The sequence below is a fragment of the Natrinema altunense genome (assembly GCF_000731985.1).
Lineage (GTDB): Archaea > Halobacteriota > Halobacteria > Halobacteriales > Natrialbaceae > Natrinema > Natrinema altunense.
Window position 1 is genome coordinate 1 of sequence record NZ_JNCS01000016.1, and the last position, 54896, is coordinate 54896.

General features: G+C 66.1%; 58 protein-coding genes. 41 read left to right on the top strand and 17 right to left on the bottom strand.

What is annotated here, in order from left to right:
* Positions 1 to 532, top strand: a 532-nt coding sequence (locus ALTAJ2_RS17885) for a DUF7344 domain-containing protein (RefSeq protein ID WP_239647757.1), incomplete at its 5' end; no start/stop codon positions are given.
* A gap of 342 nt (positions 533 to 874) precedes the next feature.
* Here the strand turns inward: ALTAJ2_RS17885 and coxB are convergent.
* Positions 875 to 1666, bottom strand: a complete 792-nt coding sequence (gene coxB, locus ALTAJ2_RS17890) for a cytochrome c oxidase subunit II (protein WP_007109778.1) — start codon at positions 1664 to 1666, stop codon at positions 875 to 877.
* Between the two features lie 219 nt (positions 1667 to 1885).
* On the opposite strand from coxB, the gene ALTAJ2_RS17895 reads away from it, so the two are divergent.
* Complete coding sequence (locus ALTAJ2_RS17895; RefSeq protein ID WP_007109777.1) at positions 1886 to 4168, top strand: DUF6789 family protein; 2283 nt, start codon at positions 1886 to 1888, stop codon at positions 4166 to 4168.
* A gap of 2 nt (positions 4169 to 4170) precedes the next feature.
* Entirely contained in the window at positions 4171 to 4755 is a 585-nt protein-coding gene (locus ALTAJ2_RS17900) for a hypothetical protein (protein ID WP_007109776.1), read from the top strand.
* 60 nt (positions 4756 to 4815) lie between these two features.
* Here the strand turns inward: ALTAJ2_RS17900 and ALTAJ2_RS17905 are convergent, their stop codons facing one another.
* Complete coding sequence (locus ALTAJ2_RS17905) at positions 4816 to 5718, bottom strand: manganese catalase family protein (protein ID WP_007109775.1); 903 nt, start codon at positions 5716 to 5718, stop codon at positions 4816 to 4818.
* Between the two features lie 210 nt (positions 5719 to 5928).
* Here ALTAJ2_RS17905 and ALTAJ2_RS17910 point away from each other — a divergent pair, with 210 nt between their 5' ends.
* Together ALTAJ2_RS17910 and ALTAJ2_RS17915 are read left to right on the top strand one after the other, a co-directional pair.
* Entirely contained in the window at positions 5929 to 6330 is a 402-nt protein-coding gene (locus tag ALTAJ2_RS17910) for a hypothetical protein (protein ID WP_049900513.1), read from the top strand.
* 104 nt (positions 6331 to 6434) lie between these two features.
* Positions 6435 to 6626: a hypothetical protein gene (locus ALTAJ2_RS17915; RefSeq protein WP_049900510.1), complete on the top strand. Its 192-nt coding sequence runs from the start codon at positions 6435 to 6437 to the stop codon at positions 6624 to 6626.
* Between the two features lie 39 nt (positions 6627 to 6665).
* On the opposite strand, the gene ALTAJ2_RS17920 is transcribed toward ALTAJ2_RS17915, so the two are convergent.
* The 3 genes from ALTAJ2_RS17920 to ALTAJ2_RS17930 form a co-directional block, all read right to left on the bottom strand.
* Entirely contained in the window at positions 6666 to 7574 is a 909-nt protein-coding gene (locus ALTAJ2_RS17920; RefSeq protein WP_007109772.1) for a cytochrome c oxidase subunit 3, read from the bottom strand.
* Between the two features lie 147 nt (positions 7575 to 7721).
* Positions 7722 to 9113: an NAD(P)/FAD-dependent oxidoreductase gene (locus ALTAJ2_RS17925; protein WP_007109771.1), complete on the bottom strand. Its 1392-nt coding sequence runs from the start codon at positions 9111 to 9113 to the stop codon at positions 7722 to 7724.
* Between the two features lie 203 nt (positions 9114 to 9316).
* Complete coding sequence (locus ALTAJ2_RS17930) at positions 9317 to 9661, bottom strand: cupin domain-containing protein (protein WP_007109770.1); 345 nt, start codon at positions 9659 to 9661, stop codon at positions 9317 to 9319.
* A gap of 118 nt (positions 9662 to 9779) precedes the next feature.
* On the opposite strand from ALTAJ2_RS17930, the gene ALTAJ2_RS17935 reads away from it, so the two are divergent.
* From ALTAJ2_RS17935 to ALTAJ2_RS17950, 4 genes are all read left to right on the top strand, one after another.
* Positions 9780 to 10187: an SHOCT domain-containing protein gene (locus ALTAJ2_RS17935; protein WP_007109769.1), complete on the top strand. Its 408-nt coding sequence runs from the start codon at positions 9780 to 9782 to the stop codon at positions 10185 to 10187.
* Positions 10188 to 10271: 84 nt separating this feature from the next.
* Positions 10272 to 11123, top strand: a complete 852-nt coding sequence (locus ALTAJ2_RS17940; RefSeq protein WP_007109768.1) for a triphosphoribosyl-dephospho-CoA synthase — start codon at positions 10272 to 10274, stop codon at positions 11121 to 11123.
* On the top strand, positions 11120 to 11749 hold the full coding sequence (locus tag ALTAJ2_RS17945; RefSeq protein ID WP_007109767.1) for a DUF447 domain-containing protein: 630 nt from the start codon (positions 11120 to 11122) through the stop codon (positions 11747 to 11749). The genes ALTAJ2_RS17940 and ALTAJ2_RS17945 overlap by 4 nt, the downstream gene beginning before the upstream one ends.
* 81 nt (positions 11750 to 11830) lie before the next feature.
* Positions 11831 to 12022, top strand: coding sequence for a 30S ribosomal protein S17e (locus ALTAJ2_RS17950; protein ID WP_006184283.1), 192 nt, complete (start codon positions 11831 to 11833; stop codon positions 12020 to 12022).
* 145 nt (positions 12023 to 12167) lie between these two features.
* On the opposite strand, the gene ALTAJ2_RS17955 is transcribed toward ALTAJ2_RS17950, so the two are convergent.
* The gene (locus tag ALTAJ2_RS17955; RefSeq protein WP_007109766.1) at positions 12168 to 12434 is read right to left on the bottom strand and encodes a hypothetical protein; all 267 of its coding nucleotides are present in this window, start codon (positions 12432 to 12434) and stop codon (positions 12168 to 12170) included.
* 212 nt (positions 12435 to 12646) lie between these two features.
* Between ALTAJ2_RS17955 and asd the strand changes: the two genes are divergently transcribed.
* From asd to ALTAJ2_RS17970, 3 genes are all read left to right on the top strand, one after another.
* Positions 12647 to 13681: an aspartate-semialdehyde dehydrogenase gene (gene asd / locus ALTAJ2_RS17960; protein WP_007109765.1), complete on the top strand. Its 1035-nt coding sequence runs from the start codon at positions 12647 to 12649 to the stop codon at positions 13679 to 13681.
* A gap of 193 nt (positions 13682 to 13874) precedes the next feature.
* Positions 13875 to 14519 carry a helix-turn-helix domain-containing protein gene (locus tag ALTAJ2_RS17965; protein ID WP_007109764.1) on the top strand — a complete coding sequence of 215 codons (645 nt, stop codon included), beginning with the start codon at positions 13875 to 13877 and terminating at the stop codon, positions 14517 to 14519.
* Positions 14520 to 14572: 53 nt separating this feature from the next.
* Positions 14573 to 14881 (top strand): HalOD1 output domain-containing protein, encoded by a 309-nt coding sequence (locus ALTAJ2_RS17970; RefSeq protein WP_007109763.1) that lies wholly within the window; start codon positions 14573 to 14575, stop codon positions 14879 to 14881.
* A gap of 92 nt (positions 14882 to 14973) precedes the next feature.
* Here ALTAJ2_RS17970 and ALTAJ2_RS17975 read toward each other — a convergent pair whose 3' ends face one another.
* The 5 genes from ALTAJ2_RS17975 to ALTAJ2_RS17995 form a co-directional block, all read right to left on the bottom strand.
* A complete protein-coding gene (locus ALTAJ2_RS17975) occupies positions 14974 to 15405 on the bottom strand; it encodes a universal stress protein (RefSeq protein WP_007109762.1) in 432 nt (143 codons plus the stop codon).
* A gap of 157 nt (positions 15406 to 15562) precedes the next feature.
* Positions 15563 to 16534: a D-2-hydroxyacid dehydrogenase gene (locus ALTAJ2_RS17980; RefSeq protein WP_007109761.1), complete on the bottom strand. Its 972-nt coding sequence runs from the start codon at positions 16532 to 16534 to the stop codon at positions 15563 to 15565.
* 70 nt (positions 16535 to 16604) lie between these two features.
* Positions 16605 to 17366, bottom strand: coding sequence for a tRNA-dihydrouridine synthase (locus ALTAJ2_RS17985; protein WP_007109760.1), 762 nt, complete (start codon positions 17364 to 17366; stop codon positions 16605 to 16607).
* Between the two features lies 1 nt (position 17367).
* Positions 17368 to 18360: a 2-phospho-L-lactate transferase gene (gene cofD / locus ALTAJ2_RS17990; protein WP_007109759.1), complete on the bottom strand. Its 993-nt coding sequence runs from the start codon at positions 18358 to 18360 to the stop codon at positions 17368 to 17370.
* A gap of 141 nt (positions 18361 to 18501) precedes the next feature.
* The gene (locus ALTAJ2_RS17995) at positions 18502 to 21006 is read right to left on the bottom strand and encodes a DUF5059 domain-containing protein (RefSeq protein ID WP_049900505.1); all 2505 of its coding nucleotides are present in this window, start codon (positions 21004 to 21006) and stop codon (positions 18502 to 18504) included.
* Between the two features lie 298 nt (positions 21007 to 21304).
* Here ALTAJ2_RS17995 and ALTAJ2_RS18000 point away from each other — a divergent pair, with 298 nt between their 5' ends.
* Positions 21305 to 22702 carry an FAD-binding oxidoreductase gene (locus ALTAJ2_RS18000; RefSeq protein WP_049900502.1) on the top strand — a complete coding sequence of 466 codons (1398 nt, stop codon included), beginning with the start codon at positions 21305 to 21307 and terminating at the stop codon, positions 22700 to 22702.
* A gap of 15 nt (positions 22703 to 22717) precedes the next feature.
* Here the strand turns inward: ALTAJ2_RS18000 and ALTAJ2_RS18005 are convergent, their stop codons facing one another.
* On the bottom strand, positions 22718 to 24271 hold the full coding sequence (locus tag ALTAJ2_RS18005) for a hypothetical protein (RefSeq protein WP_007109756.1): 1554 nt from the start codon (positions 24269 to 24271) through the stop codon (positions 22718 to 22720).
* A gap of 103 nt (positions 24272 to 24374) precedes the next feature.
* Here ALTAJ2_RS18005 and ligA point away from each other — a divergent pair, with 103 nt between their 5' ends.
* The 13 genes from ligA (at position 24375) to ALTAJ2_RS20465 (ending at position 34183) form a co-directional block, all read left to right on the top strand.
* Positions 24375 to 26147, top strand: a complete 1773-nt coding sequence (gene ligA / locus ALTAJ2_RS18010; protein ID WP_007109755.1) for an ATP-dependent DNA ligase LigA — start codon at positions 24375 to 24377, stop codon at positions 26145 to 26147.
* Positions 26148 to 26309: 162 nt separating this feature from the next.
* Positions 26310 to 26507 carry a hypothetical protein gene (locus tag ALTAJ2_RS19325; protein WP_049900499.1) on the top strand — a complete coding sequence of 66 codons (198 nt, stop codon included), beginning with the start codon at positions 26310 to 26312 and terminating at the stop codon, positions 26505 to 26507.
* Positions 26508 to 26633: 126 nt separating this feature from the next.
* Positions 26634 to 27788 carry a histidinol-phosphate transaminase gene (gene hisC, locus ALTAJ2_RS18020; RefSeq protein ID WP_007109753.1) on the top strand — a complete coding sequence of 385 codons (1155 nt, stop codon included), beginning with the start codon at positions 26634 to 26636 and terminating at the stop codon, positions 27786 to 27788.
* A complete protein-coding gene (locus ALTAJ2_RS18025; protein WP_007109752.1) occupies positions 27785 to 28339 on the top strand; it encodes an adenylate kinase family protein in 555 nt (184 codons plus the stop codon). Before hisC ends, ALTAJ2_RS18025 begins: the two co-directional genes overlap by 4 nt.
* Complete coding sequence (locus tag ALTAJ2_RS18030) at positions 28336 to 28950, top strand: CDP-alcohol phosphatidyltransferase family protein (RefSeq protein WP_007109751.1); 615 nt, start codon at positions 28336 to 28338, stop codon at positions 28948 to 28950. The genes ALTAJ2_RS18025 and ALTAJ2_RS18030 overlap by 4 nt, the downstream gene beginning before the upstream one ends.
* A gap of 85 nt (positions 28951 to 29035) precedes the next feature.
* Positions 29036 to 29581: a multiprotein bridging factor aMBF1 gene (locus tag ALTAJ2_RS18905; protein WP_081603368.1), complete on the top strand. Its 546-nt coding sequence runs from the start codon at positions 29036 to 29038 to the stop codon at positions 29579 to 29581.
* Between the two features lie 75 nt (positions 29582 to 29656).
* Complete coding sequence (gene tpiA, locus ALTAJ2_RS18045) at positions 29657 to 30301, top strand: triose-phosphate isomerase (RefSeq protein WP_007109748.1); 645 nt, start codon at positions 29657 to 29659, stop codon at positions 30299 to 30301.
* A gap of 78 nt (positions 30302 to 30379) precedes the next feature.
* The gene (locus ALTAJ2_RS18050) at positions 30380 to 30832 is read left to right on the top strand and encodes a hypothetical protein (RefSeq protein ID WP_007109747.1); all 453 of its coding nucleotides are present in this window, start codon (positions 30380 to 30382) and stop codon (positions 30830 to 30832) included.
* Between the two features lie 59 nt (positions 30833 to 30891).
* Positions 30892 to 31506: a toll/interleukin-1 receptor domain-containing protein gene (locus ALTAJ2_RS18055; RefSeq protein WP_007109746.1), complete on the top strand. Its 615-nt coding sequence runs from the start codon at positions 30892 to 30894 to the stop codon at positions 31504 to 31506.
* 390 nt (positions 31507 to 31896) lie between these two features.
* On the top strand, positions 31897 to 32322 hold the full coding sequence (locus tag ALTAJ2_RS18060; protein ID WP_007109745.1) for a DUF3054 domain-containing protein: 426 nt from the start codon (positions 31897 to 31899) through the stop codon (positions 32320 to 32322).
* A gap of 296 nt (positions 32323 to 32618) precedes the next feature.
* On the top strand, positions 32619 to 32834 hold the full coding sequence (locus ALTAJ2_RS18065) for a hypothetical protein (protein ID WP_007109744.1): 216 nt from the start codon (positions 32619 to 32621) through the stop codon (positions 32832 to 32834).
* Between the two features lie 67 nt (positions 32835 to 32901).
* Entirely contained in the window at positions 32902 to 33900 is a 999-nt protein-coding gene (locus tag ALTAJ2_RS18070) for an ornithine cyclodeaminase family protein (RefSeq protein ID WP_007109743.1), read from the top strand.
* A gap of 103 nt (positions 33901 to 34003) precedes the next feature.
* On the top strand, positions 34004 to 34183 hold the full coding sequence (locus ALTAJ2_RS20465; RefSeq protein WP_081603373.1) for a hypothetical protein: 180 nt from the start codon (positions 34004 to 34006) through the stop codon (positions 34181 to 34183).
* A 156-nt stretch (positions 34184 to 34339) separates the two neighbouring features.
* Here the strand turns inward: ALTAJ2_RS20465 and ALTAJ2_RS18075 are convergent, their stop codons facing one another.
* Both ALTAJ2_RS18075 and ALTAJ2_RS18080 read right to left on the bottom strand, forming a co-directional pair.
* A complete protein-coding gene (locus ALTAJ2_RS18075; RefSeq protein WP_007109741.1) occupies positions 34340 to 35788 on the bottom strand; it encodes a zinc ribbon domain-containing protein in 1449 nt (482 codons plus the stop codon).
* A complete protein-coding gene (locus ALTAJ2_RS18080; RefSeq protein ID WP_007109740.1) occupies positions 35788 to 37017 on the bottom strand; it encodes a thiolase domain-containing protein in 1230 nt (409 codons plus the stop codon). Before ALTAJ2_RS18080 ends, ALTAJ2_RS18075 begins: the two co-directional genes overlap by 1 nt.
* Before the next feature lie 256 nt (positions 37018 to 37273).
* On the opposite strand from ALTAJ2_RS18080, the gene ALTAJ2_RS18085 reads away from it, so the two are divergent.
* A complete protein-coding gene (locus ALTAJ2_RS18085; protein WP_049900554.1) occupies positions 37274 to 38272 on the top strand; it encodes a DHH family phosphoesterase in 999 nt (332 codons plus the stop codon).
* Between the two features lie 70 nt (positions 38273 to 38342).
* On the opposite strand, the gene ALTAJ2_RS18090 is transcribed toward ALTAJ2_RS18085, so the two are convergent.
* Positions 38343 to 38807, bottom strand: coding sequence for an Hsp20/alpha crystallin family protein (locus ALTAJ2_RS18090; RefSeq protein WP_007109738.1), 465 nt, complete (start codon positions 38805 to 38807; stop codon positions 38343 to 38345).
* A 153-nt stretch (positions 38808 to 38960) separates the two neighbouring features.
* On the opposite strand from ALTAJ2_RS18090, the gene ALTAJ2_RS18095 reads away from it, so the two are divergent.
* From ALTAJ2_RS18095 to ALTAJ2_RS18130, 8 genes are all read left to right on the top strand, one after another.
* On the top strand, positions 38961 to 39638 hold the full coding sequence (locus ALTAJ2_RS18095) for a type 1 glutamine amidotransferase domain-containing protein (RefSeq protein ID WP_007109737.1): 678 nt from the start codon (positions 38961 to 38963) through the stop codon (positions 39636 to 39638).
* Positions 39639 to 39907: 269 nt separating this feature from the next.
* The gene (locus ALTAJ2_RS18100) at positions 39908 to 40132 is read left to right on the top strand and encodes a HalOD1 output domain-containing protein (RefSeq protein ID WP_007109736.1); all 225 of its coding nucleotides are present in this window, start codon (positions 39908 to 39910) and stop codon (positions 40130 to 40132) included.
* Between the two features lie 301 nt (positions 40133 to 40433).
* Complete coding sequence (locus ALTAJ2_RS18105) at positions 40434 to 40640, top strand: hypothetical protein (RefSeq protein WP_007109735.1); 207 nt, start codon at positions 40434 to 40436, stop codon at positions 40638 to 40640.
* A 76-nt stretch (positions 40641 to 40716) separates the two neighbouring features.
* Positions 40717 to 41166, top strand: coding sequence for an RNA-binding protein (locus tag ALTAJ2_RS18110; RefSeq protein WP_007109734.1), 450 nt, complete (start codon positions 40717 to 40719; stop codon positions 41164 to 41166).
* A 197-nt stretch (positions 41167 to 41363) separates the two neighbouring features.
* Entirely contained in the window at positions 41364 to 41957 is a 594-nt protein-coding gene (locus tag ALTAJ2_RS18115) for a TetR/AcrR family transcriptional regulator (protein ID WP_007109733.1), read from the top strand.
* Complete coding sequence (locus ALTAJ2_RS18120) at positions 41954 to 43426, top strand: MATE family efflux transporter (RefSeq protein WP_007109732.1); 1473 nt, start codon at positions 41954 to 41956, stop codon at positions 43424 to 43426. Before ALTAJ2_RS18115 ends, ALTAJ2_RS18120 begins: the two co-directional genes overlap by 4 nt.
* 145 nt (positions 43427 to 43571) lie before the next feature.
* Positions 43572 to 44810, top strand: a complete 1239-nt coding sequence (locus ALTAJ2_RS18125) for a cation:proton antiporter (RefSeq protein ID WP_007109731.1) — start codon at positions 43572 to 43574, stop codon at positions 44808 to 44810.
* Positions 44811 to 44876: 66 nt separating this feature from the next.
* Complete coding sequence (locus tag ALTAJ2_RS18130; protein ID WP_007109730.1) at positions 44877 to 46637, top strand: YcaO-like family protein; 1761 nt, start codon at positions 44877 to 44879, stop codon at positions 46635 to 46637.
* An 89-nt stretch (positions 46638 to 46726) separates the two neighbouring features.
* Here the strand turns inward: ALTAJ2_RS18130 and ALTAJ2_RS18135 are convergent, their stop codons facing one another.
* On the bottom strand, positions 46727 to 47266 hold the full coding sequence (locus tag ALTAJ2_RS18135; protein WP_007109729.1) for a hypothetical protein: 540 nt from the start codon (positions 47264 to 47266) through the stop codon (positions 46727 to 46729).
* A gap of 165 nt (positions 47267 to 47431) precedes the next feature.
* Between ALTAJ2_RS18135 and ALTAJ2_RS18140 the strand changes: the two genes are divergently transcribed.
* From ALTAJ2_RS18140 to ALTAJ2_RS18165, 6 genes are all read left to right on the top strand, one after another.
* Positions 47432 to 47911 carry a cupin domain-containing protein gene (locus ALTAJ2_RS18140; RefSeq protein ID WP_007109728.1) on the top strand — a complete coding sequence of 160 codons (480 nt, stop codon included), beginning with the start codon at positions 47432 to 47434 and terminating at the stop codon, positions 47909 to 47911.
* 145 nt (positions 47912 to 48056) lie between these two features.
* Positions 48057 to 48668, top strand: a complete 612-nt coding sequence (cmk, locus tag ALTAJ2_RS18145; protein ID WP_007109727.1) for a (d)CMP kinase — start codon at positions 48057 to 48059, stop codon at positions 48666 to 48668.
* A gap of 324 nt (positions 48669 to 48992) precedes the next feature.
* A complete protein-coding gene (locus tag ALTAJ2_RS18150) occupies positions 48993 to 49502 on the top strand; it encodes a hypothetical protein (RefSeq protein ID WP_049900551.1) in 510 nt (169 codons plus the stop codon).
* Entirely contained in the window at positions 49495 to 51081 is a 1587-nt protein-coding gene (locus tag ALTAJ2_RS18155; RefSeq protein WP_007109725.1) for a sodium/proline symporter, read from the top strand. The genes ALTAJ2_RS18150 and ALTAJ2_RS18155 overlap by 8 nt, the downstream gene beginning before the upstream one ends.
* Positions 51082 to 51087: 6 nt before the next feature.
* On the top strand, positions 51088 to 51624 hold the full coding sequence (locus ALTAJ2_RS18160; protein ID WP_007109724.1) for a hypothetical protein: 537 nt from the start codon (positions 51088 to 51090) through the stop codon (positions 51622 to 51624).
* 72 nt (positions 51625 to 51696) lie between these two features.
* Positions 51697 to 53340, top strand: a complete 1644-nt coding sequence (locus ALTAJ2_RS18165; protein ID WP_007109723.1) for an AMP-binding protein — start codon at positions 51697 to 51699, stop codon at positions 53338 to 53340.
* Between the two features lie 26 nt (positions 53341 to 53366).
* Here the strand turns inward: ALTAJ2_RS18165 and guaB are convergent, their stop codons facing one another.
* The gene (guaB, locus tag ALTAJ2_RS18170; RefSeq protein WP_007109722.1) at positions 53367 to 54869 is read right to left on the bottom strand and encodes an IMP dehydrogenase; all 1503 of its coding nucleotides are present in this window, start codon (positions 54867 to 54869) and stop codon (positions 53367 to 53369) included.
* Positions 54870 to 54896 lie beyond the last annotated feature (27 nt).

Below are 54896 nucleotides of genomic sequence, written 5' to 3' on the forward strand. Positions count from 1 at the left end.
ATCGCTTCCGGAGCGATACGATACGCAATTCGAAACAGTCAATCACCAGACTGTGGCAATTTTGATACCGAACCTTTTTGGAGCGGAACTTAACCAGTTGTCCCTGGAACACCGGATTATGACCACATGGTCAACCCCCGACCTCGACACTATTTATCACCTCCTTTCCGCGTCCCGTCGTCGATACGTTTTGTACGATCTCGTGGACAGCGAACCGACGAACGTCGACCGATTGGCGCTTCGGATCGCCGCCGCAGAACAGACCAAGGCGATTGAGCAAGTCACGGCAGACGAAGCTGAGAGGGTAACAACATCACTGAGAGATATTTACCTCCCTCGACTCGCAGATCACGAGATCATCGCGTCTGATCCACGAAGTGATGATCTCGTTACTGGACGGAACTTCGAGAGACTGCAAGCGACCATCGAGCATGCGCGAGATGCCGAGCCGGTCGATCTAGCTCGTGATCATCCGACCGAGTCAGTTCTCTTTACCGATCCAGTAACGGAATCGACTTCCAACGACAGCTGATCGGCTCGTCGTATTGGTCGAGGAAGGAGCCAGCAACTATTCACGAACCTGGAAACAGTACTCCGCGTTCGCGGTCGATCTGTACGGTCAGCTCTGTCGCCTCGAGAGTCGGGGTCACCGCATCGGAAAATGTCGCCCGGAACACTAACGTCCAGCCTCATCCCGTGGCGGCGTGCCGCGTCGGCTGGCTAACCCTCGTGCCGGGCGGGGGGAACTCGTGGGAGGTCCCCGAAACGACTGTCGCGTGCCTGGGTTCGCCGTACTGTCATCGCACCCGAATGGGTTCGCTCGGACGGGGACTAAAGGCACGCAGTGTTTCTAGGCTGGTGTCCGGTTTAACTCTTACAGACTGGGACTGTCTCGCCCGGGCTCCGGTGCGTCGGTGACGGTGTCCTCGTTTTCGGCGAGCCAGTGATCGTAGGTGGCTTGTTCGACGACGACGACCGTGGCGTCCATCCGCGAGTGGCCTGCGCCGCAGAATTCGGAACAGACCGCGTTGTAGCGGCCCGGTTCGGAGACGATGGTCCGAGAGCGGGTGTATTCGCCGGGGAAGGCGTCCTGTTTGATGCCCAGATCGGGGACGAACAGCGAGTGGACGACGTCGGCACTGGTGAGCCAGACGGTGACGTTTCGATCGGCAGGGAGCACGAGTTCGTTTTCGGTCGTGACGTTCGATCCCGGGTAGGTCGCTTGCCATTCCCACTGGTAGCCGCGGACGTGTACCTCCTTGTCGTCGGTTTCGGGGAGGTCGTCGAACGAGTCGAACCCTTCCTGACTGCGGTCGTCGCCCTCGAGTGCCTGGGAGGGCGACACGTAGGGATTGACGAGGACGCTATAGCCGGAAAGGCCGACGAAGAGCAGGATGATCGCCGTCGCGACGGTCCAGGTAATCTCGAGAGCGGGATCTTCCGTGGTCGGTTCGGGATCGTCGTTGTCGTGAAATTTGACGGCTGCATAAATCAAGATGACGAGGACGAACAGGGTGAGCGGGAGGGCAACGTAGAGTAGTTGGTACTCGAGGGAGTCGATGAGGTCGCGATTGGTCGACTGTGCAGCGGCCGACCCCGTCAGCGCGAGGCAACTCGTGCACGCCCCGACGAGGAGTGTGACGATCGCGCGTCGACGGCTACCCATTGGCGGGCATTCGACGACCGGCGTAATATACGGCGTTCACGAATCGGCGGACTGTCAGGCTCCGCTACTGATCGGGGGCGACAGGGAGCGACGGCGGACCTGTCACGGACGGCGATACTCACGGAGATGCCGGTCCACCTTTATTGAGGACGATGGTGAGGCCACCGCTATGTACGGTGACGAGCGGCACGGTCGAGTAGCGAGGGGTGACGGGAGACGATGAACCGTGCGCTCGCGGAGGTGTCGCTGTTCGGTGTCATCGTCGTCAGTTGTCTGTTGGTCGTCCTCTATGCGCAGCGCGTTCGGGCCGAGGCGTCGCCGGATGGGGGCTACGCGGCCGAGCGGCGGTTCCGGTTCGGACTCGGGGACGCAAAGGCGGCCGCGGTCCGCTGGGCGACGACGACGAACCATCGGGAGATCGGCATGCTCTACATCGCGTTCGGGACCGTCGCGGCGATCTGGGGCGGGATCGACGCGATGATGATGCGGACGCATTTGTTGACGCCCGAAGCGAACATCTGGACGGAACAGACGTACAACGAACTGTTCACGATGCACGGGCTGACGATGCTGATTTTCTTCGTTACGCCGGTGTTCTTCGGGATCGGGAACTACTTTCTCCCGCTGTTGATCGGGGCCGACGACATGGCGTTTCCGCGGCTCAACGCCGTCGGGTTCTGGTTGTTGCCGCCGTCGCTCTTGCTTGCTCGGCTGGGGATCGTGGCCGAAGTGACGGGTGCGGTGCTCGCAGTCGTCGTGCCGACGGACTGGCTCTCGGTCCTGTTGGCGTTTCAGGAGCCGGCGATCGGATGGACGATGTATCCGCCCTTATCGCTGGCACCGAATCCGCAGACGAACTTCCTCTTGCTCGGCCTCCACCTGAGTGGCATCGCTACCACGATCGGTGCGATCAACTTCATCACGACGGTCGTCTACGAGCGCGACGAGTCGATCGGTTGGGCGAACCTCGACATCTTCTCGTGGAACATGCTCGTCACGAGTGCGATCATCATCTTTGCGTTCCCGTTGCTCGGGACTGCCTTGCTCATGTTGCTGTTCGATCGGAACTTCGGGACGACGTTCTTCGCGGTTGAGGGGGGCGGTCCCGTCCTCTGGCAGCATCTCCTCTGGTTCTGGGGGCATCCCGAGGTGTACATCATTTTCCTGCCAGCGACCGGATTGATGAGCCTCATCCTGCCGAAGTTCGTCGGCCGGAAGCTGTTCGGATTCAAGTTCATCGTCTACTCGACGATCGCCATCGCCGTCCTCTCGTTCGGCGTCTGGGCTCACCACATGTTCGTGACTGGCATCGATCCACGCGTCCGAGCGAGTTTTATGGCAACCTCGATCGCCATCGCCGTCCCGAGCGCGATCAAGGTGTTCAACTGGATCACCACCATGTGGAACGGTGATGTCAGACTCGCCGCGCCGACGATCCTCTGTATCGGCTCGATCGGCCTGTTCATCGTCGGCGGCGTCACCGGCATCTTCCTGGCCGTGATCCCCGTCGATGTCATCTATCACGGGACTTACTACGTCGTCGGTCACTTCCATCTCATCCTCATGGGGATCATCCCGCTGATGATGTTCGCCGCCAGCTACTACTGGTTCCCCATGCTCACCGGCCGGATGTACGACCGTCGGCTCGCGATCTTCCAGTCGTCGCTGCTCGTCGTCGGCTCCGCGCTCACGTTCACGACGCTGATGGCGCTCGGCTTCCTCGAGCTTCCCCGTCGGTATGCGACGTACCCGCCGGGGTACTCGGGGCTGCAGGTCGTCGCGACCGTCGGGTCGTTCATCATCGGACTCAGCGTCCTCATGTGGCTTTATAATATGCTCTGGTCGTCCGTTCGGGGGACGCCGATCGAGACCGCCGACCCCTGGGAGCTCAAGGCGACCGAGCAGTTCACGCCGGAGTGGCAGTGGTTCGAGGACCGCCTCGAGCGCGAGCGCGGCGTGCCCCCGAGCGAGCCCGAGGACGTCCGTCCGTCGTACGTGCCGGCGCAGGGTGAGCGGCCGCTGTCGATCTACGGCCGGATCAAGCCGGTGGCCCGAACCGTCGCGAACGACGCCGGGATCGGCGCGGTCGGTGGGTTCGTCGGGACGATGCTGATGACGGCCGTCCTGCTTCTGGCAGTTGTACTCGGCGTATTCGAGCTCGAGTCGTTCGCGACCCTCGCGACGTTCGTCGGGTTGCCGGCGAACCTCGGGCTCGGATACGCGCTCTTCGTCGCCGGTGGAATGACGGTCTGGCCGCTCCTGTTCCTGTCGCTAGGCGAGTACCTGCCCGGGACGCTCACGCTCGTCACGGGGCTGTGGTATGCGACGGTCATCGCCTCGGGGTTCGCACTCGCCTTCTACACCGGGCAGCCCGGCCTGCAGTTGGTCGCGTACCTGCTGTTCGTCCTGCTCGGCCACTGGAGCTACGGACTCGGGCTCGCCGGCACGATCGCGACTCTCGGCGGCCGGCAACGCCGTCCGTCGACCGGGGAGGGTGAGTAGCGATGAACGCCGGCGACGACACGTCGTCCGATTCGACCGAGCCGCCCGCGACCGACGAAACGGGGCCGATCGAGCCGACGGCGTCGTCCGAGTCGCTGGTGTTGACCTACGCCGCGCCTTTTTTGGGGGTCCTCCTGATCGCCGCCGGCATTCCCCTGTCGATCACCGGCGGCTACGTCGTGATTCAGGACGGGATCGGGCTCTGTGGGGACCCCAGTATTACGGTCGACCCGGTCGCCGAGGGTGAAACCCCACCGGAGACCGTCGGGACACTGCCAGCCGCGACACTCTCGCCGGCCGAGCGAGCGGCCCTCGAGGAGGCGATCGACAGCCCGCTACGGGAGGCGACGGTCGACGGCGAGATGGAAAACAGGGAGACGCTGCTCGAGGGAGCGGTCGTCGAGTACGAAGGGGACCGCTACTACGTCCGGATCGCGTCCCGGAACTCCTGTCTCGAGGTTGCACCGCTGCTGTTTCCGATCGGTGCGATCGCGATCCTTATCGGGGTAATCGGCGTCTTGACGCCCCCGATATACCGGAAAATGGCGGGCTTCGAGGAGCGGATGCAACGCGATCGAACGGACTGAGCGGCCGCTTGCAGGCAGCGCGACCGCGGCTGGCGACGACACGATGCGACGGCGTCGCGCTTATTCGCTCGAGTCCGCGGCGTCGGCCGACTCGGAGGGCGAGTTCGCTTCGGCGTCGGTCGAGTCGGCCGACCGAGCCGACTGGGCGACCCTGTTCGGGTCGTTGTTCGTCATGGGGTCCGGATCCGGGGCGACGACGTTGCCGTCACCCGACTGCTCGGCGGCGTAGGAGAACTGGCCGTTGCCGTCCGGTGTCTCCCCCTGGGTCCACGGGTACTCGGGGTTCGGTTGTGTTTCGCGCCTCGTCGAGACGAACGTGTAGTTGAAGTCCTGGTTCTCCTGGTCTTGCGGGAAGCTCGCGGGCACCGGGACCGGGTCGTCAAGCGTCTCCAGGGCCTGTAACCACTGGTTTTGGTGCATCGTGTCTCGAGCGATGAGGTAAGAGAGCATGTCCTTCATGCCGGGGTCGTCGGTGTACTCCCAGAGCCGCGTCGCGAGGGTGCGGCCGGTCGCCTCGGCCATCACGTTCGCGTAGAGGTCGCCGGCGAGGTTGCCCGACGCGGCGATGTAGCCGCCGGTGAACGGGACGCCGTTGCTGTCGACCGGCATCGCCGACTGGCCGGCCGAGAGGAACTGCCGCGGGTTCTGGCCGGTCATCGACGCCGCGGCGGCCGCCGTCTCCCGAGCGTCGTCGTCCATTTCCGCGGAGGAGCCACGCAGGTTCTTGGTGACTGCGGTCGCGAGCATCTCGATGTGGCCGAGTTCCTCGGCCGCGGTCTCCATCAGCAGGGTCCGATACTCCTCGTACTCCTCGGGCAGCGCCCAGGCCTGGAACATGTACTGCATGGCGACTCGCATCTCGCCTTCCTGGCCGCCGATCGCTTGCTGGAGGAGTTTCGCGAAGTGCGGATCGGGTTGTTCGACGGTGACCTCGTATTGGAGTTCCGGTTCTTGGAAGAACATCCACTCGTTCCTGCCCACAGCCAGTCGGATAAACCACTGTTACGATTGACAGTGATATTTCCTCCGACCTGTATAAGTTCAATAGGAAACGTTCAGATCTGGCGAACGGAACGCTGAGACGTTCGATATCGACGATCGAAACGCCGATCGCCGAACATTGTGTCGTCATGGTAAACTATTATACCGGCACCGGTGGTGGGGAAGCAGCGCATGAGTGAGGCTCGATGGTCGCCATTACGACGCACGTTCGTCACGTACGGTGCAGTCTCGACGGGAACGCTGTTAGGCCTCTCCATGGCAAGCGCCGATTCGGAATCGGACTCGACCGAGTCCGATGCTGGGGCGGTCGACTACGGCGGCGTTCGTTCCGACCAGTTCGTACCGGACAGCCCCGTCACCGTCCTCGAGTCGACGCTCAACTGGCAACCGGAGCGATTCGAGGATGCCCATCGAACCAGCGTGATCGCCTCCGATCACGCGCCGTCGTACCGTGCGTTCCTCTTCACCGAGTCCGACGTCACCCTCGAGTCGGACCGGTCGCTCGAGTTCCGGGTCGTTCGAGGGACATCCGAGTCCGCCGGGCGACGGTTCGTTACCGTCGCCTTCGAATAACCACGCACGGGGGGAGAGCCGAAACGCTCGCACCGTGCGGACTGGTGGCTGCCGATCGGACCGGGGTTTTTCCTCGGTGGCTGTGGTACGGCCCAGTCCTAGAGGTGACTCCAGTGGGAACGAACGACGAGAAACAGCGAGCGGCGGCCGAGTGCGACGGTTGCGGGACGATCGGCATCGTTCAGATCTGGCCCGACGGGAGTCTCCAGCCCCTCGGTCAGTCGCATTTCTGTGACTGCGATACACCGACGCTGAAAGTCCTCGAGACGGATCTCGACCACGACGAGATACCGTGAGTCCCGGTTTTCCGGCGGCGATCGCAATCGGGCGGCCCCCTACACCGACGCGCCGACGTAGAGGACGACGACGAGGAAGAGCCAGACGGCGTCGACGAAGTGCCAGTACAGGGAGACGGTCGTGATCGACGTATCGCGATCCGGACCGTAGTGACCGCGGATCGCCCGCCAGCAGAGCACGGCGATGCCACCGATGCCCAACGCGACGTGGAGCCCGTGGAGTCCGGTCAGTCCGAAGAAGGCGGTCCCGAAGAGCCCGCTCGTGAGGGTGAACCCGTCGTGAGCGACGAACTCGTAGTACTCGTAGGCCTGCCCGGCGAGGAATACCAGGCCGAGCGCGAGCGTCGTTCCGAGCAGCCCGAGGAATCGCCGTTGGTTCTCGCGCTCGAGCGCCCTGTGGGCGTAGTGGAAGGTGACGCTGCTGGCGACCAGGATGCCGGTGTTGACGATCACGAGCGAGCCGAGCAGCGGCGGGAGTTCCGCCGGCGGCCAGGCCCCGATTCGGACGACGAAGTAATAGATAAACAGTGCGCCGAACGTCGAAACGTCAGTCGTGAGGAAGAGCAGCGTCGTCGAGACGTACGATGCCCGGGACGTTCGCGGTCCGCGTTCGTCGCGGGCGGGTGCCAGAAACGCCTGGTCGACCCAGCCCGCGACACCGGCTAGCAGGACGATCGTTCCGGCGGCGGCGAGGCCGACGCCGAGCAGCGGCGGGACGAGACCGGTTTCAGTCCCGAGAATGGAGACCGCGGCCCCGCCGTAGAGGCCGGCCGCTCCCGCGGCGGCGACGAGCGGCCAGCGACTGCGGTGATCGTGTTCGTCGTGATCGCCGCGACCGCGGTGGTCGCCGTACTCCTCGGGGGCCTGTCCCTCGGGAACGCGGTGGCCGGACCCGTCGGCTCGAGGGGGGCGCTCGTCGAAGGGTTCGGAACGTCCACCGGAGTCCATAGGGCCGCCTTCCACGCGGGGCCGGAAAAAGGACCACTGCGTACGGGCGGTGCCGTCATCATGCGACGAGTTTCGATCGAAACGCGATCGCCGTTCCGCGAGCGCGAGAGAGCGCGGATGGTCGGACGGGCCGACGAACCGGTCGACTCAGTAGAAGTAGTCGTCCGCCGAGAGCTGGACGTAGTCGCCGTCGCGATAGTTGAACTTCCGGCGCTTGTACGCCGCCATGATCTTCGCCGCGCCGAGGCCGGCGGAGTACGTTTTGTTCACGAGACCGTCGCTCGAGCCGGTGCCCTGCATGTCGTTGATGGTGTCGAACACCCGATCCCAGTCGTCGGGCCCGTAGTCGGCGACGATATCGGCGAAGGCGACGTTGCGCAGGATCTCGTCGCCGATCGCGCGTTTCCAGACGTCGTTGTAGTTCGCGATGGAATCCGTCGCGGCGAGCCGTCCGGCGATCTTGCCGGTACGGACGGCGACGTGATAGCCGCCCTCGTGGAAGGCGGACGTGGTACCCATCGCGCCGCCGGCGACGGCGATGTTCGCGCCGACGGGGGACTCGATCGGTCGCGTCGAGGAGATCGGATAGGTTTCGGTCCCCTTCGACTTGCCGCGGTCCTCGACGCGCGGGATGTCCTCCTCGATGTCGTACTCGTCGCCGAACTCCTGCTCCAGGAGGCGGCTGATGTACTCCGCGCCCGAGGGAATCCCCTCGTCGTCGGGCCGCAGGAGCTTGTAGGATCCGGGGTCCTCGACGTCTTCGAGGCGCATGCCGATGGGCATCGTCAGCCCGACGCGGGCGACGGTGCCGTCGTTCGGGAAGATCCACGGATACGCGGTCTCGCCGGGCATGTGTCCCCACCAGAACAGCAGTCGATCCTCGAACTCCTCGAACAGTTCGGGCGGGAACTCCCGGTACTCCTGATAGGCGATGTGGTTGGCCTCCGGCGGCGAGAGGTGATCGGAGACGCTCCGGCCGGGGGCCGTGAACTGATCGAGCGCGTCGAGCGTGATCCGTCGCTGAGGGCCGTCCGCGAGGACGACGTACTGGGCCTCGAGTTGCTCCCCGTTCGAGAGCGTCAGGGTGTGGGTCGGCCCCTTCGGACTCGCGGCCCGCAGGTCGGTCTCGAGGTCAGAGACGCCGGTTCCGACGCGCAGGTCCGCGCCCGCGTCGACGGCGCGGTCGTAGAGCCAGTCGTCCATACGCGCGCGGTGGAAGGTATACCCGAAGTTCGGATAGCTGGCCGGCATCCCGGTCGACGTCAGTTCGACGTCGCTGTTCGGACCGACGAACTCGGTCGCCTCGAGTTCCCGGTGGATGACCTCGTCGGGGATGTCCCGGTAGTCGAAGCCCATGATGTCGATCCAGTAGTCGAGCATGCCGGCGGCGTCGGTCGAATCCGGCCCCGGTCCCTCGCGGTCCTCCCGCGGGACCCCCTGCTCGAAGAGGACCGTCTTTGCGCCGTGAGCGGCGGCCCGTTCGGCCGCTGACGCACCAGCGGGGCCTCCGCCGACGATCGCGACGTCTACGCGTTCCATACGCCGTTTGGACTCATTGGGTCATTATAAAAACTGCGAGGTGTATTTTCGGCGCTCGGCGTCACGGTCCGGATCGGTAACTGCGGTGGAGCGCCCCTCCCTGTGTCGCGGTGAGCGATGCTCGACCGAAACGGACCGTGGCCTCCGAAAACGGCTCAGGGCGACGGCCGATGACAGCGGTAGCGAGGCGAAAGCCCACCCGTTCACAGCGGTGCGCCGACCAACACGAGTTTCGCGCGTTCGTCGCTCCGGTTGTGGATCTGCCTGGTTTCCGTCGCGTCGAGTCGAATCGCCTCGTCAGCCTCGAGCGTCACGGTTTCGTCGGCGTCGCTCAGTTCGATGTCGATCGTCCCCGCGACGACGTAGTACACCTCCTCTTGGCCGGAGTCGGTCTCGTCGTGTTCCATGCCCTTCCCGTCCGGCTCGAGTTCGAGGACCGAGATGCCCAGTTCCTCGGTGCCGAGACCGTCCTTGAGAAACCACATGCCGCCCCACTCCTCGTCGATGACTGATTCCGGGTCGGTCTTGGCGACGGTATCGTAGCCCATGATCGGTACTTCGCGTTTCGAAACTTAAATCGACGGGACGACGACTCCTCCTCCATCGCTCGACGGCGGAAGCACGATCCCCGTGCGTTTTTGTTCCGACACGAACAGCAAACGAACGATGTACGATCTGGTCCACCGCTATGCCCCTGCGAGCCCCGTGGGCCGAACCCTCGTCGCGATCATCGCCTCGGTGATCGGGGTTCCGACGCTGGTGCTCGGACTCCTCGGATTGGCCGACAACGCCGCTGCGGGACTTCTGTTCCTTCTGATGGGCGTTGTAACCCTGACCGTCGCCGGCCAGTTGACGCGCGGCGTCGTTCGACAGGCCGCCTCCGCCGGTCCCGAGGCGAGTCCACACGAGACCGGGACGCCGGACGAGTCCGACGAACGCCCGGTCGAAACCCTGCGGCGACGGTACGCAGCGGGTGAAATCAGCGACGACGAGTTCGAACGCCGACTCGACCGACTGCTCGAGACCGAACGGCAATCGCGATCGGCGGACGAGAGGGAACGCCTGGTCGAGTGACTCGACCCGCCGGCCCGCCTCGAGACGCCACCGGGACCGCGCCACGACAACTGCTAAACCGCGGCGGCACACAGTGGGACGTATATGCGATCGACGGCAGGGAACGCACAACTGGCGTTGCTCCTCGAGGTTGCGGCGACGCCCAAACCGGGGAACGTCGACCGCCATCGGGACCTTGCGGACCTGCGGTTCGCCCACTTCATGGCCGGCGCGGTAGGGGCCCGTGAGGGGCTCGAGATGGCAGCCGACGGCGCGGCGGTCGGGCCGGCGTTCGAGCGGGCCGTCGAGAAGATGGCCGCTCAAGAGGGGGGAAACACGCAGTTCGGCGCGCTTCTGTTGCTCGTCCCGTTAGTGCGGGCCGCCCGCGAGGATCTCTCACGGCCCGTCGCCGAGTCCGTCGCTCGGGGGACGACCGTCGACGACGCGGCGTCGTTCTACCGCGCGTTCGAGCACGTCGACGTCGCCGTCGGCGACCCGCCCGACGACATGGCGGCCCTCGACGTGCGCCGCGGCGCGGACGCGGTCCCAGCCGTCGAAGCCCGCGGGGTGACGCTCTTCGACGTGATGGACCGGAGCGTTCCCGGCGACGACGTCGCTCGCGAGTGGGTCCGCGGGTTCGACCGTTCGTTCGCGGCGGCCGAGCGACTCGCCGCGGCCGACGGCCCGATATCGAACCGGACCGCGGCCGTCTTCCTCTCGCTGCTCGCCGAGCGACCCGATACGCTCGTCGCGACGCGCCACGACGAGGCGACTGCACGGGCGGTGACCGACCGCGCCGCGACCCTACATGACGCGGACGCCCTCGAGACGGACCCCGAAGCTGTCGACTCCTTCGCCGACGATCTCGTCGATCGCGGGATCAACCCGGGAACGACGGCCGACGTTACCGCAGCCGGGCTGTTCATCGCGCTCGAGCGCGGGGCGGTCGACGTATGACCGACGAGCGAGAGGCCGCGACCGACGACACAGTGACCGGGCGCGAGGACGACCGGGCGGACCTCGCGGAGTGGCCCGTCGAACTCTCGGGTGTCACCGAGTCGATCGTGACCACGCTGGGACCCAACGGGCTGTGGAACGCCGCTGCGCTCGGCCTCCACGCTGGTGACCCCGTCACCGCCCGAACGTGGGGCAACACCCGCACCCGCCGGAACTTCCACCGGCAGGGGACGGGCTACGTTCAGTTCGTCGACGACCCCGTCGACTTCGCAGAGGCCGCTCTGTCGATCGTCGAGCGCGAGGAACCGGTTCTGGCGTCCGCGACCGCCTGGGTGCGCGTCGCCGTCGACCGGATCGAGAGCGGTCGCGAGGGCGACACTGACTGGGAGGACTGGGCGCTTCGCCCGCTCGAGGCAACGACCGAGCGGGAAACCGTGCCTACGATCGATCGCGGGTTCGGAGCCGTCGTCGAGGCGACCGTCGCCGCGTCGCGACTGTCCGTCTCCGGCTACGACGAGACCGAACTTCGGGACCGCCTCGCGTACTGTGCGTCGGTCGTCGACCGCGCCGGCGGGCCACGCGAACGCGAGGCCATCGAGCGCGTCCGCGAGCGGTCGTCGTGGTAACCGACACGACGGGCCGACGAATCGATTTCTCGAAGCGGCAAAGAGAAAGGGATTAAGAGCCTCTAGACGGAACCACCCTACATGGCAATCAAACCGGCCTACGTCAAGAAGACCGGGAACCTCCTCCTGGAACGGTACCCGGAGGCGTTCACGACCGATTTCGAGCAGAACAAAGAGAGCGTCACGAAGCTCACGAACGTCGAGTCCAAGGGCGTCCGCAACCGCATCGCGGGCTACGTAACGCGAAAGAAAGGCGCAGAAGTTCCCGCGTAAGTCGATCTTTTCACCTCGAGCGAGTTACCCCGACGCCGAGCAACCACCCGGAGTCGATCGGCCGATTCGAGAGCCGGGGCTTCGCCGATAGAGCGGAGCGCTTCCCGGTCGAGAGCGCGGAGAACAGTCCGACTCGATACCCGCCTTACTGGTCGAAACCGGGTTCCATGTAGACCGCGGCGACGAACGCGACGGTCGCGATCCCGAATCCGAACAGGAGCCCGATCATGCCGGTCAGAATGCTCAGTTCCAGGCCGAGTACCGGGAGCATCCCGCCGTTGTAGCCCGTCCACGCGAAGGCGACGCCCAGCAGTGCCGCGACGGCCGCGATGGCCGCCGCGCCGATACTAAAGCGGGTGTCCAACAGTCCTCGGTCGCTGGTGTTCGCGGTCGAACTCGTCATCGGGACCACCTCTCGTCGGCGGCCTCGAGTCGATCCTGTCGATAATGCATCGGTCGAAAACTGGCGCTCCCGTTTCTTAATATCTTCTATCCGTTCACAGCGCTCGCGACGGCCGGCTACCGGTCGCACGCGGACCCGACGCCGGCCGCGTGATTCCGATCATTGACACGCGCTACCGTAAACCCAAACGGTTTTGCGGACACGACTCGGAGTGGCGGAAAATGGCAGTACGAGTAGGCGTACTCGGTGCAACCGGTGCTGTTGGACAGCGACTCATTCAATTACTCGATCCCCACCCGGACTTCGAGATCGCGGCGCTCACCGCCAGCGAGGCAAGCGCCGGTAAGACGTATCGACAGGCCGCGAAGTGGCGCGTCGACAGCCCGATTCCCGACGCCGTCGCCGACATGACCGTGACGGCGACCGATCCCGACGCGGTCCCGGACGACGTCGACATGCTGTTCTCGTCGCTCCCCTCGAGCATCGGCGCGGACGTCGAACCCGGCTTCTGTGAGGCGGGGTACGTCGTCTCGTCGAACTCCTCGAACGGCCGTATGGACGACGACATCCCGCTCGTAATTCCGGAGGTCAACCCCGACCACCTCGACCTGCTCGCGGTCCAGCGCGACGAGCGCGGCTGGGACGGCGCGATGGTCAAGAACCCCAACTGCTCGACGATCACCTTCGTTCCCACGCTCGCGGCGCTCACGGAGTACGGCCTCGAGAAGGTTCACGTCTCGACGCTCCAGGCTGTTTCCGGCGCGGGCTACGACGGCGTGAGTTCGATGGAGATCATCGACAACGCCGTCCCCTACATCGGCGGCGAGGAGGACAAACTCGAGACCGAGTCGCGGAAACTGCTCGGCGAGTTCGACGGGGCCGAACTGACTCACAACGGCATGGACGTGGCGGCCTCCTGTAACCGCATCCCGACCATCGACGGCCACCTCGAGAACGTCTGGGTCGAGACCGAGGAGGACCTGACCGCGGACGCGGCCGCCGAGGCCATGCGGGAGTACCCGTCGCTCGATCTCCGCTCCTCGCCCGAGCCGCTCATCCACGTCTTCGAGGACCCCGATCGTCCCCAGCCCCGGATGGACCGTACCCTCGGCGACGGGATGGCCATCGCCGCCGGCGGCCTCCAAGAGTCGCCCTTCGGCCTGCAGTACAACTGTCTGGCCCACAACACCATCCGCGGTGCCGCCGGTGCGAGCGTGCTCAACGGCGAACTGCTGCTCGAGAACGGATACATCTAACCGCGCGAGCCGTCCCGCGGTCGACGGACGGTCGGCGTCGCCGTTCGACCGCCGCGATTTTCGCCAGCTTTCGAACCGCGCTCCCGTCGCAGTGCTGTCTCGAGGCCCGCCGCTCGGCCGTGCTGTGACGGGGCTCCGGTGATGGCGATACTATAAGACCCAGCGCCACGTAACGCGAGAGCGTACGCCCCGCATGGTCCTAATCGTCGAGTTCGAAATCGCGACGCCGATCCTCCGGCAGACGGTCGACGATGTCGCGAAGATCGACGTCGAAGAGATCTACCAGTCCGAAACGGGGGCGACGAAACTCATCTGCTGGGTCCACGGCGACGACCTCGGGCATCTCGAGACGGCGCTGACCGCCGACGATACCGTACGGACCGCCTCGCTGCTCGAGGAGCAAGACGACCGTCGTCTCTACAGCATCACGCTCTCCGAACACGGCGAGGCACACCTGACGTATCCCACGGCGGCGGAGTACGATATCGGCTACCACGAGATCACGGTCACGACGGATACGAAGATTCGGGCCCGCGTTCCCACGCGAGCGTCGCTGTTCGCGTACCGCGACGTCTGTCGGGAGAAGGGCATCCCGTTTCGGATTCAGCGGATCTTTCGGGAATCGGACCCCTCCGGCGATCGGTACGGGATCACCGACAGGCAGCAAGAGGCGCTGCAGGTCGCCCTCGAGGAGGGCTATTTCGACGTGCCGCGGGAGACGACGTTGTCGGCGATCGCCGCGAAACTCGATATCTCGGACCAAGCCCTGTCCGCGCGCCTTCGACGGGGACAGGCCAATCTGCTCCGCAACACGATGGGTGAACGGGCCCCCATTTAACGGGTTGGCCATTCAATCGTGTTCGCTTCCCGTCTCCGACCGGTACACGGAGTATGGAAACCGAACCGTCGACCGTCGACTCTCGCCCGCACGACGGGGACAGGACGTATCAGTTCGAACCGGAGACCCCACTCAGCGAAACGGTCATCGCCGCGGTCGCGGCGGAAACGGGGTTCGACGAACTCGAAATCGCCGACGAGTTCGGACCGCTCTACGACGCGGTCGATCCGACCGCGTTGGATTCGCTGTTTCGGTCGACGCCGCGGACGGAACGGTCCGTCGGGTCCATCACGTTCGCGTACGCTACCTACCGAATCACCGTCGACCAGACGGGGCAGGTGCTGCTCGAGGACCGGGACTAATCGTTCGTCGAACGAGCGAGCGGACCCGTCCCCCCAGAACCGTCGGAAGCGACTGCCCGATCGACGAGCGAAGGGCGGCGGTACGTCGCCGATCAGTCGTCGGTTCGTGGCAACGCGACCACTGGTACCGACGCCTCCGTCACTAACCGTCGCGCCACGTCGCCGGTGAGTAGTTCCACGAACCGGCTCCCCCCGCGGGGCTCGAAGACGACGGCGTCGACGTCGCGCTCGGTTGCCGCCTCGAAGATCGTCTCGACCACGTCGGTTCCGAAGAGGATCGCCGTCTCGACCGTACCGGCTCGCTCCTCGAGTGGCCCTCGAGCGCGCTCGAAGATCGTCCGCGCGTACTCCTCGCGCTGTTCGACCGAGGCTTTGTCGGGCGCACCCCCCGCTTTCTCGATCACGTTGACGACGATCACCCGACTCGACGGGGAAAGGTGCGGTGTGAGCGCCGCCGCGGTCCGCTCCCCGTCTTCGGGGTCGGCCGCGGGAACGAGCACCGTCCCGTCGAACGTCAGCGACACGGGACACCCCCCTCGTTCTCCGCTTGCGCGGCGGATTTCGTACGAACGGCGGCGACTGCTGTGATCTTCATACGTGTGGTTCGTCGCAGGGGATCAAAAAAAGTCGGTCGACGGCTCGAGCGGCGACCGTCCAGGATCGTCCGCGGCCGCAGTTCCGTCAGGGGAGGACTACGTTTTCGAGAGCCGCGTCGGGTCCGGACTCGTCGAACCGACGGCGGTTTTCCGCGACGATGTCGGCCAGTCGATCGTAGTACTCCGGCGTGTGGCCCGCGTTGTGTGGTGTGATCTGAACGTTTTCGAAGGTCCACAGCGGGTGCTCCTCGGGCAGCGGTTCGGGATCGGTCACGTCCAGTGATGCGCCCCGAATCCGGTTCGAGCGCAGCGCTGCGACGAGCGCGTCGGTTTCGACGACCGGCCCGCGGGCGATGTTGACGAGCACCGACTCGGGCTTCATCGTGATGAACGCCTCGCGGTCGAGCAGACCGCGCGTCGTTTCCGTGAGCGGACAGGCGAGGACGAGGTAATCCGTCCGTGCGAGCGCGTCGTCGAACGCCGCGTCCTCGAAGCCGATCACCTCGTCCGTCGGCCCGCCCTTCTCCGGGGTATAGCGCACGCCGATCGTGTCGACGCCGAACGGCTCGAGGCGCGTACAGACCGACTGCCCGATCGCGCCGAGGCCGACGACCGTCACCGTCGATCCCTGCAGTTCCGTGGCCTTGTAGTGGCGCCACTCGCGGCGGCGCTGGCGGCGCTCGCCGACGTGGAACCGCCGGGTGAAGTGGAGGATCGCACCCACGACGTGCTCGCCGATGTTCGGTCCGTGAACCCCCGAGGCGTTCGTCACCGTGACGCCCCGATCCTCGAGTTCCGCGAGCGGCAGGTGGCCGGTCCCCGCGTACGCACACGCGAAGACGTCGAGGGAGTCGGCGGCCGCGAGTAGTTCCTCCTCGAGCGTCATCCCGGTGACGAAGCGTGCGTTTTCGATCGCCTCGCGCTCTTCGGCCGGCGTTCTCGCCAGGTCGACGGTGTGATCCGGCAGCCGATCGCGGATCGCGTCGGCGTACTGTTCGATCGGCGTTCCGTGGGTGCCCGTTCGCAGGACGAGCACGTCCGGCGCATCGTCGCTCATGTCACAGTCCTCGAGCGATGCCGGCAAAAGCGTTCGTCTCGCGGCACCGCCGTCCCGGTCTCGCCGGCCGTTACCGGCGAGTCTCACAGCCCAGTCGCCGCGCCACCGCGTCGCGAACCCGCTCGAGCACGACGGGATTGTCGCTCGGGCGACCGACGCTGACCGCATCCGCGCCGTAGCCGACGTACTCGCGGACGGTCTCGTCGTCGCGGACGCCGTTGTTGGCGATCACGAACAGGTCGGTGGCGTCGACGATGGCGGCGATGACCGATTCGGTGTCCATCGCGTCGACGTGGACGAATGCCGCGCCCGCCGTCTCGAGGCGGCGGGCCAGTCCCGGCAGGTCGACGCCCGGTACCTCCGCGCGGACCTTCACCCCGACGGTCACACCGGTCTCGGCCGCCCGCTCCACGTAGCCAGCGAGTCGCTCGCCGTCCCGCAGGAGCGTCTCGCCACAACCGACGTCGCGGAGTTCGGCCTGCCGGCAGTGGGCGTTGATCTCGAGGTAGGCTTCCCGATCGCGACAGACGCGAGCGGCGTCGACGACGGGGTCGACGGTCGCACTCCGGACGTTGACCGCGGGTTGGATCGGCGTCCCAGCGAGCGACTCGAGCTCGCGGGCGATGAAGGCCAGCGGATCGTCGGGCAAGAACTCGGTCCGATCGCGGGCGACGAGTTCGCGGGCGGCCGCGCGGGAATCGGCGTCGATGGCGATGCCGCCGAGGAACGCGGCCCCGGCGTATTCGGCCCCGGCCCGCGCCCAGTCGGCGTCGGCCTCGCCGCTGAGGCTCGCGAGCGCGAGCGGCGGCGTAAACGACACTGTCGATGCCATCTCAGCGTCCGTGCTCGATCGCGTCGTCGATCGCGCGGATCACGCGCGCAGCGTCCTCGCTGGAATCGATCGCGATGTCCGTCCGAACCGTCGGCCGGTCGAAATCGGCGTCGTCGCCGTCGTCGACCACGAACGCGTCCGCGAACGGGTAGGCGGTCGCCAGCCCCTCGGTGCTCGGCTCCGCGTTGACGGCCTCCATGAGGTCACCCGCGGGCCCGGAGAACGCGTCGTCGCCGAGGAACGGCGAGACGGCGACGACGGTCGTCTGGGCGAGCGCGTCCGCGACGCCCGGGAGCGCGAGCATCGGTCCGATACTGGTGACCGGGTTCGACGGGCCGATGACGACGGTGTCCTCGAGCGCCTCGAGGACGCCCGGTGCGGGCTCGGCCTTCGAGGAGCCGCGGAACTCGACGGTGTCGACGGCCGGATCGCCCCGACGGGCGACCCAGTACTCCTGGAAGTGCATGACTCCCTCGTCCGTGTGGACGAGGCTTGCGACGGGATCGTCGCTCATCGGGAGGAGATCGATCGTCAGTCCGAAGGCGTCGGCGAGTCGCTCGGTCGCCTCGCTCAACGTCTTCCCCTCGTCGATGAGGCTCGTCCGCGTGATGTGGACGGCCCGATCGCGGTCACCGATGGTCATGAACTCGGCAACGCCCGAAAAGCGACGCCAGTTCGCGAGCGTCCGCCCCTCGGTCTGCCTGTCGTCGGGGAGATACTGCGGACCCTCGGGCAACCCCGCGGCCGACGCGATGTCGGAAAGGGCCGAGTTGGTCCGCTGCGTATCGCCCTCGATGCCCCACCACGTCTCTCGGTCGAGGATTCCACCACCCTGAAACAGCAGCGTATCGATGTCCGGCGAGACCAAGAGCCCGCCGATCTCGATGTCGTCACCAGTGTTGACGACGACTGTGGTCTCCTCCGGCGAGAACGCGGCGGCAGCACCGTCCAATAGCTTCGGCGTTCCAGTGCCCCCGGAGAGGAAAGTTACCATACCTACACCTCTCGAGCGAGGCTACTTAATCGCTTATGGCCGGCTTTCGGGACCCGGAAATACCGTCCCGAACCGCTTCGTCGAACGACGACCAGCGGCCAGGGCGGCGGTCCCATGTAGGGGGGCGGGAGGATCGCGCGGTTACTCGACGACGATCGTGCCGGTCATGAAGCGTTCGTGGGGGATGCAGACGTACTCGTGTTCGCCCGTCGTCTCGAACGTGTGGACGTACGATTGGCCCGACTGGACCGCGCCGTTGCCGTTCTCCCATCCCTCGCGAGCACCGTCTTCGCTGTCGAACCCGCCCGACGCCCAGTAGGCCGCGTCGCTCGGAATCCCGTCTTCGAAGGCCGTGACCGTGTGCGGTTCGCCGGCCGCATGTTTCCAGGCGACGGTCTCGCCCTGCTTGACGGTGAGCGTCTCCGGAGCGTACGCGGTCGCCTGCATCTCGACGACGTGGTCGGCGTCGTCCGGGACGCCCTCGACGACGTTCGGCCCGCCCTGGAGGTCGGGTGCTGATTCGGTTTCCTCGGCAGTGTCAGCCGACCCGTCGACCGGCGCTGCGTCGGCCGCGCCGGCGACCGCGAACTGCGCCCGTAACGCCGCCGTCGCGAACGCTTCGGCGGCCTCGTCGACGCCCATCTCCGTCTCGTGGGCGGCGTCGCTCTCGGCGTCGCTCGCCTCGAGCGCGGCGATGTACTCTTCGAGGGCCGTCTCGAACCCTTCGTAGGCCTCCTGGTCGGCCTCCTCGAGGAGTTCGTGGGCCTGTGCACCTTCGAACGTCTCGTACACGTCATCCATGAGTGACGCGGCGGCAGCCCCGAACGAGCCGCCGGCGGCCGCGACGACGGTATAGGTCGCGGCGACCGCTTGCTCGTTGAACGCTCGGGCCGTAGCTCCGACAGTCTCATCGTTCCCGGCGGCGGCCTGTGCGTCGCCGAGCGCGCCCTCGAACGATTCGTATCGGTCGTGGTCGGCGTCCTCGAGTGCCTCGTGGAACCCGCCCGCACCCTTCTCGAAGTACTCGAACGTCTCCCCGACGACGGTTTCGGCTCGGTCGGACGCACCGAGGGCGTCTAGAACGCCGGCGTCGAACACCCGCGCGGCCATGTACCCGCTTTCGACGGCGCTGACCTGTGCGGGCGAGCCGACGGTCGTCTCGAACTCGAGGAGGGTCTCGCGGATCCCGTTCGCGTGTTCGTCGACGGCCGCGTCGTCGCCGTTCTCGCAGGCCTCGATGAGGCCTTGCAGGTGCTCCTCTTCGAAGGTCTCGTAGAGCGAGTCGTCGGTTTCCTCGAGCGTTTCGTGGAAGTCGGCTTCGTTGGCCTCGAAGGTCTCGAACAGCCCGCGGACGAGTTCGGCGGCGACCGCGTTCTCGCCGAGCCGATACCGTTCCACCGCGTCCTCGGTCCGAGCTTTGAAGAAGCCAGCCTCGATCAGTGCGGCCTCGCTACCGGTCCCCAGGGCCTCGATCCCGGTCACCAGCCCGTCGTCGATCGCATCGACGGCGGTGTCGACCCCCGCCGGGTCGTCGTTCTCGATCGCCGTCGCGAGCGCGTCCAGGCCGTCCTCCTCGAATCGGTGGTAGGCGTCCTCGCTCGCCTCCTCGAGCGCCTCGTGTGCACGAGCGCCCTCGAAGTGTTCGAACGCGTTCTCGACGACCCGCGCGGCTGCATCGCGCTTCCCGCGCTCGAAGAGCCAGGCCGCGTCGTGGGCCCGCGCCCGATACACGGTCAGGGCAGCGGCGTGAGCGAACGCCGTCGACGGCCCGCCAAGCCCCGCGAGCGCCGCAGCGTCCCACCCGCGTGCCTGATAGGCGGCGATCTGCCCGGCACCCGCTGCCGACTCGGACGGCGCGAGGGCGTAGCCGCCGTCGATGGCCGCCTCGAGCGCATCGCTCGCGCTCGAGCGGACGCTCGCTTCGTCCTCGTTGCCCGCGGCCGTGGCGACGCTCTCCATTGCGCGTTCGAATCGCTCGTAAACGCCGCTGTCGGCTTCCCCGATCGCGTCGTGCACGGCCGCCCCCTCGAACCGTTCGAACGCGTCGTTCGCGACCGTTTCGGCGGCGTCGAAGGCCCCGGCCGAGGCGAGCATGACGCTATCGGCGACCGTTGTCCCGAACGCCTGCAGATCGAACGCCTGGGCCGTCGGCTCGCCAACGAGGGTCTGTTGGGCTCCGCGGAGTTGCTCGTCCGCGATACCGGCTTCCTCCCGTCCGCGAGCGATGTCGTTCTGCTCCAGCCCCTCCGTCCGGAGTTCGACGAGCGCCTCCTCGAACGCCTCGTAGCGCGACTCGTCTGTTTCCTCGAGCATTTCGTGGGCGTTGTACTCGCCGCTGGCTTGCTCAAAGCGATCGAACGTCCGACTGGCGATAGCAGCGCCGGCACCGGTCTCACCGGCCTCCCCCGCGGCGAGCGCGTCCCACAGTCGCGCTCGCATCGCGTTCCATTCGGCGGCGACGGCCGTCTCGGCCGGCTTGGCCGGCTTGGCGTCCGTCGACTCCTCGTCGGACTCCGGGGATGCCCCGTCTTCCCCCGAGCCCGATTCGGGTTCTTTTTCCTCGGTCGTCTCGGAACACCCGGCGAGTCCGAGACTCGCGATTGCAGCGCCGCTCCCCTTCAACCACGCGCGTCGTGTCTGCCGCATGGTTTTTAGGCTTCCCTAAATATACAAATGCGTTCCGATTTTGGCTGGCCTAAAACAGTTCGTCACGGCGTTGCTCGCGCTGCTGCGCTGTACTCGTGGCCTCCGTAGGCCCTGAATCCGGTTCGAACGACCAGGCTCCGATCGGAGCGTGGGCCAGTTTACAGCCACGCGGCGCGGTCCGCACTTTCTCGAGCCGTCCCGTAATTTCCCGTTTTCGGGTCCCTCTCGATGCCACATTATATAATTACTAATGATGATACCTATATCCCCGAGCGAGGCCTACGACTACTGAGGACCGATGGCAGTAACGACCACACCCGTAGACGACGGTGCAATGGACGGACTCGGCGAGGAACTTCGCGGCGAGTTGCTCCGGCCCGGTGATCCGAACTACGACGAGCGGCGAGCGGTCTGGAACGGCATGATCGACAGGCGGCCGGCGCTCATCGTTCGAGCGATGGGTGCATCGGACGTGATCGCAACGGTGAACTTCGCCCGCGAACAGAACGTACTGCTCGCAGTTCGCGGCGGCGGACACAACATCGCCGGCAATGCCGTCTGTGATGACGGAGTGATGCTCGATCTCTCGGCGATGCGGTCGGTTCGGGTCGATCCGGCGGAGCAAACGGCTCGCGTCGAGTCGGGCGCAACCCTCGGTGACTTCGACCACGAGGCGCAGGCGTTCGGACTGGCGACGCCGACCGGGATCAATTCGACGACCGGCGTTGCGGGGCTCACGCTTGGCGGCGGATTCGGCTGGCTGACTCGCAGGTACGGACTGACGGTGGATAACCTGCGCTCCGTCGACATCGTCACCGCGGACGGCGAGCTGCGTCACGCAAGCGAGGCGGAAAACCCGGACCTCTTCTGGGGGATTCGAGGCGGCGGCGGTAACTTCGGCGTGGTCACCTCGTTCGAGTTCGATCTCCACGAGGTCGGTCCCGAGATACTCTCCGGACCGATCGTCTACGCGGGCGACGATGCGCGGGCGGTCATCCGACATGTTCGGGACTTCAACCAGGACGCACCGGACGAGTGCGCCGTCTGGGTCGTGCTTCGGGCGGCACCGCCGCTTCCGTTCCTCCCCGAGGACGTCCACGGCATCGGCGTCGTTCTCGTCGTGACGTTCTACGCCGGTGATATGGACGAGGGCAGGGAAGTTCTGGCTCCGCTCCGGGAGTACGGGGACCCGATCGCCGATGCCGTCGGTCCTCACCAGTACGCGGCGTTCCAGCAGTCGTTCGACCCGCTGCTCACGGAGGGTGCCCGGAACTACTGGAAATCACACAACTTCAGCGACCTCTCCGACGACGCAATCGATACTGCAATCGAGTACGCAGCCGATCTCCCGTCGCCGCTGTCCGAGATCTTCTTCGGGCAACTCGGCGGCGAGATGGCACGCGTCCCCTCGGACGCGACGGCCTACCCCCATCGGGACGCCGAGTACGCGATGAACGTCCACACGCGCTGGGAGGACCCCGCGATGGACGACGAGTGTCTCGCCTGGTCTCGGGAGTTCTTCGACGCGATGGCACCGTACGCCACCGGCGGCGTCTACGTGAACTTCATCAGCGAGGACGAGGGCGAGGAAGGCCTCGCCTACGCGGCCAATCGGGACCGGCTGGCCGAGGTCAAGGCCGACTCCGACCCGACGAACCTGTTCCGGATGAACCAGAACGTCGAACCCGCCCGATAACTCTTTTTCGAGCCGCTACTCGCCGATCCAGTCCGCGAAGCTCCCCTCGAGCAGTGTCTCCGACTGCCGGCTGACGTACTCGCGTTGCATCGTCGCGATCGCGTCGTCGAGGTCCGCCCCGTCATCGAGAGCGGACCGGACCTGCTCGCGCTTCCAGTCGGCTGGCGTGACTTCCTGCCGGACGCGCCGCCGGAGAGGATAGAGATACTTCGCGGCGTCCTCCTCGCTCAGCCCCCGGTTGGTCAGCCCGTCCTCGGCGTGTGCCAGCAGGTCCTCGTAGAGCGCGAGGCTGTCGGTCGTCTCCTTGCCGTCGTTGGTGATCCAGGTGAGGTCAGCTTCGAGACCGTCGACCATCGCGGCGTAGAAGTTCCCGCGAGCAAGCTGCCAGTCGAGTTCGATGACGGGGTGCTCGAGGCGTGTCAGACTCTCCATCAGGCCGGCGAAGGCGGCGAGGAAGGCGATCGAATCGCGAACCGTGGGCTGGGCGGGAATCGGACGGAACTCGATGCGGGCGTTCGCAGCCGATCTGGTCGGGCCGCCGAAGACCGGTCGGACCCACCGCCAGTACGTGCCGTGTTTGCGGCTGAAGTGGGGGAACTGATCGTCGAAGCGCTCGCCGGGTGCGACCGGCATCGGGACGATAGTGTCGTCATCGGCGACCCGGTCGATCGCTTCGTCGACCGTCTCCAGATCGTGTGGGAAGCGGACTTTGCCTTCCCCCGTCGTGGGATCGTTGAGGACGGTCTCGAAGATGCTGATACGGTGTTCCATCCAGGCGTCCCGGAGGATGTCGTCGGCGCTGGCGTCGTCGTCGTAGAGGTCGACGGGGAAAAACGGGGAGTTGACCCCGAGCGCGAGCAGCGGGCCAGCGACCCGGAGCGCGTAATTGAAGTACTCGGGGAGGTCCGGGGCGTGAGCGACCTGATAGTGGGGCTGAATCGACGTGATAAGGCTCTCGGGCATGACGGTATCGCCCTGTACGGAGACGTTCGGGGCCTCGATGCGCATTCCCGCGGCGTCGGCCTGCTCGGTGTTGGCCATCGCGTGATACCGGGCGGAGTCGCTCATGTTCGTCGCGATGCGGATCGCCCGTTCCGTCCCGTCCGGGGCGGTCGCCGTCCGCTCGACGCTGTCGGTGAGGTAGGTCCCCGCCGCCTCGCCTTCAGGGGGAAGCGTCCAGAGCGCGTCGCTGACCAACCGCATCCGCTCGGAGTTCGTCACGTCGAGTGCCGTCTGTAACCGGGCCTTGACCTCCGACTCCTGGGCGGCCAGCCCGGGGGCGTTCAGCGGCTGCGGACTGGTCGTCATCTCCGCGTTGTGCAGCCCCAGTTCCTTCTCGAAACCGATCAACTCGAGCAGTCGGCGCGGGACCCGCCGCAACGCACAGTCGTCGGCCTTGACCGCGTAGAACTCGTACTCGAGGCCGACGATCGCCTGCGGGTTGTCGAAGACCCCCTCCTCGACGGCGTCTTTGATGACCGCCGCGTCCGCCTGGGCCCGCTCCCGAAAGTCGGCGGCGTCGACCGCCAGCACGTCCGCGACCCGTGCGGCGAGTTCCTCCTCTGGCATACCACCGAGTGTGTGGCCGATTGTCTTTAAAGCACGTCTCTCGACTACCGAGCGCCGGTCGGTCTCAGAACCGTTTTACTCCCCGCGACGATACACGTCGCCGATGGAGTTTGCCACGTTCGCCGACCGCGCCGCGACGATCGAGGCCGAACCCGCCGATCTCGAGGTCGTCGCTCACGTTCGGGACCTGTTCGCCGACGCCGGCTCCGACCTCGAGATCGTCGCCCGCTTCGCGCAGGGGAGGGTGTTTCCGGCCTGGGACTCGACGACGCTCGATATCGGGCCGAGTGCCTGTTACGACGCGATCGCCCGCGCCGCGGGGACGAACGTGAGCGGCGACGACGTAGAGGCCCGACTCGCCGAGGTCGGCGAGATCGGCGACGTGGCGGCGAATTACGAGTTCGGCGGCCAGCAAGGGCTCGGTGCGTTCACTGGCGGCAGCGGAGGCAACGGCGGCGATCTCACCGTTCGCGAGGTCCACGAGGCCCTCGCGGACATCGCGGCTGCCGAGGGGTCGGGGAGTCAGGACCGGAAAGTCGACTTGCTCTTCGGTCTTTTCAACCGCTGCTCGAGCGAGGAAGCGCGCTATCTGGCCCGCATCGTGCTCTCGGAGATGCGGATCGGCGTGGGTGAAGGGACAGTACGGGACGCCATTGCCGAGGCGTTCGACGTTCCCACGGATCGGGTCGAACGCGCATTGCAGGTCTCGAACGACTACGGACAGGTCGCACGGATCGCGCGGGACGAGGGGATCGAAGGGCTGGACGCGATGGAACTCGATGTCGGCCGGCCGGTACAAGCGATGCTCGCCCAGACGGGGACGGTGACGGACGCGCTCGAGGAGTGGGACGAGGCCGCCGTCGAGTGGAAGTACGACGGAGCCCGGATACAGTTGCACCACGATCCCAGTGGGCTCGCCGAGTCCGACGGATCGACAGTGGAGACTCGCGTCTTCTCGCGGAACATGGAGGAGGTCACCGACGCCCTGCCGGAGGTCGTCGAGTTCGCGGCGGCTCATCTCGAGGAGCCCGCCATCCTCGACGGGGAGGTCGTCGCGATCGACGAGGACGGCTCGCCGCTCCCGTTTCAGGAGGTGCTCAAGCGGTTCCGGCGGAAACACGACGTCGCGAAGGCCCGCGAGGATGTCTCGGTGCGTCCCGTCTTCTTCGACTGTCTGCACGTCGGCGGTGAGGACCTGCTCGCGGAGCCGCTGACGACGCGCCACGACCGGCTCCGATCGGTGCTGGTCGACGCCGACGCTGACGCCGACTCCGTCGCCGATGACGAAATCGAGGGGCTGTCTCTGCTCTGGCAGACCGGCGACCCTGACGAGATCGAGTCGATCGCCGCCGAGGCGCTCGAGGCCGGCCACGAGGGGATCATGCTCAAGAACCCCGACTCGACGTACTCGCCGGGCCGCCGAGGGAAGAATTGGCGCAAACGCAAACCAGATGTCGAGACGCTGGACTGCGTCGTGACCGGCGCAGAGTGGGGCGAAGGACGACGCGCGACCTTCCTCGGCACGTTCGAACTCGCCGTGCGCGCGGGCGACGACAGCGAGGAACGCCGTTCCGCTGGCTCTGCGGTGGAACCGCAGACCCTCGAGACCGTGGGCAAGGTCGCGACCGGGATCACCGACGAGAAACTCGAAGAGTTAACTGACCTGCTCGAGCCCCACATCACCGTTGCTGAGGGACAGGAGGTCGAACTCGAGCCCGCGGTCGTCTTCGAGGTCGGCTACGAGGAGATCCAGTCCTCGCCGACCTACTCGTCGGGCTACGCGCTGCGGTTCCCGCGGTTCGTGGGAGTTCGGTCCGACAAGGACCCCGAGGACGCCGACTCGCTCGAGCGCCTCGAGCGACTTCACGACCAGTAGCGCCGGTCGTCGGTCTTCCATCCGGGAGCCGTCGTTCGCGGGAGCAGCGTCACACGGTTTCGCCCCTCTATTTCGTGTAGTGAGATGACGGCACGGCGGCGTCTCCATCTATTTTCAAAGTTAATATAAAGGAATATACAATACTTATCGGTAGTACCTACTATGTCATCACCACTCGAAAATCCGGCGATCCGCTATGGAATGGGTTTCAGTAGTGCCGTGCTACTCTGCGTCGTCGCGTTCGTCTTCCTCGAGGAGGGATTGACTCGGTGGTTCGTCCTCGGTCTTGCAGTCATCGAGATCACGATCGTTCCACGGATTCTGAAAATGACGGCGGAGAACAACACTGACGGGGTGTGAGTGGCGCCGGTAGCGCCGTCCGTCTCGTCTGCTTTCCCGGCTCGCTGCCGTATCGGATCGACGGGCAGTGACCACGACCGACCATATGTGAGCACCCTTAAGACCTATCGCCGACAGCATTGCCGTATGCAACCGCGCGACCTGTCCGATCACGTCGCATACGAGGCGGGTCGAGGCATCGAGGAAGTCGCCCGCGAACTCGGGCGCGATCCCTCGGAGTTCATCAAACTCGCCTCGAACGAGAACCCGCACGGTCCGTCGCCGGCCGCTGCCGTGGCCATCCGCGAGACGGCCTCGAGCGTGAGTTCCTACCCGAAGGCCGCCCACGCGGACCTCACGACCGCCGTCGCCGACCGCTGGGGCGTCGGCGACGAGCAAGTCTGGCTGGCAAACGGCGGCGACGGGGCGATCGACTACCTCCATCGGGCGGCCCTCGAGCCGGCCGACGACGTGCTCGTCCCCACGCCCGGGTTCGCCTACTACGGCATGAGTTCCCGCTTTCACCACGGCGACGTTCGGGAGTACGAACTCTCACGAGCGGCCGACTTCGCCCAGGAGGCCGACGCGGTTCTGGACGTCTACGACGGCGAGCGGGTTATCTGGCTCACGAGCCCCCACAACCCGACCGGCTCGACGATGTCCCTCACGGAAATCGAATGCCTCGCCGAGGGGACCGACGAGGACACCCTGGTCGCCGTCGACGAGGCCTACGGCGAGTTCGCCGACCGCGACAGCGCCGTCGCGCTGATCGAGGGTCGCGATGGATTCGACGCCCGCGACGACGTTGCGGTGCTGCGGACGTTCTCGAAGGCCTACGGACTGGCCGGCGTTCGGCTGGGCTATGCGGTCGTCCCCGCGGAGTGGGCCGACGCGTACGCCCGCGTGAACACGCCCTTCGCGGCGAGCGAACTCGCCTGCCGGGCCGGCCTCGCGGCCATCGACGACGACGAACACGTCCGGCGCACCGTCGAGACGGCGCGCGAATCCCGCGCGTACATGCGCGAGAACATCGATACCCACGTCTGGGAGAGCGAGGGGAACTTCGTCCTCGCGGCCGTGGGCGACGCGACGGCCGTCAGCGACGAGATGCAAGAGCGGGGCGTCATCGTCCGGGACTGCTCGAGTTTCGGGCTACCGGGCTGTGTCCGGATCACCTGCGGCACCGAGGAGGAGACCGAGCGCGCCGTCGAGACGCTCAACGACGTGCTCGACGACCTCGACGTCGAGCCGGAATCGACGGGCGAGTCCGAGGACCCGGATGCGGAGGTGGCCGATCCATGAGGATCGCCGTCACCGGCACGCCGGGCACCGGGAAGACGACCGCGACGGAACTGCTCGAGTCCCGGCTGGCCGCTGCAGGGACGGATGCCGGCGACGAGTCGCCACCCGAACTCGAGGTGATCCACCTCAATCGGGTGCTCGAGGACGAGGGGCTCTACACCGAGGTCGATGCCGACCGCGAGAGCAAGATCGCGGATCTCGACGCACTGGCCGAGTGGCTTGAGGGACGTGACGGGATCGTGATCGAGTCCCACCTCGCCCATCACTTCGCTGCCGACCGGATCGCCGTCCTGCGGTGTCACCCCGAGACGCTCGAGCAACGCTTGCTCGAGCGCGGTGAAACCGAGGCGAAGGCGGCCGAAAACGCCGAGAGCGAGGCGCTTGACGTGATCCTCTCGGCGGCCGTCGAGGAACACGGCCTCGAGTCCGTCTACGAGATCGACACGACCGACCGCGATCCCGCAGCGGTTGCGGACGAACTGGCAGCGGTCGCGACGGGCGAGCGTGACCCGAGCGCCGGCGAAGTCGACTTTATGGAGTACCTGACATGACGCTGGACAGGTTCCGCCCGTACGTCTCGCGATTCCTCGACCCGTTCGTCAGGGGGTTCGACCGCGTCGGCATGACGCCCAACGGGGTGAGCGTCGTCGCGTTCGGGATGGCGATCCTGGCGGCCGGCGCGTTCGCACTCGGCGGACTCGAGGATCCGATCTGGTACGCCGTGGCGGCGGTACTGGTCTTCCTGAACGGCTGGCTGGATATCGTCGACGGCGCGCTCGCGCGCGAACAGGAGGTCGCTTCGGCCGGCGGCGACCTGCTGGATCACGTCCTCGACCGGTACGCGGACATCGTCGTCATCGCCGGGCTGGCCGCGGGTACCGAGGACTACGTGCTGGGCTTCGCCGCGGTGACCGGCGTCGTGATGACCTCGTATCTGGGCACGCAAGCCCAGGCGGTCGGTCTCGATCGGGTCTACGGCGGACTCGTCGGTCGAGCGGACAGGTTGGCAATCATCGGTCTCGCCGGCTTCCTCGCGTACCCGCTCGCGGACGCGACGCTCGCCGGGTTCTCGCTGGTCGGCTGGTTGCTCGTCTTCCTCGCGGTCGTCGGCCACCTGACGGCGCTCCAGCGCTTTTATTACTCCTGGATCGCTCTCGAGTAGGCCCGTTTCGACCCGGTCTCCGGGTGGTTCGACGGCGTGGAGCCGCGCCGCATGCTTTATCCCTCACCGCGATATAGAGTCCGACATGGTTCAGTGCGAGATGTGTGGGGCCGAGACGTCGTCCCCGAACACCATCAAAGTCGAGGGCGCGAAGCTAGACGTGTGTTCGAACTGCACGGACTTCGGCACTGAAGTCAAAGACACGTCGAGTTCGAGCGGGTCGACGAAGTACTCGACCGGGTCGAGTTCGTCCTCGTCGAGCGGGGGCGGCCAGTCCAGCGGCTCGAGTCGGAGTGCCGCCAGTTCGGGCGGCTCGAGCCAGCGCCGCTCGGACATGTTCGACGACATGGACGAACTCGCGACCGATTACGACGACCGCGTCCGCAACGCACGCGAGGACGCGGGGCTCAGCCAGTCCGATCTCGCGAACGAACTCAACGAGAAGGCCAGCCTGATCCGCAAGATCGAACGCGGTGAGACGCTGCCGAGCGACGAGGTACAGACCGAACTCGAGGACTTCCTCGAGATCAGCCTGAGCGCACAGGGGAGTTCCGGCGAGGACACGGAGTGGTCCGGCGGCTCCTCGACGGGGAGTTACACGCTGGGCGACGTCGTCAAACGCAAGGACTGACCGCGACGGTCGCTCCGTCCTCGATACCGCCGCCGACTCGCAAACTATTTCTTTCGGGCGGGTGCGGTTGCCGATATGTTCGTCCTCGTTAATCTGAAGACGTATCCGTGTGACCCGGTCGAAGTCGCGGAAGCCGTTCGCGACGTCAACGACGCCACTGACGCTCGTTTAGCCGTCGCACCGCAGGCGGCCCACATCGAGCGCGTCGCCGAAACGGGCGCGGAGACGTGGGCGCAGCACGTCGACGCGATCGAACACGGGAGCAACACCGGTCACGCGCTCGCCGAGAGCGTTGCCGACGCCGGCGCGGTCGGCACGCTGATTAATCACTCCGAGCGGCGGCTGAAGCTGGCCGACATCGATGGTGCCGTTCGCGCGGCCGAGCGGGCGGACCTCGAGACGGTCGTCTGTGCGAACAACCCGGCCCAGATCGGCGCGGCCGCCGCCCTGGGTCCGGACGCCGTCGCCGTCGAACCCCCCGCACTCATCGGTACCGGGACGCCGGTCAGTCAGGCCGATCCCGACGTCGTCGAGAACGCCGTCGAGGCGGCAGCGAACGTCGACCCCACGGTGTCGGTTCTCTGTGGTGCGGGCATCAGTACGGGCGACGACGTCGTCGCCGCGGGCGATCTGGGTGCCGAAGGCGTCCTGCTCGCCAGCGGGGTCGCGAAGGCCGACGATCCGCAATCGGCGCTCGAGAACCTCGTCGAACCGCTCTGAAGCAGGCACCGATACCGACCGCGTCTCGAAGACGTAGCCCGTCGACCGACTTTTCTCGATCCCCGCCGAAGGGAGCGTATGACTGATCAGGGGAACGGTCCCGGAAGCGATCCCGGTGCCGGCGACGAGTCCGCGGCGGCGGAACGACCCGTGGCCGTCACGCTCGAGAACCGACTGATGAGCCACGGGCTCTATCTGACCGCCTTTCGGTGGCTGAACGACCACGAACCACCCGAGGCGGACGGGGCCGGGATCGAACTCGAGTACGAAGTCGTCTCCGAAGCCCCCGTCGTCACGAGCACCGAGGTCGGTGCCGTCTTGCGGACGCTCGTGACGATCGGCGACGAACGGGAGTGGACGCCGGGCCGTCTCGAGGCCACCTCGCTGACGACCGACGGCGACATCCGCGGGTGGTGGTACGTCGAACGCGAGTGGTTCCGCGAACTCGGATCGGAACTGACCCAACTCGAGTTCTCCCAGCGAGTCCTCACAACTGTCACAAATAACCGACGCGAACAGGACAATCATTAAATAGGAACGCGGGGATAGATTAATGATGTCCCATACGCGTGTGTATCGTAGACGATCCAATGACTGGAGAGCAGGTGTACGTTTCACACGCGCCACGGAATCTCGACCTCGTTCAGGACCTGTTCTCGACGGTCAAGAACTTCCCCTTCGGCGTCCACATCGCGCTCGAGGAGATCGAGTCCGGTCGCTCCCGAAAGCGACTCGAGGGCCGCCTCGCCAACAGCGATCTCGTCGTCGCCGTGCTGACCGAGGACGCGACCGGGAACACGTGGATCAATCAGGAGGTCGGCTACGCGGTGGCGAAAGGAATTCCCGTCCTGCCGGTCCGCGACGACGGAGTCAGCTGTCGCGGGTTCATCAGTGATGTCGAAGGCGTGACGATCGATCGGGACGACCTCTCGGTCACCATCTTCAACCTGCTCTGTCGGCTCCGAAGCGAACTCGCGCCGCTCGGCGCGCTGTCGGTCCCGAACTGGTATATTCGGTTCCCCTGTACGGTCACCGACTGCAGCCAGCCGGTCACGCTCGAACTCGAGCGAGGGCAGACGAAACTCTGGAAACTCCACAGTCACGGCAAACACCTGACCGCCTCGTGTGACGGCTGCGGATCGACGTACTACTTCGATCCGGCGACGATCGGTTTTTCGGGCCGGAAAGACGGGCACCCCTCGTAAGCCGTCCGTCGCGGGGCACACGTCTCGAGGGCCGTCACAACTGGAACGTTGAATCGGGTGGTCGTGAGCGTAGGGCCCGCTTACCCGTCGATCGGAAGCCGACCGTGTGGCCGTCGCCGCTGAACGGTGTCGATAACAAAGTGCCTCCCGACCGACGGCTCGTTCGTGCGAGGCTACCCTCGCACGGAGACGCTCTGTCCGTTGGACGACACTCGGCGGCCGCCGGTCGCCGAGTTCCTCCTCTCCTGTCAGGGATACCGGTGGCCGCCGAGATCGAGTCGAATTCGGTCCGGAGAGCGACCGGATCCGTTTCTCACGCTCGCGCAGCCGCCGGCCACGCTGTCGAGCGGAACCGGGGAATCAATAGGAACGGGGCACCCACGGTCGACTATGGACACGGCAGTTCAGACGGGCGTCCGTGACAGCGCAGCCGGCCGCGAGCGGATCGCCGCCGGGGTAATCGATGTCGGCCTCGTCGCCGCGATGGTCCTCTACGGCTACGTCCACCACGGGGGCGATCCGATCGCGACCCCGCTCGAATCGCTCGAGACGGTCGCTCCGTTCGTGATCGGGTGGATCGCCGTCGCAGCGCTCGCGGGCGTCTACACGCGTGACCGTCTCTTGGGCCGGGACGGACTCCGAGTAACGGCGACCGCCTGGATCGCGGCGGCAAACGTGGGACTCATGCTCAGGGGGGCTCCACTGTTACACGGCAGCACGATCTGGCCGTTCCCGGTTGTGATAACCGTCTCCGTTCTGGCCGTTTTGCTCGGCTGGCGGCTCGGGTTCTCGCTGTACCTATCAGTAACGGAGTAAGTCGACACGATACCGGTTGCTGTCATCATTGCGAGTCGAACTGAGCGTCATCGTTCCTATCACGCTCGGACGAAACGAGCGGTAGACGTGTCTCTCGTGGACTAATACTGTCGGTCGTACCGTTCGATTCGCTGCCATCGGTATCTCAACCGGAAACACATTATCAGACTGGGATTACATAACCATTCTATAAGTTATAGAAATTATTCCTGGAGGATATTTGATTAGTATATGTTCACCATCGGGCGATTATGGGAAACACTTATATGGTTATTCCGCATACTATAGGATAGATTATGACTGGATATTACGACATTGTCCTCGGCCTCATCCCAGTCGCACTGTTCGGTATCACCGCCGCCCTGCTGTTCGTGGGACTGTCGCTGACGACGGCGATACCGCTCGGTTCGCTGGCCGCGATGGGAATTATCGGGCACGCAATGTTCGTCAATACGCCAGTCGACGCCGGCGACGAATCTCGATCCACGCGCCCGCCGATCAACGCGGACTGATCTTGCGCTTTCGGTCTCTATCCCCGCTTTCGGTCCTTTTTCACGTCTCCGAACCCTGTCGTCGACTATGACTGACACGCTGTTTCTGACCAGTTCGGATGTCGATACCCTCGCAACGCCGGCCGAATACGTCGCCGCCGTCCGCGATGGCTATCGCCAGCGTGGTGAGGGCGCGCCCGCCCAGCCGCGGTCGAAGTTCCTCCGCGAGGACCCGGCAGGGATGTTCACGGCCTATGCCGCCATCCTGCCCGACACAGGTGCCATGGGCGGATACATGTACAGCGCCGGCTTCGGCGCGGCCGACGGCTGGTTCATGACGCCCCTGTTCGACGCCGAGAGCGGCGCGCCGCTCGCCCTGCTCGACGGCGCGAGTATGAACCCGTTCAAGACCGGCGCAGTGGGTGCCGTCGGCGTCGACGAACTCGCTCGCGACGACGCCGACACCCTCGCGATCATCGGCAGCGGCGCACAAGCGCGGGGACAACTCCACGCGACCGCGACCGTCCGCGAATTCACCGACGTCCGTGTCTACTCCCCGACGCCCGAGAACCGCGAGGCCTTCGCATCCGACTTCGACGACGCCCTCGAGGCCGATGTCCGCGCGGTCGACTCGAACACCGCCGCCGTGACGGGCGCAGACGTGGTGATCACGGCGACACAGGCCAGCGAGCCGGTCGTCGACGGCGACGATCTGGAGCCCGGAACCCACGTCACAGCGATGGGCCAGTACTCGCCGGACAAGCGCGAACTCGACGCGGAGACGATCGCGCGGGCGACCTACGTCCCCGACCTCCGCGACCGGGCAACGGTCGACGCCGGTTCGTTCATCCAGGCGCTCGAGGAGGGAGCGATCACCGAGGACCACGTCCACGCGGAACTGGGCGACGTCGTCGCCGGGACCGAACCCGGCCGAACGAGCGACGACGAACTCACGGTCTTCGATAGCGGCGGGACGGGGATCGAGACGGTCGCCGCGGCGTACCTGCTCTACGAGCGCGCCAGCGAACGGGGGCTCGGACAGACGATCGAGTTCGCACCGGCGAGCGAGGCGCTGACAGGGAACTAGGCGCTCGAGCGGACGGACGGTACGTTCAGCACGTCCGTCCGTCAGCGATTCTGTGAGCTATTCCCACCCCGGCTATATATTGATGGCACGGGTATGGATTGACATGGCTCACACCCCAGAAATGCCGGAAAAGTACGTCTGTACGGCCTGTCAGACGATACACGCCGGGACGGTCTCTAAACGAACCGATAGCGGTCACCAGTACGAGGCTCCTGCGGAGTGTGGCTGCTGTGGCGAAACCGAACTGATCCCCGAAAAGAGCTGGCCGCATTTCCAGTCGTAACTGCGCTCAACCGTTCTCGAGACGACGGGATGGACGGCGTTCGCAGCCGAGAGACCGCTCCTAATCGATACGCACGCGTAGCGAGCGATCAGCTTACCGAGACGAGCGTCCATCTTCCACGGAGCCCGAAACCCCGGATTCGACGGCTCGCGCCCGCTACTCGCCTGCGGGCCGAATCTTGAACCCGTAGCGGGTGACGCCTTCCTGCGTGTAGATCCGGCGGATCGTCGTCTCGATCCGATCGCCGACCCCGAAGGCGGCGGGATCGGCGTCGGTGCCCATCGCGGGGACGCTGACGGTCTCGTCGCCGCTATCGGTTTCGAGCGCGACGATCGCGGCCGCGTAGTCGCCCGACCGGGCCTGCTGTTCGGCGAACTCCGGTGGCGCGCCGCCCTGGGAGATCGTCGTCACCGCCTCGATCGTCCCCTCGCCCGCGAGTTCGACCGGCTCGTAGTCGGCGAGTGCACCGCAGTCGTCGCAGGCACCGTCCGGCGGGAAGGAAAGCGCATCGCACGCCGAACAGCGACCCGCCTCGAGCCGATACCGCTGCGGGATCGAGCGTCGCCAGGAGGGGACGCTGACGTAGGCCCCGCCGCCCGACGGCGGCCCCGTAGTCACGATGCCGCGCTGGCGCAGGTACTCGGCGTAGGTGAGCGGGCCGTCACCCTCGAGTGCCGTTACTGCCGGCACGTCGCTGTCGCTTCGGTCCGTCTTCGACGCAACGCTGACGACGACCGCGTCGGCCCCCGCACCGCTGCCGTGGGAGACCGCGAGGACGGACTCGTAGCCGTCCGCGAGTGCGCTCGCCAGCGAGACGGGGACGCTCGCAGCGCCGAGGTCGCCCAGATCGTGGACCGTCGCGGCGGCCCGAACCTCCTCGGTCCCGACGCCGGCCGCGCCCGCGGCGCGATAGGGGAGTTTCCCGTCGGGGGCCTGGATCGCAACCGCGTCGGGGTCGGGTTCGTCTTCGAGTCCGGCGACGGCACCACCGATCGTCTCCGTAAAGGCTTGCCGGTCGTACTGGGTGATACCCAGCCCCTGCGTCTCGTCCTCGCCGGTGTTGCGGAACCGGGTGCCGGGATACGGCGCGGAATACTCGGCGCGGTCGACGATCTCCGCGGGTCCGTCGCGCTCGAGGACGAACGCCGCGCTGCCGGCCCCGGCGGCGTGGTCGATTCCGTCGTCGGGATCGCCCTGTGGCGCGTCGGCGGCGACGACGAGCGCGGTCGTCGCGTCGGCCTCGAGCGCGTCGAGACCGGCCCACAGCGCCCGCGTACCGGCGCGCGTGCTGCCAGTGAACGCGTGGCGGGTCGCCGATTCGGAGAGCGCGAGCATCGCACCGAGGCGGGCGGTCAGATCGTCCTCGGCCGCCGGCGGCCGCGATGTGGCGAACGCGAGCCAGTCGATGTCATCCGGATCGGCCTCGGCCGCCTCGAGCGCCCGCGTCGCGGCCTCGTACCCCATCGTCAGGGCGTCTTCGTCGGCCGAGGGGACGGCCTTCTCGCTGATGCCGGCGGCGTGGAACTGGCCCCAGGCGTCCTCGAAGGCCTCGCTGGTGATGCGGAACCGCGGCGCGTACGCGCCGACGCCAGTGATCGCGGTCATCAGGCGCTCACCTCCTGCTCCTTCTCTCGCGCACGATGTGCGCTCGAGTTCCTCGAGGAGCGACGCTCCTCGCGCTCGAAGACGTGAACGACAGCGGCACCACCGCTGCCGCCGACGTTGTGAGTCAGCCCGCGGGTGGGGGCCTCGACCTGTCGTTCGCCTGCGTTCCCGGAGAGTTGTTTGTAGGCCTCGACGACCTGTCCGGCACCCGTCGCGCCGATGGGGTGGCCCTTGGATTTGAGGCCGCCGGAGGTGTTGACGGGGAGCTCGCCGCCGATCTCGGTCGCACCGGATTCGATCAGTTGGCCGGCCTCGCCCGTCTCACAGAAGCCCAGATCCTCGTATGCCAGTAGCTCGGCGATGGCAAAGCAGTCGTGTACCTCCGCGAAGTCGAGGTCGTCGGGGTCGACGCCGGCCATCTCGTAGGCCTGCTCGCCGGCCCGCTGGCTCGCCGGAATGCCGGTGTAGGTGTCGCGCTGGAAGAGGCCGACGGTGTCGCTGCCGGCACCGACGCCGGCCACGCGGATCGGATCGTCCGTGTACTCGTCGACCACGTCTTCGCTGACGATCAGTGCACAGGCCGCGCCGTCCGAGGTCGGACAGCAGTGATAGAGGTTCAGCGGGTCCGCGACGACCGGCGCGGACTGGGCGTCCTCGAGCGAGCACTCGAAGCCCAACTGCGCGTGGGGGTTCTTCGCGCCGTTTTCGTGGTTCTTGACGGCGACCCGCGAGAGGTGCTCGCGCGTAGTGCCGTACTGCTCCATGTGGACCGACGCCATCTGGGCGTAGACGCCCGAGAAGGTGGTCCCCGAGAGGCGCTCCCACTCGGTTTCCCCGGAGACGCCGAGCCAGTACTTCGTCGCGTCCGAACTCATGTCCGACATGATCTCGAAGCCGCCGGCGAGGACGACGTCCGCCATCCCCGACTTGACGGCCTGGACGGCCTGTCGCACGGCGAAGCCGCTGGCCGCGCAGGCGTTCTCGACACGCGTCGTCGGCACGCCGTCGAGGCCGACGTGTTCGGTCACTGCGGGGCCGGAAAGACCGAGTTGGCGGCCGCCGACGCCGAGGGTCCCGACGAACGCCTCGTCGACGTCCCCGGCCTCGAGCCCCTTCGGTACGCTATCCGTCGCCGCGTCGAACGCCGTGCGGAACAGGGAGCGGTAGCTCTCCGCGGGGAAGGCCCCGTAGTCCGACTGTCCCGCGCCGACGAGATACGCGTCTCGCATACACACCGTTTAGTGAGCCGGATGAAATAAGTGTCCGATACGCACGGTTCGCGCGGGACATCCTGGCTCGAAAGGGATACCGACCGTTCCGATGTGTGAAACTCGCCGGGACGACGCCGGGCAGTGCGAACCCATCGTCACGCACGTCCCGACGACGTTCCTGTCGGACGGGTACCGGAGTCGACAGCCCCCGTTCAGTTTCGTCGCTCCTGAGACGCGACGCGGGATTCAAGCGTTTCGTTCCCGTACGTCGAATATGTCGCGTGCGGCCGACCTCGTGTCCGTCCTCGAGCGGACCGACTCACTGGCGATCGTCTGTCACGACAATCCCGATCCGGACTGTCTCGCCAGCGCGCTCGCACTCGAGGCGATCGCGTCCGAACACGCGGTCGAGGACGTGACGATCACCTACGGCGGCGAGATTTCCCACCAGCAAAACCGTGCGTTCGTCAACTTACTCGAGATCAGTCTCCGGACGCTCTCGGAGACGACGATCGAGGAGTACGACAGCGTGAGCTTCGTCGACCACACCAGACCGGGAGCGAACACTGAGGTTCCGGCGAGCGTCACTCCGGATGTCGTCATCGATCACCATCCGGGTGAGTCGGCCGATGCCGCGTTCGAGGACGTTCGCGCCGACTACGGCGCGACGGCGACGATCTTCGTCGAGTACCTACAGGAACTCGAGGTCGATCTGACCTCGCGGCTGGCCTCCGCGTTGCTCTTTGCGCTCCACCGCGAGCGGTTGGACTTCGTCCGCGAACCCACGCGACGGGAGTACGAGGCGGCGCTCGCGGTCTACCCTGACGCGGAACTCGAGATCCTGGAACAACTGTACGGCAGCGCGTTCTCGCCGGGGACGCTGGACGCGATCGGACGAGCGATCGTCAGCCGCGAGCGCCGGGGGTCGTCGCTCGTCGCGAGCGTGGGCAAGACCGGTGAAACCGACGCGTTGCCACAGGCGGCGGATTACCTGCTCAATCTCGAGGGCGTCGATACGGTACTGGTCTACGGCGTCGTCGGCGACGCGATCCGACTGAGCGGCCGTTCGATCGATCCGCGAGTCCACATGGGCGAGACGCTGGAAGCGGGCTTCGATGAACTCGGTGCGGTCGGCGGTCACCACGACATGGCGGGCGGCCGAATCGAACTCGGCCTCTTCGCGGACGAGGGCGGGGACGAGGACGAACTGCTTTCCTTCGTGGGCGGACGGCTCACCCGCCGGTTTTTCGACGCATTGAACCTCGACGAATGACGCCGACGGCGATCGGCGGGGCGCTCAGTGACGGCGGCGACGAGCGAGGGGACTCGTCGATGCGGGTCCGTTAGTCGATGTCGATCGAGTGGGCGTCGGCCGACGGTTCGTGCTTCGGCAGTCGCACCGTCAGGATGCCGTTGTTGACGCTCGCTCGAACCGCGTCGACGTCGACCGGCTCCGGCAACCGGACCTGACGGCTGAACGACTGTGTTTGCCGCTCGCGCCGAATGTACGTCTCCTCGTCGCCGCCGGCCGCCCGCCGCTGCTCCCGTTCGCCGGACACTGCCACCGTTTGCCCGGAGAGGCGCAACTCGAGGTCGTCGCTCTCGTAGCCGGGGACGTCGACGGTGACGACGAACTCGTCGCCCTCGTCCGCGAGGTCCAGACTCGTCTCCGCACCGCTCATCGAGAGATCGAACTGACTTCGGTTGTCGACCTGCGACTCCCACGATCGGGCCGCCGTCTCGATCTGCCGGTTCAGTCGGTCGAGCAGGTCGTCGATACCGTCGAACGGACGCGGTCGGTCTGCCATGGGATCACCTCCCGAAAGTAGGGCGTCGACGGCGAAAAAAGCAACCCACGATCACCGTGAGGCTCCCCCAGACGGACCTGTTAGCGTAGCGACTTGCGGCAGAACCGAGGGGTGGGCTGGTCGTTTTTACGCTCCCCGTCTTAGTGGTGATGCATGACGGACGCACTATTCGTCGTCAGCGAAGAAGGGTACTGGGGAGAGGAATGCGTCGAGCCGCTCGAGACGCTCTCGGACGCGGGTGTCGAGATCACGGTCGCGACGCCGTCGGGGAGTCCGCCGGTCATCGACGAGCGGTCGCTCGACCCCGACGAGGTCGGTGAGGAGACCGCCGAACACGTCCGCGAGGTCCACGAGACCGACGAGCGACTGAACGACCCGATCCCGGTCGCACAGGCCGACGCCGAGGGGTACGACACCGTCGTCTTCCCCGGCGGACACGGCACCGCGTGGGACATCAACCAGGACAAACACGCTCGCGAACTCCTCCGGGACATCGTCGAGGGCGACGGCAAGGCGCTCGTCGTCTGCCACGCCGTCGGCATGCTTGGGTTCGCCCGTGACAGCCACGGCGCGTTCATCGTCAACGGACGCGACGTGACCGGGTTCCCCAACGAGTGGGAAGAGGGCATCGTCGACGAGGCCGATCGCATGCCCGACGGCCGCAAACTGCCCTACTGGACCGAAGACGAAGTGATAGCGGCCGGCGGCAACTGGGACGCCGAACTCGATTCGGAGACCAGCGTCACCGTCGACGGCGACTTGATCACCGCCCGCGGGCCCGGCTCCTCGAGCGCGGCCGCCGAAACCCTCCTCGAGGAACTCGAGGCCTGAACGGACCGGAAGCCGATTCGCCGCGGTCGTTTTCCTCGACCGAGGCGTCCGTCCCCGCGAATCCGTTTCAGGGGGCCGCCGTGTCGCGGACCCAATGAGCGCACTCCGGGTCGGCTGTGACGGCGTGCGACCGCGTTTGATCACCGCTATTCTCGGCCGTAGAATGTACATTTAAGATTGTTTCATTGAACACTTCAAAATATTTAAAACGGTTAGCCGGCAACACACGATCGAAAACACGGAGAACGTCCCCACCGAACCCGATAACCATGATCGTACGCCAGATCGAGGGGAGCGATTCCCCGAGTCAGACCGTCCTTCGTGCTGTCGCTACGGAAACGAATACACCGGTCCTGGAACTCGAGCCGTTGTACGAGACGGTCGATCCCGAGGCGCTCAATACGCTCGTCACCGGTGGTGCCGCCGTCCGCGTCGCATTCGACTACCAGGACTTCACAGTGACCGTTGATGCCGAGCGAGTGGTGCTCGAATGATCGGTTTTGCGCCCTTCGAATCTCACCGCGGCCTCCCGGCAGTCGTGTCTCGTTCCTTCCCAGTACAATCCGAGCCGAGTCCCACACTGAACACGCCGTCGTCGTGCGCTCCGGTATGCAGTGACGGTCAGTAGTCCCGCTCGCCCCCTCGAACTCCGCCCCTGGAAGGCTCCGACTTCCCCGACGGATCTCCGGGACCCTCGTTGCGCTACCTGAAGCACCGGCTACGTCCGTCTGTCGGCAACAATACCGATACGTCCAAATCAGTCCCTTTTTACACGCAGACGGGGAATCACAACCCATGAGCTTCGAGGAAGACGATCGCGTCGTCCTGCACGACGAGCACAGCGAGTTCGACGGCGAAACCGGCACCGTCTCCCAGACGATGGAGTCGATGTTCGGCGACGTTACCTACACCATCAGCTTCGACGACGGGCAGGAGGCCGGCGTCCCCGAGGACGATCTCGAGGCGGCTGCTGCCGAAGACGAAGACGCCGACGAGGAGTAAACACCGCTTGCGGCTCGGCCTCTCGAGACCCGTCACCACCGCGCCCGCACTCACCACACCGACTTTCGAATCGCAGATGCCACAAATCCCGCTTCACTACGTCGATTTACGGACGTTCTGCTACGCCACCGAGGACGAAAAACGCGTCGAGGAAGCCCTTCGTACCTTCCTCCCCGACGGCGACGACGAGCCGTTCGAGATCGAACGCACCGAGAGCGAGGGCCACTACGGCGACCGTATCCTCGTCCTCTCGGCCCGCGTCGAGAACGCTGACGATCTCCGACACGTCCTCTCGCGGCTGGCCGACCTCGAGCGCTTCGACGAACTGATCGACGAACTCGACGAACGGGTCACCGAGAACACCGAACTCTTCTTGCGACTCGACAAACAGGCGGCCTTCGCGGGGGACGTCCGCCTCGGACAGGGGATCACCTTCCGCGGGAAGGTCGAGGCTTATCCGGCGAAGAAAGAACAGGCCGTCGAAAACGCCGAAACGGTTCTCGAGCGCCTTCGCGATCGCGAGTAACCGGCCTCACCGATCGATCCGAATCGCCCGGCGCAGTCCGATCTCCGAGAACGATTTCGACGCGTCCCAGCCCTCCCGGGGTGATCCCGTCCGATTCGACCGAACGTGATCGCCCGGTTGCGAAGGGCTTTTGACTGGCCAGTCAGTAAGTTCGTGTAGAGATTTTCTGAATGACAGATGAGACGATCGACGACCTAATGGACGCAACGTACGGCGCGCTGTGTAAGCACGGCTACGCGGAGTTGACGATGCAGGATATCGCCGAGGAATCGAGCAAAAGTAAGGGAACCCTTCACTATCACTTCGAGGGGAAACAGGACCTCCTCGAGTCGTTTCTGGCGTTTCTCTTGAACAGGTTCGAGGAGCGGACGCGGACGATTCCCGGGGAGACGCCGACCGAGCGGCTCCACGAGTTCCTCGACGAGTTGCTGACTCCGACCGACGAGGCGTCCGCAGAGGAGTTCCGGACGGCGATCCTCGAGATCAAGGCCCAGTCGCCGTACAACGAGGCCTACCGGGAGCAACTGGTCGAGTTCGACAAGGCGCTCCACGAGCGTCTCGCGAGCCTCGTCGCGGACGGTCTCGAGGCGGGGGAGTTCCGCGCTGACGTCGATCCGGACGAGACGGCCGACTTCCTCGTCACGGTCTCGAACGGGTCGGAGACGCGAGCGGCCGCGGTCGATCGGTCTCCGGAGCGAACGAAACGTCACGTCCACCAGTATATCGACGAATTCCTCCTGGCGGATGACACGAAGACGCCGGTCGACGACGGAATGGAGGCCGGCGAATGAGCCTTCTGGCTCGGCTTTCTCGACTGTTTAAGAGCCTCCCGAACCGGATTTCCCGACTGTTCAAAGGTCGCGACGAGTTCGATCTCACCTCGGGCGGTATCGCGAAGCCGCTGTTCTACCTGTCGCTGCCGATCATCGTGACGAACCTGTTGCAGACGGCCTACAACCTCATCGATACGTTCTGGCTCGGCCAGTATAGCACCGAGGCGCTCGCGGCGATCAGCTTCGCGTTCCCGATGGTCTTCCTGCTCATCTCCGTCGGGATGGGGCTATCGGTCGCCGGTAGCGTCTTGGTTGCACAGCATATCGGTGCCGACGAGGAGGCCGAGGCCGAGTACGCCGCCTCCCAGACCGTCGCGCTGTCGCTGCTCGGCGCGTCGGTACTGGGGCTCATCGGCTACGTTTTCGTCAATGGACTGCTCGGACTCTTCGGCGCGTCACAGGACGTGTTACCGCTGGCGACCGACTACATGCAAGTTATCTCGCTGGGGATGCCCTTCATGTTCGGGTTCTTCGTCTTCATCGCGCTCATGCGGGGCTACGGCGACACGATCACGCCGATGCTGGTGATGTTCGGATCCGTCCTGCTCAACGTCGTCCTCGACCCGTTCCTGATCTTCGGCTGGGGGCCGTTCCCGACGCTGGGGATCGAGGGCGCAGCGGTCGCGACGGTCATCTCCCGCGCCCTCGCGCTCGTCGTCGGACTCGCGATCATGTTCCGCGGGACGCGAGGGGTCAAGATCCGGCTCCGACAGATGCGTCCGGACCTCGCCTTTGCCAAGAAAATCGTCTCGATCGGCTTTCCCGCGTCCATCGAAGGCATGGGAAGAGCCCTGTCGATCAACCTCCTGTTGGTGATCGTCGGCCTGTTCCCGACCTACGTCGTCGCCGCCTACGGCATCGGCACGCGCGTGTTCTCGGTCGTCTTCCTCCCGGCGATCGCGGTCGCCCGCGGCGTCGAAACGATGACCGGCCAGAACGTCGGGGCGGACAAACCGGACCGCGCGGCGGCCGCCGCCGACTTCGCCGCCCGAATCATGTTCCTCGTCCTCGGTGTGATGGGTATCGTCGCGTGGTTCGGCGCACGACCCATCACCGCCGCCTTCACCGACGACGCCCAGGTCATCGAAGTGGGCGTTACCTTCCTCCGGTACGTCGCACCGTCCTTCGGCTTCATCGGCGTCATGCGGGCCTACAACGGGAGCTTCCGCGGAACCGGGAAGACGCTCACCGCGGCGGCGATCGTCCTCGTCACATACGCTGCCGTCCGGCTCCCGATCGCCTACTCCCTCTCGCAGACGACGATGGAGTACCGCGGCATCTGGATCGCCTTTGCCGTCTCGAACGTCGTCGGTGCCGCCCTCGCCTACGGCTGGTACCGTCGGGGCACCTGGCGAGACGTCGCTGTCACCGAGGGTCCGGCGGGGCCGGCGATCGGCGACGACCTCGAGACCAGTACCGACGACTGACCGCCCTGTCCAGTAAAGTAGCTGTGTGCCGTCACAGCCGACCGAACCCAGTTTCGAGAGGTGAGTCAACAGTGAGTCCACACCGGCAGGGCCGACCGCGGGTCCCACGATACGTTCGACCGGCGGACGACGGGTGGCCGTAACGATGGTCGAAACCGTTTCCATCGATATCCTGAGCCTCCTCCTCGTGCTCTCAGTTGCGTGGGTGTTCGGTGCGATCGCCGAGCGCGTCGGCTATCCGACGATGATGGGCGAACTGTTCGCCGGCATCGCCTTCGGCCCCGCGCTGTTCGGACTCCTACGCCCCTCGGAACTCCTCTCGGTCCTCTCCGAGCTCGGGGTGTTCCTCCTGATGGTCTACGTCGGCATGGAGGTCGATCTGCGGGAGCTGTTCGAACTCGGCCCCCAGTCGCTGCTGATCGCCTTCGGCGCGTTCGTCATTCCGTTCGGCCTCGGCTACGCGGCCGGCGTCTGGCTCGGCGTCTCCGTCGGCGCGGCGCTGTTCCTCGGGCTCGCAATGGCCGCCACGTCGCTGGCCACGAAGTCCCGCATCCTCGCCGACCTCGATCTGCTGGACACCCGGATCGCGAACGTGTTGCTCGGCGGCGCGCTCGCCTCCGACGTGGGGGTCCTCATCGCGTTCGCCGGCGTCGATAGCTACGTGACCGTGGGCTCGCTTGACCCGGCCGAGATCGCGATGATCCTCCTGCAGGCGATCGGGTTCTTCGCAGTGACGCTCCTGATCGGCTATCGGTTCCTCCCGATCGCGTGGCGGTCGATCGAGCGCCAGCGCGAACGGTACGGGTTCGTCGATCGGACCACCGCGTTTACGTTCGCCCTGCTCGTCTCCCTGCTGTTCGCCCACCTCGCGACGCTCGCTGACCTCCACATGATCATCGGCGGGTTCGTCGCGGGGATGTTTCTCCGGCAGGCGGACGTCGAGACCGGGCTCTACGAGCACATGCATACGGTCATGTACGACCTCGCGATGGGACTGTTCGCCCCCATCTTTTTCGTCACGGTCGGCTTCGAGATCACGTTCGGCGTCTTCTTCGATTCCACCGCCGTCCTCGCCGGTCTGGTCGCGATCGCTTTCGTCGGGAAGATCGTCGGCTCGTGGCTGTTTTCGCTGCCGACGTCGCTTACCTCCCGCGAGGGACTGGTCGTCGGCTTCGGCATGAACGGCCGCGGGACCGTCGAAATTATCATCGCACAGGTCGCCTTCGAAGCCGGGGTTATCGACGCGGAGATGTTCTCGATCCTCGTCTTCATCGCCGTGTTCACGACCGCGCTCGTCCCCGTTACCGTCACCTGGGGCGTCCGCCTGCTCGAGGCGAGGGGTGAACTCGTCTACGTCGACTCGGCGGCCGCGGTCGAGGACTGAGGACCGATCCCGTTCCGTCGTCACTCGAGCGGGGCGTTTTTGCCGCCCGCGCCAGCAGAGGGGAGTATGCAAGTCCACGTCGTGGGTGACGATCCGGTCCGCGAGGCGGTCGTCACCGCGCTTGATGACGTCGATGTCGGTGTCCGCGAGGCCGAGCCGGCGGCGCTCACGGACGCTCGTTTTGCGGTCGTCAGCGATGTCGCCGGCTCGGCGACGTTCGACCGAGCTAACGAGGCCGCCCGCACGGGCGGAACGCCCTGGATCGCCGTCGAGATCGGCGGCGTCGGGGGCCACCCCATGCCGGGCGTCGACGCCGCGATCACCGGATTCGCGCCCGCGACGGGGTGTTTCGACTGTCTGCGCGCCCGCGTCGCGTCGAACGTCGAAGAGCGGGCCGACGGACCACAGGCCGACCGCAGTGAAGCGCGATTCGCCGGTGCGGTCGCCGGCCGGGAGTGCGTGCGCGTCCTCTCGGGCGACGAGCGATCGATCATGGGGCAGGTACTCGAGGTGCCCCACGCCCGACGCCGGTTTCTGCCCGTTCCCGGGTGCGAGTGTGCCGAGGACGGCCGGGATCGATCGCTCGACCGCGACGCCGCGTCGCTCGCCCTCGACGCCGCTGTCGACCGCGCCGAGGGGGCGATCGACGACCGCGTCGGACCGATCACCAGTATCGGCGAGATCGAGTCCTTCCCGGCTCCTTACTACCTGTCGACGGTCGCGGACACTGCCGCATACAGCGACGCGAGCGCGCCGCGACAGGCGGCCGGCGTCGCGACCGACTGGAACGCAGCGCTGATGAAAGCCGTCGGCGAGGGCCTCGAGCGCTACTGTGCTGGCGTCTACCGCGAGGCCGATTTCGTCCGCACGAGCGAAGCCACCCTCGAGAACGCGGTCGTACCGACGGACTTCGTTCGGCCGGCCGACGCGCCGGCCGACGACGGGAGCGACGACCGCCGTTGGGTGCCGGGCGAGGACCTCGTGACCGGCGAGACAGCGCATCTGCCCGCCGCGGCGGTGCAGTTCCCCCAGCCCGGCGCGTCGCTGCTCCCGGCGATCACGACCGGGCTGGGGCTGGGGTCCTCGACCGTCGACGCGCTGCTTTCGGGGCTGACCGAAGTCATCGAGCGCGACGCGACGATGCTCGCGTGGTACTCGACGTTCGACCCGCTCGGACTGTCGGTCGAGACGGACGCCTTCGACGCGCTCGAGCGCCGCGCCCGGAGCGAGGGGCTGTCGGTGACGCCGCTGCTCGTCACACAGGACATCGACGTTCCCGTCGTCGCCGTCGCGGTTCACCGCGACCCGGACGCGCTCGAGGGGCGCGAGGTCGAAGCCGACGACGATTCCTGGCCGGCATTCGCCGTCGGCTCGGCGGCTGGACTCGACGCCGCGGCGGCCGCAGCGTCGGCGCTCGAGGAAGCGCTCCAGAACTGGATGGAGCTCCGAAGTCTCGGGCCGGCGGACGCCGACGATGCCGGCGGGGAGATCGGCGAGTACGCCTCGTTCCCGGAACAGGCGCAGGCGTTCGTCGACACCGAGCGGACGGTTCCGGCGACGAGCGTCGGCCCCGATCCCGTGCCGACCGGCCGCGACCGACTCGAGGCGCTGTGTTCGCGGACGGCCGACGTCGGGCTGACGCCGTACGCCGCTCGGTTGACGACCCGCGATATCGACGAACTCGGGTTCGAGGCGGTCCGAGTCCTGGTACCGGGCGCACAGCCGCTGTTCACCGACGAGCCGTTCTTCGGCGAGCGAGCGCGGACGGTCCCGACGGAACTCGGCTTCGAACCGCGCCTCGAGCGGGCGTTCCATCCGTATCCCTGATGCGGTTGTCGATCCCGTCCGGTATCGGAGCCGCTGCCCATCACTGCACACCTGCTCGCAGGACGGCTGTGCGATGGGTGTGAATCGGTTCAGGTAGTACTATCGCGGTCGGACGGCGGCTCGCGTTCGGGTGCCGGCGCGTCCCCGTTTCCCGTCTCGCCGTCGCTCGGCCCGGATTCGTTCGTCGCGGATCCGGCCGGTTCGGAGCCGTTCGTCACGGACTCGTCCGGTTCGGGCTCGGCGGTCGGCCCCGGGCCGTCCGGTTCCCCGCTCCGGCGAACATCCAAAATGAGATTGTCGTCGGTGAGCTTCACGTTCACGAACTTCGTGTTCGGCGTGATCGTGGCCTCCCTGAACGCCAGTTCCTCGCCGTCCCGGCCGTACTTGACCACGCGGAGGGTCTGCTCGACTGCGTCGAGATGCGGGGGCGACGCCGACTGGTTCGCCGTGACCGTGTAACTCTCGTCGTAGGTCCGCCGGTTCGTCCCGGACTCGTAGGCCTCGAGCGTGAGGTCGTAGTGGCGCTCGGCCTCGCTGTGGATCTCGATAGGCACCAGCCCCTGGAAACTGCCCTGATAGTGCTCCTCGAGCGCCTCGAGACAGCCCGAAAGCCCGACGAGCGCGGCCATTCCGGCGGTCCGAAGTACCGTACGGCGGTTCACGTGTGCGTCTCCGGGGCGGACGACTGTATGCGTTACTCTTCTCGGAACGCGACCCGACGGCGGACCCAGCCTCGGACAGCGTCAGTCATCACCACCCACGGGACTTTTGTCTCGGGAGCCGAACGACCACGCATGGAGAAAGTCGCAATCGACGACGTCGACATCGAGACCAATCCCATGGACGTCCACTCGGTCCGACGGCCGGTTTCGGACGCGCTCGGCTTCTCGGACTTCGCGATGAACTACTTCGAACTCGAGCCCGGTGAGTCGTTCTCGGGCGGGATGCACACCCACTACGATCAGGAAGAAGTCTTCTATATCCAGGCCGGGACAGCGACGTTCGACACGGACGACCGGACGGTCACCGTCGACGAGGGCGAGGTCATCCGGTTCGAGCCCGGCGATTTCCAGCACGGCTACAACGACGGTGACGAGCAGGTCGTCGGCTTCGCCTTCGGCGCGCCCAAGTCCAAACACGACTGGGACCAACTCGAGTCGCTGGTCTACTGTCAGGACTGCGAGGACGAGGTCGGCCACGGCCTCGAACTCACCGATGACGGGAACTTCCGGCTGACCTGTACCGAGTGCGGAAACGCGTTCGTGCCGCAGTAGCGGTCGTGTGGTTACGATCGACCGGCAATCGAATCCCGATCGAACGCACTTGTGACGCGTTCGGCTCTCGACTCCGCGCGGCGACCCGACGGTGCCGGTTCCGAAAGAGCGGAACGTTGTTGATGTGGGGCCGAGACCATCGAGTATGGCTGCACAAGACAGTTCGAGTGCGGAGATCGATACGTCCCTCTTCATCACCGTCTCCGGGCCGCCGGGCTGCGGTGCAACGACCCTCTGTGAGCGACTCGCCGATGCGATCGGCTGTCCGTACGTCTCGGGGGGCGACATCTTCCGCGAACTCGCCGACGACCGGGGGATGACCCTCAACCAACTGACCGCGAAAGCCGACGAGTCCGACGAGATCGACCGCGCGCTAGACCAGCGGCTCCAACAGATCGCCGAGGAGTGGGGCATGGCCAACAAACCGTTCATCCTCGAGTCCCGGCTCGCCGGCTGGCTCGCCGGCGACCGCGCGGACCTACGGATCTGGCTCGACGCCCCGGAGACCGTCCGCCTCGAGCGGATCGACGACCGCACTGAGACCGAAGCCGAGATGCGAGTGCGGGAGGTCAGCGAGGCGGGCCGATACGAATCGTACTACGAGATCGACATCGGCGACCGCTCGTTCTACGATCTGCACGTCAACACCGCCCGCTGGAGCAAGGCCGGCGTGTTTCGGCTGGTCCGAGCGGCGATCGAGGAGTACGATCCGGAACTCGACGAAGGGGCGTTCACCACCCCGCCGATGGACATCTAGCCGTCGCGACCGAAGTGGACCCCGGCTTGCAGTCGTCTCGATCGCCCTCGAGTGGCCGTCCACCGACACATAGCGACCGTGGTGGCGTCGGAACCGCCGATAAGACGATCTTTATTCCCATACAACCGTCTTACTGGCGAATCTTTCAAATAGGAGTTCGTGGTTTCGTGTCTGCTAGAGAGTCATGTTACCTACTGACACTCGCGGGGCGCACATCGCTCGAGACGGACCCGTCAGAAGTCCGTATCGCAAACGCGGATGGACGGACCGATTCGCTCGAACCGGAACCGACGACGTCCCGAAACGTGGCGTTCGGGGGAGAGTATGCCACGAAACGCGCTGATGGGAGTGATCGGCCTGCTCGCACTCGGAGCGCTGGTCACGGCGAGCCTCGGCTGGTATCGGGTGTTCTCCTACGTCGCAGCGGTGTTCATCCTCGCCGTCGTCGCGTCCGCGACCGTCGAACATCGCGGCTCCCTGCTCGCGCCTTTCAACGGTCTCGTCACCGTGCTCGCCGGGGCTTTCATCGCTGGACTTACCGGGATTTGGGTGCTCTGGAGTCCGGACGTTACGAGCTACACGTACGCGTTCGGCGTCCCGAGACCGACGCTCGTCTATTTCGCGCTCCTGTGGCTCGTACCCGCGTTCACCGCGATCTATTTCTCGTTGATTTTCGATCGAATCGGTAGCGAGGCTATCGTCGACACCATCATCAGCGAAGCCCGGAGCCGACAGCGTGACGCGGACCTTCCCCTCGTACCGCGACGGATCGACAGACCAACCAGCACAGACGGCTCCGGCGGAACGGCCGACGAAGGTGGTGAGGATGAGTGACGGAACAGCGCTCGGGACCGGTCCGCTGCAGACCGAGGGGATCCCGGTCGCGGACGATCCGATCATCGTCGGTTTCGGTGCGGTCTACCTGTTCGTCGTCGTCCTGATCGGGATCTGGGGCTACATGCGAACGCAGACGACCGGCGACTTCCTGATCACCGGCAAGAGCATCGGGACCTGGGTGCTCGCGATGACCGCCTTTTCCGTCATCCAGTCCGGGTTCGGGTTCGTCGGCGGCCCGGAACTCGTCTACGAGTTCGGTGCGACCGCGCTCTGGATCTTCTTTACCGCGCCGCTCGGATTTCTCCTCACCTGGATCGTCCTCGCCAAGCGGCTACGACTGCTCGCGGACATCCGGAACGTCCTGACGCTGGCGGACGGGATGTACGTCCGCTACGAGAGCGACTGGGTGCGCGGACTCACCGGTCTCGCCGTCGTCGTCGGCGTGATCGCCTACCTCGCGACGAACCTCGCGGCCCTGCAGTTCGTCATGCGTGCGATTTTCGGGGTTCCGGTCATCTGGGGCCTGCTCGGCGGCGCGCTCATCCTGTTGCTCTACAGCATGCTCGGCGGGATGATCGCCGGCGTCTGGACCGACTTCCTACAGGCGCTGACGATGATCACCGGCGCGGTGTTCGTCTTCGCCTACGCGATGTCCTTCGGCGGCGGGATGGAGACGATCTCCCGCAACCTCGCGACCGCCGACCCCGCCCTCATCTCGCCGTTCGGCGCGATGGCCGGTTCGACGACGGCGATCCTCGTCGCCATCGCGTGGTGGATCCTCTTCTCGGTCGGGTCCGCCGGCCAACCCCACCTGATCACGAAGTTCTACATGAGCCGCAACCTCGAGATCCTGAAGTGGGGCGCACCGATCGCCGCCCTCTCGTATGCCGTCTCGAGCCTGATCGCCTTCTCGGCGGGCCTCTCGATGCGATCGATGGTCGAGGCCGGCGAGATCCAGGAGACGTTCAGCGCCAGCGAGGTCGGTCCGGTCTTCGTCCTCGAGTACACGCCGAGCATCGTCGCGGGGCTCATCCTCGCGGCGCTGCTGGCCGCGATCATGTCGACGAGCGACTCGTTCCTCAACATCGGCGCGGCGGCCGTCTCTCGAGACATTCCGAGAGCGCTAGGCCGCCCGATCGAGCGGGACAAGACGGAACTCCGAGTCACGCAGGGTTCCCTCGCCGGTCTGACGGTGCTCGCGACGGGTGTCGTGTACTTCTCCGACGCGCTGGTGGGTATCCTCGGGACGATCGGCTGGGGTTTCTTCGCCGCCGCGTTCGTCCCGATCGCCGTCTTCGGAATGAACTGGAAGGGGGCAACGAAGGAGGGCGCTATCGCTGCGATCGTCGGCGGGCTCGTCGTCAACGTCCTCTACAGCGCGATCCCGATGGCCGCGGACACCGCCGGCTACGGGGGGCTCGCCGACGGTATCATGGCGACCTACCCGTACCCGGACCCGTTCCCGGTCGGTACCGTCGCGCTCCTCGTGGCAGTCGTCCTGTTCATCGGGGTTTCCCTCGCCACACAGGACGGGGACGAACTGCCCGTAGACCTCCACGCGCTGCTCGAGCGGTGATCGCACGTGACCGACCATACTGGCTCCCGATCGGCGACCGACCCAGCCAAGACCGAGACTGACCCCGCCGATGACGACCCGATGACGAGCGAGACCATCATCGCACGACTCACGCACTGGTTCCGGCAGCGACCGACCTCGATCGAATTCTGGGAGATCGTGGTGACCGACGAACGGCTGCTGTGGTGTTTCGTCGGCGAATCGTTTCGATCGCTGCTCCTGCGGGCGGATATGGGCGAACGCGATCGAGCGGCGGTCGCGGAGCTGTCGCCCCCGGAGGTCGCGGCGTTCGACGACCGGAACTTCGCCGTTCCGCTCGAGGCTCTCGAGGAACTCCGACTCGTCACCGGAACGCGGCTGCGCCGGGCACGACTCGTCGTCACGTGGCGAGAGGACGAGGATGACATCGAATACGAAGAGCGGACGCTGTCCCAATCGCGAACCGCGGACCCGCAACGCGAACTCGTGACCGAGTTGCAATCGGACCCGCGACTCGAGGGCGTGGACGTAGTCGTCGAGACGCCCCGGTTCCCTCGCCTCTGAACTCGCGTGGCGTCGGTCCGTCGATCGCGACTCGCCCGACGGTTTATTTCGGGCTTCGTTGTAGGACGCGCTATGACGTGGCATGTCTCCCTCGAGGGGGATTCCTACGAAGCGGCCCGTCAATCGTTCGAGTGGGACGTTCCGACGGGATTCAACGCCGCCACCGATCTCGTAGGGAAACATCCGGACGGCGATCTGCCGGCGCTCTTCCAGGCGTATCCGGACGGCCGCCGCGAGACGTACAGCTTCGACGAACTCGATCGGCGGTCCGATGCCGTCGCGAACGCCCTCGAGTCTATGGGTGTCGACCGCGGCGACCGGGTCGCGGTCGTCGTGCCGCAGAAACCGGCGAACGTCCTCACGCACCTCGCAAGCTGGAAGCGCGGGGCCGTGTCGCTCCCGTTATCGGTGCTGTTCGGCGACGACGCGCTGGGCTACCGACTGCGGGACAGCGACGCGCGGGTCGCCGTCGTCGACGCCGCCCAGTGGGACACGATCCGCGCCGTGGCATCGGACTGCCCGGCCTTGGAGCACGTACTCGTGGTGGACGCCGATCCGGAGGCGCGTCGTATCGGGAACGCGACCGTTCGAACCTTCGAGGCGGCAGTCGATGGGCGCTCGAGCGAGTACGATATCGCCGAAACCGATGTCGACACGCCGGCGATCATCATGTACACGAGCGGGAGTACCGGCGATCCGAAAGTCGTCCTCCACACCCACGGGGTCTGGATCGGCCACTGCCCGGCGTTTTCGATGTACTTCGAGCGGAACGTCCGCGGCGACTCGGTCTACTGGACGCCCGCCGACTGGGCGTGGATCGGCGCGCTGGGCGATCTCGTCTTCCCCGCGTGGCACTACGGCCGGCCGGTCGTCGGCTACCCGATGGGATCGTTCGATCCCGAAACCGCGTTCGAGATCGCCGCCGAATTCGACGTGACCAACGCCTTCGTTCCGCCGACGGCGATCCGGATGCTCATGACGGTCGCCGAGCTGACCGAGCGCTACGACCTCTCGCTCGCGGCGATCTGCTCGGGCGGCGAACCGCTGACCACGGAGATCCTCGAGTGGGCCGACGAGGAACTGGCGGGGACAGTCGTCAACGAACTGTACGGGCAGACGGAAGCGAACCTGCTGGTCACGAACTGCCGCGAGTGGTTTCCCGCGATGCCGGGCAGTATGGGAAAACCCGTCCCCGGGCACGACGTCGCGGTCGTCGATCCCGACGAGGGCGAGCCCGTGGACCCGGGCGAGGTCGGCGAGATCGCCGTTCGGCGCGGCGACGATCCGGTGCTCTTCGAGGCGTACTGGAACGCCCCCGAGAAGACGGCGGAGGTAACTCTCGGAGAGTGGCACCTCACCGGTGACCTCGCGAAACGCGACGAAGAGGGGTACGTCCGGTTCGTCTCCCGCGACGACGACCTCATCGTCACGAGCGGCTACCGGGTCGCCCCCCGCGAGGTCGAGGAGACGATCCTCGAGCACGATGCCGTCGAACAGGTCGGCGTCGTCGGCGTTCCCGACGACACGCGAGGTGAGATCATCAAGGCCGTCGTCCAGCCGGTCGCGGGGGAGACCGGCTCGGACGAGCTCCGGACGACGATTCGTGACCGCGTGCGAGAGCGACTGGCAGCATACGAGTACCCACGCGAGATCGAGTTCGTCGACGAACTGCCGACGACGGCGACCGGCAAGATCCGCCGGACGGAACTGGGGTGAGGAGTCACTCGAGTGGGTCGTGGTCGTTACTCGCTGTCGGGCGAGTAGTTCGGCGCTTCGTCGGTGATCACGACGTCGTGGGCGTGGCTCTCGGCCTGTCCGGCCGAGGAGACGCGAACGAACTCCGACCGTTCCTTGAACGCGGGGATCGTTTCCGCGCCGACGTAGCCCATGCCCGACTGCATGCCGCCGGCGAGCTGGTGGAGCTCGGATTTGAGCGTACCCTTGTAAGGGGTTGCCGCTTCGACGCCTTCGGGGACGTACTCGTCTTCCTCCTCGGGTTCGTCCTTGAGATAGCGGTCGCCGTCGCCGGACTTCATCGCGCCGACCGATCCCATGCCGCGGTACTGTTTGTACTTCTTGCCGTTCATCGTGACGACGCGGCCGGGCGCTTCGTCGGTGCCGGCGAAGTACGAGCCCAGCATCACCGCGTCCGCGCCGGCGGCGATCGCCTTGATCGCGTCGCCGGAGTAGCGGATACCGCCGTCCGCGATCACGGGCACGTCGTGTTCGGCGGCTACGTCGGCGACCTGTGCGACGGCCGTGATCTGGGGCATGCCCGAACCCGAGACGACGCGGGTCGTACAGATCGACCCCGGTCCGATGCCGACTTTCAGCCCGTCGGCGAAGTCGACGAGGGCCTCGGCCGCCTCTCGCGTCCCGATGTTGCCGACGACGACGTCCGCATCGACGGCGTCCGTGATCTCGCGGGCTCCTTCGATGACGTTCCGGTTGTGCGCGTGCGCGGTGTCGATAAAGATGACATCCGCACCGGCCTCGTCGGCGGCCACCGCACGGTCCTGCTCGAACGGGCTGACGGCGACGCCACAGCGGAGGCGGCCGTCCTCGTCGCGGACGGCTTCCTTGTACTCGCGGCGCTGGAGGATGCCTTGCATCGTGACCAGTCCCACGAGGAGGTTCTCGTCGTCGACGACTGGGACGCGCTCAATCTTGTGGTCGTACATCAACTCGAACGCGTCGCGGGAGTCGACGTCCTCGGGAGCCGTGATGACCTCGTCGGTCATCGCCTCGGTGACCGGATCGTCCTCGTTGACCTCGAGGTGGGGCCGAATGTCCGTACTCGAGATGATCCCCAGGACTTCGCCGTTGGTGTTGACGACGGGTGCGCCGCCGACGCCGTGACGGGCCATCAGTTCGTCGACTTCGCGAACCGACATCTCCGGGGAGGCGGTGACGACCGAATCCAGCGGGATGATGAGTTCGTCGGCGCTCTTGACGCGACCGATCTCTTCGACCATCTCGTCGACGTTCATGTTGCGATGGAGCACGCCGAGGCCGCCGTGGCGGGCCATCGCGATGGCCATGTCGCTCTCGGTGACGGTGTCCATCGCCGCCGAGAGGATCGGGACGGAGACCTCGACGTTTTTCGAGACGTTCGACGTGAGGTCAGCGTCGTCGGGTTCGACGCGACTCTCCTTGGGGCGGAGAAGGACATCGTCGAACGTTAGCGCTTCCGGTACCTGCAGTTTCGAAGAATAGGGCTCGTGCTCGGGAACGTCGTTCGCCATGTAAACCGTCCGGCCCCCCGGGCAAAA

Bases quoted from the DNA above. Each gene is read 5' to 3' on its own strand.
- coxB (WP_007109778.1), bottom strand. From the start codon at position 1,666: ATGGGTAGCCGTCGACGCGCGATCGTCACACTCCTCGTCGGGGCGTGC.
- ALTAJ2_RS17895 (WP_007109777.1), top strand. From the start codon at position 1,886: ATGAACCGTGCGCTCGCGGAGGTGTCGCTGTTCGGTGTCATCGTCGTC.
- ALTAJ2_RS17900 (WP_007109776.1), top strand. From the start codon at position 4,171: ATGAACGCCGGCGACGACACGTCGTCCGATTCGACCGAGCCGCCCGCG.
- ALTAJ2_RS17905 (WP_007109775.1), bottom strand. From the start codon at position 5,718: ATGTTCTTCCAAGAACCGGAACTCCAATACGAGGTCACCGTCGAACAA.
- ALTAJ2_RS17910 (WP_049900513.1), top strand. From the start codon at position 5,929: ATGAGTGAGGCTCGATGGTCGCCATTACGACGCACGTTCGTCACGTAC.
- ALTAJ2_RS17920 (WP_007109772.1), bottom strand. From the start codon at position 7,574: ATGGACTCCGGTGGACGTTCCGAACCCTTCGACGAGCGCCCCCCTCGA.
- ALTAJ2_RS17925 (WP_007109771.1), bottom strand. From the start codon at position 9,113: ATGGAACGCGTAGACGTCGCGATCGTCGGCGGAGGCCCCGCTGGTGCG.
- ALTAJ2_RS17930 (WP_007109770.1), bottom strand. From the start codon at position 9,661: ATGGGCTACGATACCGTCGCCAAGACCGACCCGGAATCAGTCATCGAC.
- ALTAJ2_RS17935 (WP_007109769.1), top strand. From the start codon at position 9,780: ATGTACGATCTGGTCCACCGCTATGCCCCTGCGAGCCCCGTGGGCCGA.
- ALTAJ2_RS17940 (WP_007109768.1), top strand. From the start codon at position 10,272: ATGCGATCGACGGCAGGGAACGCACAACTGGCGTTGCTCCTCGAGGTT.
- ALTAJ2_RS17945 (WP_007109767.1), top strand. From the start codon at position 11,120: ATGACCGACGAGCGAGAGGCCGCGACCGACGACACAGTGACCGGGCGC.
- ALTAJ2_RS17950 (WP_006184283.1), top strand. From the start codon at position 11,831: ATGGCAATCAAACCGGCCTACGTCAAGAAGACCGGGAACCTCCTCCTG.
- asd (WP_007109765.1), top strand. From the start codon at position 12,647: ATGGCAGTACGAGTAGGCGTACTCGGTGCAACCGGTGCTGTTGGACAG.
- ALTAJ2_RS17965 (WP_007109764.1), top strand. From the start codon at position 13,875: ATGGTCCTAATCGTCGAGTTCGAAATCGCGACGCCGATCCTCCGGCAG.
- ALTAJ2_RS17970 (WP_007109763.1), top strand. From the start codon at position 14,573: ATGGAAACCGAACCGTCGACCGTCGACTCTCGCCCGCACGACGGGGAC.
- ALTAJ2_RS17980 (WP_007109761.1), bottom strand. From the start codon at position 16,534: ATGAGCGACGATGCGCCGGACGTGCTCGTCCTGCGAACGGGCACCCAC.
- ALTAJ2_RS17985 (WP_007109760.1), bottom strand. From the start codon at position 17,366: ATGGCATCGACAGTGTCGTTTACGCCGCCGCTCGCGCTCGCGAGCCTC.
- cofD (WP_007109759.1), bottom strand. From the start codon at position 18,360: ATGGTAACTTTCCTCTCCGGGGGCACTGGAACGCCGAAGCTATTGGAC.
- ALTAJ2_RS17995 (WP_049900505.1), bottom strand. From the start codon at position 21,006: ATGCGGCAGACACGACGCGCGTGGTTGAAGGGGAGCGGCGCTGCAATC.
- ALTAJ2_RS18000 (WP_049900502.1), top strand. From the start codon at position 21,305: ATGGCAGTAACGACCACACCCGTAGACGACGGTGCAATGGACGGACTC.
- ALTAJ2_RS18005 (WP_007109756.1), bottom strand. From the start codon at position 24,271: ATGCCAGAGGAGGAACTCGCCGCACGGGTCGCGGACGTGCTGGCGGTC.
- ligA (WP_007109755.1), top strand. From the start codon at position 24,375: ATGGAGTTTGCCACGTTCGCCGACCGCGCCGCGACGATCGAGGCCGAA.
- ALTAJ2_RS19325 (WP_049900499.1), top strand. From the start codon at position 26,310: ATGTCATCACCACTCGAAAATCCGGCGATCCGCTATGGAATGGGTTTC.
- hisC (WP_007109753.1), top strand. From the start codon at position 26,634: ATGCAACCGCGCGACCTGTCCGATCACGTCGCATACGAGGCGGGTCGA.
- ALTAJ2_RS18025 (WP_007109752.1), top strand. From the start codon at position 27,785: ATGAGGATCGCCGTCACCGGCACGCCGGGCACCGGGAAGACGACCGCG.
- ALTAJ2_RS18030 (WP_007109751.1), top strand. From the start codon at position 28,336: ATGACGCTGGACAGGTTCCGCCCGTACGTCTCGCGATTCCTCGACCCG.
- ALTAJ2_RS18905 (WP_081603368.1), top strand. From the start codon at position 29,036: ATGGTTCAGTGCGAGATGTGTGGGGCCGAGACGTCGTCCCCGAACACC.
- tpiA (WP_007109748.1), top strand. From the start codon at position 29,657: ATGTTCGTCCTCGTTAATCTGAAGACGTATCCGTGTGACCCGGTCGAA.
- ALTAJ2_RS18050 (WP_007109747.1), top strand. From the start codon at position 30,380: ATGACTGATCAGGGGAACGGTCCCGGAAGCGATCCCGGTGCCGGCGAC.
- ALTAJ2_RS18055 (WP_007109746.1), top strand. From the start codon at position 30,892: ATGACTGGAGAGCAGGTGTACGTTTCACACGCGCCACGGAATCTCGAC.
- ALTAJ2_RS18060 (WP_007109745.1), top strand. From the start codon at position 31,897: ATGGACACGGCAGTTCAGACGGGCGTCCGTGACAGCGCAGCCGGCCGC.
- ALTAJ2_RS18065 (WP_007109744.1), top strand. From the start codon at position 32,619: ATGACTGGATATTACGACATTGTCCTCGGCCTCATCCCAGTCGCACTG.
- ALTAJ2_RS18070 (WP_007109743.1), top strand. From the start codon at position 32,902: ATGACTGACACGCTGTTTCTGACCAGTTCGGATGTCGATACCCTCGCA.
- ALTAJ2_RS20465 (WP_081603373.1), top strand. From the start codon at position 34,004: ATGGCTCACACCCCAGAAATGCCGGAAAAGTACGTCTGTACGGCCTGT.
- ALTAJ2_RS18075 (WP_007109741.1), bottom strand. From the start codon at position 35,788: ATGACCGCGATCACTGGCGTCGGCGCGTACGCGCCGCGGTTCCGCATC.
- ALTAJ2_RS18080 (WP_007109740.1), bottom strand. From the start codon at position 37,017: ATGCGAGACGCGTATCTCGTCGGCGCGGGACAGTCGGACTACGGGGCC.
- ALTAJ2_RS18085 (WP_049900554.1), top strand. From the start codon at position 37,274: ATGTCGCGTGCGGCCGACCTCGTGTCCGTCCTCGAGCGGACCGACTCA.
- ALTAJ2_RS18090 (WP_007109738.1), bottom strand. From the start codon at position 38,807: ATGGCAGACCGACCGCGTCCGTTCGACGGTATCGACGACCTGCTCGAC.
- ALTAJ2_RS18095 (WP_007109737.1), top strand. From the start codon at position 38,961: ATGACGGACGCACTATTCGTCGTCAGCGAAGAAGGGTACTGGGGAGAG.
- ALTAJ2_RS18100 (WP_007109736.1), top strand. From the start codon at position 39,908: ATGATCGTACGCCAGATCGAGGGGAGCGATTCCCCGAGTCAGACCGTC.
- ALTAJ2_RS18105 (WP_007109735.1), top strand. From the start codon at position 40,434: ATGAGCTTCGAGGAAGACGATCGCGTCGTCCTGCACGACGAGCACAGC.
- ALTAJ2_RS18110 (WP_007109734.1), top strand. From the start codon at position 40,717: ATGCCACAAATCCCGCTTCACTACGTCGATTTACGGACGTTCTGCTAC.
- ALTAJ2_RS18115 (WP_007109733.1), top strand. From the start codon at position 41,364: ATGGACGCAACGTACGGCGCGCTGTGTAAGCACGGCTACGCGGAGTTG.
- ALTAJ2_RS18120 (WP_007109732.1), top strand. From the start codon at position 41,954: ATGAGCCTTCTGGCTCGGCTTTCTCGACTGTTTAAGAGCCTCCCGAAC.
- ALTAJ2_RS18125 (WP_007109731.1), top strand. From the start codon at position 43,572: ATGGTCGAAACCGTTTCCATCGATATCCTGAGCCTCCTCCTCGTGCTC.
- ALTAJ2_RS18130 (WP_007109730.1), top strand. From the start codon at position 44,877: ATGCAAGTCCACGTCGTGGGTGACGATCCGGTCCGCGAGGCGGTCGTC.
- ALTAJ2_RS18135 (WP_007109729.1), bottom strand. From the start codon at position 47,266: ATGGCCGCGCTCGTCGGGCTTTCGGGCTGTCTCGAGGCGCTCGAGGAG.
- ALTAJ2_RS18140 (WP_007109728.1), top strand. From the start codon at position 47,432: ATGGAGAAAGTCGCAATCGACGACGTCGACATCGAGACCAATCCCATG.
- cmk (WP_007109727.1), top strand. From the start codon at position 48,057: ATGGCTGCACAAGACAGTTCGAGTGCGGAGATCGATACGTCCCTCTTC.
- ALTAJ2_RS18150 (WP_049900551.1), top strand. From the start codon at position 48,993: ATGCCACGAAACGCGCTGATGGGAGTGATCGGCCTGCTCGCACTCGGA.
- ALTAJ2_RS18155 (WP_007109725.1), top strand. From the start codon at position 49,495: ATGAGTGACGGAACAGCGCTCGGGACCGGTCCGCTGCAGACCGAGGGG.
- ALTAJ2_RS18165 (WP_007109723.1), top strand. From the start codon at position 51,697: ATGACGTGGCATGTCTCCCTCGAGGGGGATTCCTACGAAGCGGCCCGT.
- guaB (WP_007109722.1), bottom strand. From the start codon at position 54,869: ATGGCGAACGACGTTCCCGAGCACGAGCCCTATTCTTCGAAACTGCAG.